General features: G+C 68.3%; 46 protein-coding genes (1 of these 46 running past the window's edge). 29 read left to right on the top strand and 17 right to left on the bottom strand.

Going from position 1 to position 42,203, the window contains the following annotated elements; all coding sequences use genetic code 11:
• A partial coding sequence (locus LZ686_RS08445) for an ATP-dependent helicase C-terminal domain-containing protein (RefSeq protein WP_349547490.1) occupies positions 1 to 965 on the top strand: 965 nt, incomplete at its 5' end.
• Here LZ686_RS08445 and LZ686_RS08440 read toward each other — a convergent pair.
• The 4 genes from LZ686_RS08440 to LZ686_RS08425 form a co-directional block, all read right to left on the bottom strand.
• Positions 962 to 1,288, bottom strand: coding sequence for a DUF2794 domain-containing protein (locus LZ686_RS08440; protein WP_252930032.1), 327 nt, complete (start codon positions 1,286 to 1,288; stop codon positions 962 to 964). The two genes, LZ686_RS08445 and LZ686_RS08440, sit on opposite strands and share 4 nt — an antisense overlap.
• Before the next feature lie 46 nt (positions 1,289 to 1,334).
• Complete coding sequence (locus LZ686_RS08435; RefSeq protein WP_045983098.1) at positions 1,335 to 1,616, bottom strand: I78 family peptidase inhibitor; 282 nt, start codon at positions 1,614 to 1,616, stop codon at positions 1,335 to 1,337.
• A gap of 5 nt (positions 1,617 to 1,621) precedes the next feature.
• On the bottom strand, positions 1,622 to 2,137 hold the full coding sequence (locus LZ686_RS08430; protein WP_349547489.1) for a hypothetical protein: 516 nt from the start codon (positions 2,135 to 2,137) through the stop codon (positions 1,622 to 1,624).
• Between the two features lie 138 nt (positions 2,138 to 2,275).
• The gene (locus LZ686_RS08425) at positions 2,276 to 2,914 is read right to left on the bottom strand and encodes a TetR/AcrR family transcriptional regulator (RefSeq protein WP_052714858.1); all 639 of its coding nucleotides are present in this window, start codon (positions 2,912 to 2,914) and stop codon (positions 2,276 to 2,278) included.
• 230 nt (positions 2,915 to 3,144) lie between these two features.
• On the opposite strand from LZ686_RS08425, the gene LZ686_RS08420 reads away from it, so the two are divergent.
• Positions 3,145 to 4,572, top strand: coding sequence for a Glu/Leu/Phe/Val family dehydrogenase (locus LZ686_RS08420; protein WP_349547488.1), 1,428 nt, complete (start codon positions 3,145 to 3,147; stop codon positions 4,570 to 4,572).
• A gap of 77 nt (positions 4,573 to 4,649) precedes the next feature.
• Here LZ686_RS08420 and LZ686_RS08415 read toward each other — a convergent pair whose 3' ends face one another.
• Entirely contained in the window at positions 4,650 to 5,597 is a 948-nt protein-coding gene (locus LZ686_RS08415) for an L-threonylcarbamoyladenylate synthase (protein WP_349547487.1), read from the bottom strand.
• Between the two features lie 111 nt (positions 5,598 to 5,708).
• On the opposite strand from LZ686_RS08415, the gene LZ686_RS08410 reads away from it, so the two are divergent.
• From LZ686_RS08410 to LZ686_RS08395, 4 genes are read left to right on the top strand one after another with little or no spacing between them, the layout of a single operon-like run.
• Positions 5,709 to 7,406, top strand: coding sequence for an acyl-CoA dehydrogenase family protein (locus LZ686_RS08410; RefSeq protein ID WP_148911248.1), 1,698 nt, complete (start codon positions 5,709 to 5,711; stop codon positions 7,404 to 7,406).
• Positions 7,406 to 8,422, top strand: a complete 1,017-nt coding sequence (locus LZ686_RS08405; RefSeq protein ID WP_502921992.1) for an MBL fold metallo-hydrolase — start codon at positions 7,406 to 7,408, stop codon at positions 8,420 to 8,422. The genes LZ686_RS08410 and LZ686_RS08405 overlap by 1 nt, the downstream gene beginning before the upstream one ends.
• A 53-nt stretch (positions 8,423 to 8,475) precedes the next feature.
• A complete protein-coding gene (locus tag LZ686_RS08400; RefSeq protein ID WP_064503561.1) occupies positions 8,476 to 8,628 on the top strand; it encodes an aa3-type cytochrome c oxidase subunit IV in 153 nt (50 codons plus the stop codon).
• Between the two features lie 16 nt (positions 8,629 to 8,644).
• A complete protein-coding gene (locus tag LZ686_RS08395; RefSeq protein WP_046000772.1) occupies positions 8,645 to 9,268 on the top strand; it encodes a hypothetical protein in 624 nt (207 codons plus the stop codon).
• On the opposite strand, the gene LZ686_RS08390 is transcribed toward LZ686_RS08395, so the two are convergent.
• Together LZ686_RS08390 and LZ686_RS08385 are read right to left on the bottom strand one after the other, a co-directional pair.
• Entirely contained in the window at positions 9,256 to 9,582 is a 327-nt protein-coding gene (locus LZ686_RS08390) for an AzlD domain-containing protein (RefSeq protein ID WP_349547485.1), read from the bottom strand. The two genes, LZ686_RS08395 and LZ686_RS08390, sit on opposite strands and share 13 nt — an antisense overlap.
• Positions 9,563 to 10,360: an AzlC family ABC transporter permease gene (locus tag LZ686_RS08385; RefSeq protein ID WP_084693827.1), complete on the bottom strand. Its 798-nt coding sequence runs from the start codon at positions 10,358 to 10,360 to the stop codon at positions 9,563 to 9,565. Before LZ686_RS08385 ends, LZ686_RS08390 begins: the two co-directional genes overlap by 20 nt.
• 70 nt (positions 10,361 to 10,430) lie before the next feature.
• Here LZ686_RS08385 and LZ686_RS08380 point away from each other — a divergent pair, with 70 nt between their 5' ends.
• Positions 10,431 to 10,907 (top strand): GNAT family N-acetyltransferase, encoded by a 477-nt coding sequence (locus tag LZ686_RS08380; protein WP_052714859.1) that lies wholly within the window; start codon positions 10,431 to 10,433, stop codon positions 10,905 to 10,907.
• Here the strand turns inward: LZ686_RS08380 and LZ686_RS08375 are convergent.
• Together LZ686_RS08375 and greA are read right to left on the bottom strand one after the other, a co-directional pair.
• Positions 10,904 to 11,833 carry a hypothetical protein gene (locus LZ686_RS08375; protein ID WP_349547484.1) on the bottom strand — a complete coding sequence of 310 codons (930 nt, stop codon included), beginning with the start codon at positions 11,831 to 11,833 and terminating at the stop codon, positions 10,904 to 10,906. The two genes, LZ686_RS08380 and LZ686_RS08375, sit on opposite strands and share 4 nt — an antisense overlap.
• Before the next feature lie 4 nt (positions 11,834 to 11,837).
• On the bottom strand, positions 11,838 to 12,308 hold the full coding sequence (greA, locus tag LZ686_RS08370; RefSeq protein ID WP_046000775.1) for a transcription elongation factor GreA: 471 nt from the start codon (positions 12,306 to 12,308) through the stop codon (positions 11,838 to 11,840).
• A 245-nt stretch (positions 12,309 to 12,553) separates the two neighbouring features.
• Here greA and LZ686_RS08365 point away from each other — a divergent pair, with 245 nt between their 5' ends.
• The 3 genes from LZ686_RS08365 to LZ686_RS08355 all read left to right on the top strand — a co-directional run bounded on the left by LZ686_RS08365 (position 12,554) and on the right by LZ686_RS08355 (position 15,318).
• The gene (locus LZ686_RS08365; protein ID WP_349547483.1) at positions 12,554 to 14,209 is read left to right on the top strand and encodes an electron transfer flavoprotein-ubiquinone oxidoreductase; all 1,656 of its coding nucleotides are present in this window, start codon (positions 12,554 to 12,556) and stop codon (positions 14,207 to 14,209) included.
• A gap of 498 nt (positions 14,210 to 14,707) precedes the next feature.
• On the top strand, positions 14,708 to 14,929 hold the full coding sequence (locus LZ686_RS08360; protein WP_127897766.1) for a hypothetical protein: 222 nt from the start codon (positions 14,708 to 14,710) through the stop codon (positions 14,927 to 14,929).
• A 173-nt stretch (positions 14,930 to 15,102) separates the two neighbouring features.
• Positions 15,103 to 15,318: a hypothetical protein gene (locus tag LZ686_RS08355; protein ID WP_347917846.1), complete on the top strand. Its 216-nt coding sequence runs from the start codon at positions 15,103 to 15,105 to the stop codon at positions 15,316 to 15,318.
• A gap of 11 nt (positions 15,319 to 15,329) precedes the next feature.
• Here LZ686_RS08355 and LZ686_RS08350 read toward each other — a convergent pair whose 3' ends face one another.
• From LZ686_RS08350 to LZ686_RS08340, 3 genes are read right to left on the bottom strand one after another with little or no spacing between them, the layout of a single operon-like run.
• Positions 15,330 to 15,704: a response regulator gene (locus tag LZ686_RS08350; RefSeq protein ID WP_046000779.1), complete on the bottom strand. Its 375-nt coding sequence runs from the start codon at positions 15,702 to 15,704 to the stop codon at positions 15,330 to 15,332.
• Between the two features lie 32 nt (positions 15,705 to 15,736).
• The gene (locus LZ686_RS08345) at positions 15,737 to 17,182 is read right to left on the bottom strand and encodes a sensor histidine kinase (protein ID WP_349547482.1); all 1,446 of its coding nucleotides are present in this window, start codon (positions 17,180 to 17,182) and stop codon (positions 15,737 to 15,739) included.
• Positions 17,179 to 18,696, bottom strand: coding sequence for an ATPase domain-containing protein (locus tag LZ686_RS08340; protein WP_295167951.1), 1,518 nt, complete (start codon positions 18,694 to 18,696; stop codon positions 17,179 to 17,181). The genes LZ686_RS08345 and LZ686_RS08340 overlap by 4 nt, the downstream gene beginning before the upstream one ends.
• 323 nt (positions 18,697 to 19,019) lie before the next feature.
• On the opposite strand from LZ686_RS08340, the gene LZ686_RS08335 reads away from it, so the two are divergent.
• From LZ686_RS08335 to LZ686_RS08325, 3 genes are read left to right on the top strand one after another with little or no spacing between them, the layout of a single operon-like run.
• Positions 19,020 to 19,478 carry a (2Fe-2S)-binding protein gene (locus LZ686_RS08335; RefSeq protein WP_045983882.1) on the top strand — a complete coding sequence of 153 codons (459 nt, stop codon included), beginning with the start codon at positions 19,020 to 19,022 and terminating at the stop codon, positions 19,476 to 19,478.
• Positions 19,478 to 21,778 carry a xanthine dehydrogenase family protein molybdopterin-binding subunit gene (locus LZ686_RS08330; RefSeq protein ID WP_349547481.1) on the top strand — a complete coding sequence of 767 codons (2,301 nt, stop codon included), beginning with the start codon at positions 19,478 to 19,480 and terminating at the stop codon, positions 21,776 to 21,778. The genes LZ686_RS08335 and LZ686_RS08330 overlap by 1 nt, the downstream gene beginning before the upstream one ends.
• Positions 21,779 to 21,788: 10 nt before the next feature.
• Positions 21,789 to 22,175, top strand: a complete 387-nt coding sequence (locus LZ686_RS08325; RefSeq protein ID WP_349547480.1) for a hypothetical protein — start codon at positions 21,789 to 21,791, stop codon at positions 22,173 to 22,175.
• A 15-nt stretch (positions 22,176 to 22,190) separates the two neighbouring features.
• Here the strand turns inward: LZ686_RS08325 and LZ686_RS08320 are convergent, their stop codons facing one another.
• Positions 22,191 to 22,520 carry an L-rhamnose mutarotase gene (locus LZ686_RS08320; protein WP_127897772.1) on the bottom strand — a complete coding sequence of 110 codons (330 nt, stop codon included), beginning with the start codon at positions 22,518 to 22,520 and terminating at the stop codon, positions 22,191 to 22,193.
• Positions 22,517 to 23,359 carry an amidohydrolase family protein gene (locus LZ686_RS08315; RefSeq protein ID WP_349547479.1) on the bottom strand — a complete coding sequence of 281 codons (843 nt, stop codon included), beginning with the start codon at positions 23,357 to 23,359 and terminating at the stop codon, positions 22,517 to 22,519. Before LZ686_RS08315 ends, LZ686_RS08320 begins: the two co-directional genes overlap by 4 nt.
• Before the next feature lie 96 nt (positions 23,360 to 23,455).
• Here LZ686_RS08315 and LZ686_RS08310 point away from each other — a divergent pair, with 96 nt between their 5' ends.
• Entirely contained in the window at positions 23,456 to 24,382 is a 927-nt protein-coding gene (locus LZ686_RS08310) for an aldo/keto reductase (RefSeq protein ID WP_349547478.1), read from the top strand.
• On the opposite strand, the gene LZ686_RS08305 is transcribed toward LZ686_RS08310, so the two are convergent.
• Positions 24,379 to 25,281 (bottom strand): GntR family transcriptional regulator, encoded by a 903-nt coding sequence (locus LZ686_RS08305; RefSeq protein WP_349547477.1) that lies wholly within the window; start codon positions 25,279 to 25,281, stop codon positions 24,379 to 24,381. The two genes, LZ686_RS08310 and LZ686_RS08305, sit on opposite strands and share 4 nt — an antisense overlap.
• A 118-nt stretch (positions 25,282 to 25,399) precedes the next feature.
• On the opposite strand from LZ686_RS08305, the gene LZ686_RS08300 reads away from it, so the two are divergent.
• The 7 genes from LZ686_RS08300 to LZ686_RS08270 are packed head-to-tail and all read left to right on the top strand — an operon-like array spanning position 25,400 to position 32,362.
• The gene (locus LZ686_RS08300; RefSeq protein ID WP_273744289.1) at positions 25,400 to 26,425 is read left to right on the top strand and encodes an ABC transporter permease; all 1,026 of its coding nucleotides are present in this window, start codon (positions 25,400 to 25,402) and stop codon (positions 26,423 to 26,425) included.
• Positions 26,426 to 26,458: 33 nt separating this feature from the next.
• Positions 26,459 to 27,397: an ABC transporter substrate-binding protein gene (locus LZ686_RS08295; protein WP_148911868.1), complete on the top strand. Its 939-nt coding sequence runs from the start codon at positions 26,459 to 26,461 to the stop codon at positions 27,395 to 27,397.
• 59 nt (positions 27,398 to 27,456) lie between these two features.
• On the top strand, positions 27,457 to 28,233 hold the full coding sequence (locus tag LZ686_RS08290) for an ATP-binding cassette domain-containing protein (protein WP_502921990.1): 777 nt from the start codon (positions 27,457 to 27,459) through the stop codon (positions 28,231 to 28,233).
• Positions 28,230 to 29,240, top strand: a complete 1,011-nt coding sequence (locus tag LZ686_RS08285) for a zinc-binding alcohol dehydrogenase family protein (protein WP_349547475.1) — start codon at positions 28,230 to 28,232, stop codon at positions 29,238 to 29,240. The genes LZ686_RS08290 and LZ686_RS08285 overlap by 4 nt, the downstream gene beginning before the upstream one ends.
• Positions 29,237 to 30,754, top strand: a complete 1,518-nt coding sequence (locus LZ686_RS08280; protein ID WP_349547474.1) for a UxaA family hydrolase — start codon at positions 29,237 to 29,239, stop codon at positions 30,752 to 30,754. Before LZ686_RS08285 ends, LZ686_RS08280 begins: the two co-directional genes overlap by 4 nt.
• A gap of 30 nt (positions 30,755 to 30,784) precedes the next feature.
• Complete coding sequence (locus LZ686_RS08275) at positions 30,785 to 31,498, top strand: SDR family oxidoreductase (protein ID WP_205963199.1); 714 nt, start codon at positions 30,785 to 30,787, stop codon at positions 31,496 to 31,498.
• Between the two features lie 15 nt (positions 31,499 to 31,513).
• Entirely contained in the window at positions 31,514 to 32,362 is an 849-nt protein-coding gene (locus LZ686_RS08270; protein ID WP_349547473.1) for a fumarylacetoacetate hydrolase family protein, read from the top strand.
• A 65-nt stretch (positions 32,363 to 32,427) separates the two neighbouring features.
• Here the strand turns inward: LZ686_RS08270 and LZ686_RS08265 are convergent, their stop codons facing one another.
• Both LZ686_RS08265 and LZ686_RS08260 read right to left on the bottom strand, forming a co-directional pair.
• The gene (locus LZ686_RS08265) at positions 32,428 to 34,257 is read right to left on the bottom strand and encodes a family 16 glycosylhydrolase (protein WP_349547472.1); all 1,830 of its coding nucleotides are present in this window, start codon (positions 34,255 to 34,257) and stop codon (positions 32,428 to 32,430) included.
• A gap of 629 nt (positions 34,258 to 34,886) precedes the next feature.
• Entirely contained in the window at positions 34,887 to 35,072 is a 186-nt protein-coding gene (locus tag LZ686_RS08260; protein WP_046000793.1) for a hypothetical protein, read from the bottom strand.
• Between the two features lie 480 nt (positions 35,073 to 35,552).
• Between LZ686_RS08260 and LZ686_RS08255 the strand changes: the two genes are divergently transcribed.
• From LZ686_RS08255 to LZ686_RS08220, 8 genes are all read left to right on the top strand, one after another.
• On the top strand, positions 35,553 to 37,361 hold the full coding sequence (locus LZ686_RS08255) for a tetratricopeptide repeat protein (RefSeq protein ID WP_239441263.1): 1,809 nt from the start codon (positions 35,553 to 35,555) through the stop codon (positions 37,359 to 37,361).
• Entirely contained in the window at positions 37,358 to 38,176 is an 819-nt protein-coding gene (locus LZ686_RS08250) for a 4-(cytidine 5'-diphospho)-2-C-methyl-D-erythritol kinase (RefSeq protein WP_349547471.1), read from the top strand. The genes LZ686_RS08255 and LZ686_RS08250 overlap by 4 nt, the downstream gene beginning before the upstream one ends.
• Positions 38,177 to 38,206: 30 nt before the next feature.
• The gene (locus LZ686_RS08245; protein ID WP_045981026.1) at positions 38,207 to 38,941 is read left to right on the top strand and encodes a pyridoxine 5'-phosphate synthase; all 735 of its coding nucleotides are present in this window, start codon (positions 38,207 to 38,209) and stop codon (positions 38,939 to 38,941) included.
• Between the two features lie 37 nt (positions 38,942 to 38,978).
• Positions 38,979 to 39,389, top strand: coding sequence for a holo-ACP synthase (gene acpS, locus LZ686_RS08240; protein ID WP_045981025.1), 411 nt, complete (start codon positions 38,979 to 38,981; stop codon positions 39,387 to 39,389).
• A gap of 73 nt (positions 39,390 to 39,462) precedes the next feature.
• Positions 39,463 to 40,254, top strand: coding sequence for a signal peptidase I (gene lepB / locus LZ686_RS08235; RefSeq protein ID WP_045981024.1), 792 nt, complete (start codon positions 39,463 to 39,465; stop codon positions 40,252 to 40,254).
• Entirely contained in the window at positions 40,251 to 40,940 is a 690-nt protein-coding gene (rnc, locus tag LZ686_RS08230) for a ribonuclease III (RefSeq protein WP_127897782.1), read from the top strand. Before lepB ends, rnc begins: the two co-directional genes overlap by 4 nt.
• Positions 40,937 to 41,896 (top strand): GTPase Era, encoded by a 960-nt coding sequence (gene era / locus LZ686_RS08225; RefSeq protein ID WP_273744298.1) that lies wholly within the window; start codon positions 40,937 to 40,939, stop codon positions 41,894 to 41,896. The genes rnc and era overlap by 4 nt, the downstream gene beginning before the upstream one ends.
• Positions 41,889 to 42,203, top strand: partial view of a DUF1491 family protein gene (locus LZ686_RS08220; RefSeq protein ID WP_349375472.1) — the 5' portion only. Its footprint extends 21 nt past the window's final position; only the first 315 of its 336 coding nucleotides appear in the window; the start codon lies at positions 41,889 to 41,891; its stop codon lies off the right edge, out of view. Before era ends, LZ686_RS08220 begins: the two co-directional genes overlap by 8 nt.

Raw genomic sequence — 42,203 nt, 5'->3', positions numbered from 1 at the left:
ATGTCCCCCCCGCACCCCCCCTGGCGGCCCGGTCGGCGGGCGGCGTGGCCTCGCTGGCCTATCCCGACCGGATCGGGCTGCGGCGCAAGGGTGACGAGGCGCGGTTCGTGCTGTCGGGCGGCAAGGGTGCGGTGCTGGCGTCGGAGGACAGCCTGGCGGTGCAACGGATGATCGTGGCGTTGGATCTGGACGGGGATCAGCGCGAGGCGCGCATCAGGCTGGCCGCGCGACTGGACGAGGCTGATCTGCGCGCGCTGCATGGCGACCGGATCGGCCGGCAGGCCCTGTGCGAATGGTCGCGCCGCGAGGGTCGCGTCGTCGCCCGCCTGCAGGAGCGGCTGGGCGCGCTGGTACTGTCGGACCGGCCCTGGCCCGACGCCTCGGCCGAGGCGATGGCCGCGGCCGCGTTGGAGGGATTGCGCCTGGACGGGCTGCCCTGGACCCCGGCCGCGGCGCGTCTGCGGGCGCGGATCGCGCTGGTGCCGGACCTTGGCTCTGTGGCGGATGCCGACCTGCTGTCGGATGGCGACTGGCTGCTGCCTTGGCTGGGCCGGGTGCGGACTCTGGCCGATCTGCGCGGGCTGGACCTGGTCGAGCCGCTGAAGGCGCGGATCGGATGGGCAGGCCAGCAGCGGCTGGACCAGGAGGCGCCGGGGCAGTTCACCACCCCCCTGGGTCGCCGCGTGCCGATCGATTACGGGGGCGCGGACCCGTCGATCGAGTTGCGCCTGCAGGAGCTGTTCGGCGTCACCCGCCATCCGGCGGTGGGTGGGCGGCCGCTGCGGATCACACTGCTGTCGCCGGGCGGCAAGCCGGTGCAGGTGACGATGGATCTGCCGGGGTTCTGGGCCAGCTCCTATGCCGATGTCAGAAAGGACATGCGCGGCCGCTATCCGCGCCATCCCTGGCCCGAGGACCCGACCGCGGCCGATCCGACGGTGCGGGCCAAGCCGCGCGGCACCTAGTCGATGGGGCGGATCAGCTTGGCGTCCAGCACGCGCAGCACCTGGGCCAGATCGTGGCCGCGTTTCAGGATGCGCCCGTCCATCGCGATCACGGCATAGGCGCCCTGGGCCGCACGCAGCCGAGGACGCTTTTCGATCCGGTAAAGGGGGTGTTCGGCGGCACGACGAAAGACGCTGAACACCGCCGCGTCGCGCAGAAAGGACATGCCGTAATCGCGCCATTCACCCGCGGCCACGAAGCGGCCGTAGGTCGACAGGATCAGGCTCAGTTCCCTGCGGTCGAACACCACGCGGTCGGCATCGGGCGGGATCGCGTTCATCATGTCGGAATGGTGACAGCCCGCCGCGGCCGGCGCAACGCCAAACGGGTCAGAAGCAGCTGACCTTGGTGATGCGTCCGTTCACGCCGTATTCGATGTTCAGCCGGTCGGGGCGGAAATCGGCGGTGACCATGTCCTCGGGGCCGATGACGCGGGTGCCCAGGGGGAAGTTCATCGCCGACAGGGCCGTGCGGGGCTGGCCGATCAGGCCCTGATAGCCGGCTGCGCCGCATTCGTCGACGACCGGGGGCGGGGTCGGCTCGACATAGGCGGGTTCGCAGGCGGCAAGGGCCGTCGCGGCAAGGATCAGGGCAAGCGTGGTCTTGTGCATGGGGGTCATCCGCAATCGATCTTGGTGATGGTGCCGGTCGCATCCAGGCGGAAGACGAGCCGGTCGGGGTCATAGTCCTGGGGTTCGATCCCGCGATACTCGACCACGCGATAGGCGCCGGGCAGGCCGAGCGTCGCGATCGTGCTGCCGGGCTGGCCCACGCTGGAGACGTAGCTGCTGGCCTTGCACAGGTCGGGCTTGCGTTCGGTCACCCCGGTGATGCCGGTCGTCGCAGCGGGCAGGTCCGCCACCACGGGCGCCGCCGGGAAGGGGGCCGCGGCCGGATAGGGCGCCGTCGGATAGGGGGCCGGTGCGGGTGCCGCATAGGGCGCGGGCGCGGCGGCATAGGGCGCGGGCGCGGCGGCATAGGGCGCGGGCGCATAACCGGGCTGGGCCGCATAGGCAGGCCCCGCATAGCCGCCCGCGGGCGGCATGCGGTTCGGCGACGATGCGCAGCCCTGCACGGCCAGCGCCATGCCGGCGGCCATCGCGGCCCGAATCGTCCAGTCCTTGCTGATCATCGCCTGTCACCCCTGCCGGTCCTGTTTCCGGACCTTGTTCCCGCCAGCATAGGCCGCACCCCCGGCCTTGAGAAGCGGGGTGATGGATCACGTTTCGATCATCGCAGGAATGCAACAGCCCTTGGGCGCGTCGCCCCCTCAGGCGGCCTGCAGGCCGTAGGCCGACAGGAACAGTGCCGCTGCGTCGCGGGCGATCCGCGCGACCTGCGCGTCGGGCAGCGTGGTGCCGGTCAGCAGGGCGGGCTGCTGGACCTGCCCGGTGATCAACGCGACCAGCTGGCGGGAGGATTGACCGCTGTCATGGTCGCGGATCTGCCCCGCGGCGATCCAGCCGTCGATGATCTGCGCCAGGGGGGCCGCGACGCGGTTGGCCAAGGCGTCGTCATAGTCGCGCGCATCGTCGGGAAAGCGCGTCGATTCGGCGGTCATCACCCGCAGCAGGCTGAGCCGCGGTTCCGACAGCGCCCATGTTGCCAGGTCCGACAATACCCGCGGCAGCTCGGTCCGGGCTTGGGACGCAGGGTCCGCCGCGAAGGGCTGCTGGCGGAAGGCGCTATCCATCGTGGCGCGCAGCACCTCGCGGAACATCAGGGATTTGTCGGGGAAATAGCTGTAGAGCGTCGCCTTGGACACCCGGGCGGACCGGGCGATGTCGTCGACGCTGGCGGCCGCATAGCCGTCGCGCAGAAAGATGACGGCAGCCCCGTCACGGACCTGATCGAACTTGCGGCCCCGCGTGATGCCGGGGGCCGGTGCATGGGTGGTATCGGTCTTCATTCTTCTTCCTTGGTTTCCATCCAAACACCGCGGATAGAGAGGCGGTTTCCCTATCAGCATAATAAATGGTGTGAAAAGGAAAACCCCGGCAGGGCTGCGCGTCGTGCAAAAGCTGCTGGTTTTTATCGCAAACATGGCGCCGTCGGCGACGATCCGCTGTGGCGGCACCGGGCGGATTGGCCTAGCGTGCGGCCATATCGACCTTGCGCCGTCACCAGGAGGAAGCAGCAATGTCCGTCAACACGACGTCGTTCCGGGATTCAGTGGACCGCATGTTCACCCATGCCGCAGGCCTGATGAGCCTTGCGCCGGGGCTGGAGGAGAAGATCCGGGTCTGCAATTCCACCTATACGGTGCGGTTCGGGGTGCGGCTGCGTGGCCAGATCCACACCTTCACCGGTTACCGGTCGGTTCATTCCGAACACATGGAGCCGGTCAAGGGTGGCATCCGCTATTCACTGGACGTGAACCAGGACGAGGTCGAGGCGCTGGCAGCCCTGATGACCTACAAATGCGCGCTGGTCGAGGTGCCCTTCGGCGGGTCCAAGGGCGGTCTGTGCATCGACCCCCGCGCCTGGAACGAGGATGAGCTGGAGCGGATCACCCGCCGCTTCACCTATGAGCTGTCGCGCCGGAACCTGATCTCTCCGTCCCAGAACGTGCCCGCGCCTGACATGGGCACCGGAGAGCGCGAGATGGCGTGGATGGCCGACGCCTACAAGCGGCTGCACCCCGACGACATCAACGCAAAGGCCTGCGTCACGGGCAAGCCGCGCACCGCCGGCGGCATCGACGGCCGGGTCGAGGCGACAGGCCGCGGCGTGCAATACGCGCTGCGCGAGTTCTTCCGCCATGACGACGTGATGAAGCAGGCAGGCCTGACCGGCGTGCTGGCCGGCAAGCGCGTGATCGTGCAGGGCCTGGGCAATGTGGGCTATCACGCCGCCCAGTTCCTGTCGGTCGAGGACAAGTGCCTGATCACCGGCGTGATCGAGCGCGACGGCGCCATCACCAACCCGCAGGGCATCAACATCGACGCGCTGCGCGGCCACATCCGTGCGACTGGTGGCGTCAAGGGCTTCATCGGCGGCGACTATCACGAAAACGGCTTGGCCATGCTGGAGCAGGAGTGCGACATCCTGATCCCGGCAGCGGTGGAAAGCGTGATCCACGCCGACAACGCCGAACGCATCAACTGCAAGCTGATCATCGAGGCCGCGAACGGCCCCGTGACCGCCGATGCCGACGCGATCCTGCGTCGCAAGGGGATCGTCATCATCCCCGATATGTATGCCAACGCCGGCGGCGTGACCGTGTCCTATTTCGAATGGGTCAAGAACCTGTCGCAGATCAGCCTGGGCCGTCTGGAGCGCCGCCACGAGGAGGCCCGCGCCCGCATGATCGTCGAGGAGCTGGAGCGTCTGTCGGCCGATACCGGCCTGAACTGGACCCTGTCCAAGGGCTTCAAGGAGGCGTTCCTGACCGGCGCGGACGAGCTGGAGCTGGTGCGGTCCGGCCTGGATGACACGATGCGCGAGAGCTTCAAGAAGATGAAGGAGGTCTGGATCAGCAATCCCAAGGTCCAGGACATGCGCACCGCGGCCTATGTGGTGGCGATCCGCCGGATCTCGAACGTCTACAACTCCTTGGGGCTTTGAGGAGGACCGCGCGTCAGGGGGGGCGCTGCCCCCCCGTCCTGCGGACTCCCCCCGGGGTATTTCCGGCAAAGGAGAAATCAGGGGCGGGGGGCGGCGGCGCGGCGCAGGCGGTCGTTGATCGCTTGGCCCAGCCCGTGGTCCGGGATCGGCGCGACCGAGATCGGGCGGCCCAGGGCATCGGCACGGCGCAGCAGGTCGAAGAGGCGCGCGGCGGCCTGGGTCAGGTCGCCCGTCTCCGACAGGCTGAACGGGCCGGGGACGCCGAAGGACAGATGCGTCTCTTCGGGGGCAGGGGCTGCGTTCAGGCGCAGCGCCGATTGCGGCGCGTAATGGCTGGACAGCTGTCCGGGCGCGTTCGGGGCCGAAGGGTCGGCGTGATGGGCGGTCAGGGGTTCACCCAGGGCCGCGGCGATCGCCTCGGCAGGGATGCCGCCGGGACGCAGCAGCATGGGGCGACCGTCCTGCCAGCCGATGATCGTCGATTCCACGCCGACCGGGCAGGCACCGCCATCCAGTACCGCGGCGATGCGCCCGTCGAGGCCCCCGTCCGGGTGCAGCACATGATCTGCGGTGGTCGGGCTGATCCGCCCCGAGGCATTGGCCGACGGTGCGGCCAGCGGCGCGCCGGACGCGCGCAGCAGCGCCTGCGCCACGGGATGGGCAGGAACGCGGATGCCGATCGTGGTCAGCCCCGCCGTGACCAGCCCCGCGATGCCCGCATCGGCGCGCAGCGGCACCACCAGCGTCAGCGCGCCCGGCCAGAAGGCCCGCGCCAGGGTCAGCGCCTGCGGCGGCAGGTCGGCGATGGCCTGCGCCGCGGACAGGTCCGCCACATGCACGATCAGCGGGTTGAAGCTGGGCCGCCCCTTGGCCTGATAGATGCCGGCCACCGCCGCCCCGTCGCGCGCGTCGGCAGCCAGGCCGTAGACCGTCTCGGTCGGGATCGCCACGCAGCGGCCCTGGGCCAGCAGGCGGGCGGCCTGGGCCAGGCCGGCAGGGTCGGGGATCAGTCGCAGGGTCTGCATTCGTGACGCGGGGTTTCGGTTGAGCCTGAAAGGACGGCGGCACAAGATGCCGCCAGCGCCCGTTGATAGACGCGCCGCGGCCCGATGCCAAGGCGCCAGGAGGAGAACCCGATGACCTACAAGGCCCCGACAGCCCAGATCGACTTCATCCTGACCCATGTCGTCCCCTTCGCCGACCTGGCCCGGACCGACCGCTTTGCCGAGGCCACGGCCGAGACCGCGACCGCCATCCTGTCCGAGGCCGGCAAGCTGGCCCAGAACGTTCTGGCGCCGCTGAACCGGGGCAGCGACCAGACCCCCGCGCGGCTGGAGAACGGCGTGGTGCGATCCTCGCCCGGCTTTGCCGACGGGTTCCGGGCGATTGCGGAGGGGGGCTGGGTCGGCGTGTCGGCCGATCCGGAATACGGCGGCATGGGCCTGCCGCAGGCCCTGAACATGGCCGTGGCCGAGATGATGTCGGGCGCCTGCCTGTCCCTGCAGCTGAACCCGCTGCTGACCCAGGGCCAGATCGAGGCGCTGGAGCATCACGCCAGCGACGATCTGAAGGCGCGCTATCTGCCCAAGCTGATCAGCGGCGAATGGTCGGGCACGATGAACCTGACCGAACCGGGCGCGGGCAGCGACGTGGGCGCGCTGACCACCCGGGCGGAACCGGCGGGCGACGGCACCTATCGGATCAGCGGGCAGAAGATCTACATCACCTGGGGCGACAGCGACGTCACGTCGAACGTCTGCCACCTGGTGCTGGCGCGTCTGCCGGGCGCGCCCAAGGGGACGCGCGGCATCAGCCTGTTCATGGTCCCCAAGCTGATCCCCGACGATCAGGGCGACCCGGGCGTCGCCAACAGCCTCAAGGTGGTCAGCCTGGAGCACAAGCTGGGCATCCACGGCAGCCCGACCTGCGTCATGTCCTATGACGGCGCCACCGGCTGGCTGGTCGGCGAGGAGAACAAGGGCATGGCGGCGATGTTCACGATGATGAACGTGGCCCGCCTTGGCGTCGGCATGCAGGGCGTGGGCGTGGCCGAGGCCGCGCTGCAGAAGGCCGTGGCCTATGCGGTGGACCGCAACCAGATGGGGCCGATCATCGGCCATCCCGATGTGCGCCGGATGCTGGCCACCGCGCAGGCCGAGGTCTTTGCCGCCCGCGCCATCGGCCTGGCCTGCGCCACCGCCATCGACATGGCCCGCGCCACGGGGGATGCCGATCAGGCCGCCCGCGCGGCCTTCCTGACGCCGATCGCCAAGGCCTATGGCACCGACGTGGGCATCCGCGTGGCCGACATGGGCGTGCAGGTGCATGGCGGCATGGGCTATGTCGAGGAGACGGGCGCCGCGCAGTATCTGCGCGACGTGCGCATCACCTCGATCTACGAGGGCACGAACGGCATCCAGGCGATGGATCTGGTCGGACGCAAGCTGTCGGACGGCGGAGAGGCCGCGATGCGCCTGCTGGACGAGGTGCTGGACGGGGCCAAGGCCGCGCAGTCCGCGCATCCCGAGCTGGCCCACCAGTTGTGGCAGGCCGCCGAGACGCTGCGCGAGGCGACCCAGGCCCTGCTGGAGCGTGACATGGCCGACCGTTTCGCGGGCGCGGTCGCCTATCTGACCGCCTTTGCGCGGGTGCTGGGCGGGCATTACCACCTGCGCGCGGCGCTGAAGGGCGGACCGGCGCATCTGGCGCTGGCGCGGGTCTTCATGGCGCGCGTCCTGCCGCGGTTCACCGGCGACCTGGCCGAGGCGCAGGCGGGCCAGGGCGACCTGACCGCGCTGAGCGATGCCGCGCTGGCGGGCGACTTCGCGGCGTGATCCGCACGCCGCACGACATCCCGCCCGCCGAGGGGCAGGCCATCACCGTCGCCCCGGGCGTCTTGTGGATGCGCCTGCCGCTGCCGATGAAGCTGGACCACGTCAACGTCTATGCGTTTGACGATCCCGACGGCTGGACGGTGGTCGATACCGGCTTCGACACGGCGCGCACGCGCGAGATCTGGCAGGTGCTGCTGGACGGACCGCTGCAGGGGCGGCCGGTCGTGCGGGTGATCGGCACGCATCACCATCCCGACCATATCGGGCTGGCCGGCTGGTTCATGGAGCGGGGCGCCGACCTGTGGATCAGCCGCACCGCATGGCTGATGGCGCGGATGCTGGTCCTGGACGTGCAGGACCGTGCCAGCCCGCAGGCGCTGGCGTTTTGGCGACGGGCCGGGATGGCGGCCGAGATGCTGGACCGGCGCGCCAGCGACCGGCCCTTCAACTTTGCCGACGTGGTCCACCCGCTGCCTTTAGGCTTCACCCGCCTGGTCGAGGGCGACACGGTGACCTTCGGCGGAAGGCGCTGGCGGGTGGCGATGGGGCATGGCCATGCGCCCTGCCACGCGACGCTGTGGTCGCAGGACTGCGATCTGGTCATCGGCGGTGACCAGCTGCTGCCGTCGATCTCTCCGAACCTGGGGGTCTATCCGACCGAGCCCGAGGCCGACCCGGTGGGCGAGTGGCTGGAAAGCTGCACCCGGCTGGCGGCGCTGGCGCTGGCCGACCAGCTGGTGCTTCCGGGACACAAGCTGCCCTTCACCGGGCTGCCCTTCCGGCTGGAACAGCTGATCCAGAACCACCGCGCCGGGCTGGACCGGCTGGCGCAGGCCCTGGCGGACGGCCCGCGCACCGCGGTCGGGTGTTTCGACATCCTGTTCCGCCGCCGCATCGGCGAGGCCGAGTACGGCCTGGCCATGGTCGAGGCCGTGGCCCATGTGAACCACCTGCACCGCGCCGGGCGCATCCGGCCTGTGGGCGAAACGCAGGGTGCGGTGCTGTGGGGGGCGTGACAGCTGCGCCGCTTTCCGCTATCGCAGGATGAACGCAAACCGATGGGGCAGTGATGGCCGACTACGACAACAAACCCGAAGCGACCCAGGGAACGATGGACCTGACCGACCACAAGAAGACCTTCGCGGGCTTCATCCGCGGATCCACCTGGGTCATCGTCGGATCGCTGGCGGTCCTGGTCTTCATGGCCCTGACGAACGCCTGATCGGACGGGCGGGGACATGAAGCGACGCGTCTTCCTGGCGGCCACGCTGCCGGTCGTGCTGACCGCCTGCGGGGCCGACAACATCTGGGCCAGCGACGAAGCCGTGCGCGACGCGCGCTATGTGTCCGCCACGCCGACCTCGATCACGCTCTTCACGGTGATCGGCATCCCGCGCGGCGAGGGTGGCCATTCGGCGCTGATGTTCAACGGCAGCCAGCGCGTGATCTATGATCCCGCCGGCAGCTGGAGCCATCCGCGCATTCCCGAACGGCGCGACGTGCTTTACGGCATCACCGACAACTTCAAGAACTTCTACATCGATTACCACGCGCGCGAGACCTATTGGGTGGCCGAGGACACGATCCTGGTTCCGCGCGAGGTGGCCGACCTGGCGATCCGCCGGGCCGAGGCCAACGGTTCTGCCAACAAGAGCTTTTGCGCGATCGAATCGGGCAACGTCCTGTCCGGCGTGCCGGGGTTCGAGACGGTGCCGCGGGGGTTCTCTCCGCTGAAGCTGCGCGAATGGTTCCTGCGCCAGCCGGGCGTGGTGTCCAAGCGTCATTATGACGGCGACCCGGCCAACAACCACGACGTCCTGCTGCGCCAGAAGGACGGGACGATCGGCGGTTACAGAAGGTAAAGCAGGCCCGCCAGCGTGACCCCCCCGGCCAGGATGGCCAGCATCACGTTACGGGTCAGCACGCCCACCGCCACGGTCGCGGCGGCGGCGGCCATTCGGGCCGGATCGGCGTTGCCGCCGGTCGCGGCGGGCCAGACGACCAGCGGCGCGACCAGCGCGGGCAGCACCGCCACCGGTGTATAGCGCAGCATCCGCAGCATCCAGTTCGGCAGGTCGCGGTCGCCCAACGCGCCTAGGAACGACCAGCGGATCAGGTAGGTGCCGACGCCCAGCACCGCGATGATGACCCAGATCTCAGTCGCGGACGCCTGCATCGCGCGCCTCCTTGCGTTCGGTGCGGATCTCGACCAGGGCGCCGGTGGCCATGCCCAGGGGCGCGGCGATCAGCAGGCCCAGCCCCGACGGCAGCCCTGCCAGCGCCAGCGCCGCGACGATCGCGACAAAGCAGGCGGCCAGATGCGCAGGCGTGCGCAGCATCGGCGCGATCATCGCCAGGAAGGTGATGGGCATCGCGAAATCCAGCGCGATCCCCTCGGGGATGGCCTGGCCCACGGTGGCGCCCGCCCAGGTGGCGATCATCCACGGCACGCACAGAACCAGCGCGGTGCCGCCGAAATAGGCCAGCCGCTGCGCGATGGTCAGGCGCGGATACTGTTCGTAATGCTGGATCGACAGCGCATAGCTTTGGTCGATCAGCGCATAGGCGACCCAGGCCTTGTGGCCGGGCGTCGCGTCCCGCAGCCACGGCAGCAGGGACGCCGAATACATCGCCATGCGCAGGTTCACCGCCAGCCCGGACAGGATCACGATCAGCGCCGGCGCGTTGTCGGTCAGCAGCTGCACCGCCGTGAACTGCGACGCGCCCGCCAGGACCAGCACCGAAAACCCCATGACCTGCGCCAGGTTCAGCCCGGCCTCGGTCGCGACCACGCCGAACAGCACCGCAAAGGGCACGATCACCACCAGGAAGGGCAGCGACTGGACGATGCCGTGGCGGAACGCGGCGGCCGGCGTCCGGGCCAATACGCGGATTGCCGCCTGATCGGCGGCGGCTTGCCGGGCCGAGGGCCTGGGTTCGGGGGCGGGGGACATGGCGCTTTCGTCTTCCTGCGTTTCGCGGCACCTTGCTTGCACGACACGCAAGGCAAGACAAGGCCAGCCGATGCAGATCCTGCACCCGATCCCCGACAGCCTGCTGCCCGCCGCGGCGGCGCTGTGGCGCGCGCATTTCGGGCGCGGACGCTGGCCTGCGCGGGTCCGCGCCGGGCATGGCGTGGTGGCGGTGGATGCATCCGGGGCGGTCTGCGGGGTGATGGGTCTGCGCGATGGTGCCGGCGGGTTCGCGCAGGGCGGCGCGGGGCTGTCAGGCTGGCTGTTCCGCGCGGCGCCGCCCACGGGCGATCTGGTCATCGACGGGCTTGCCGTCACCGACACCCGGCAGGGCACGGGGCGCGCGTTGATCGAGGCGGGGGCACTGGTCGCGGCCCGCGACGGCCGCCCCGGCCTGCGGGCCGAGGTGCGCGCCCGCAACCGGGGCGCGCTGGCCTTCTACGACAGGGTGGGGTTTTCGGACCGGGGGCGGGGCCGCTATGGCCTGCCCTGGTGGGGGCAGGTCCATCTGCTGCACCTGAGCGTCTAGCCGAAGACGCCCGACACGCGGCCCAGCAGCATGAAGGCGCGCGACGACCGGCTGTCGGCCAGCACGGCGATCTGCAGGTCGTCCAGTTCCGGTACCAGGCGGGCCGTCAGCCCGTCGAAATGGCGCAGGAAGTGATGCGCGGTGTCGCGAAAGATCTCGTCCTCGCGCAGCATGGTGGAGGCGATCTCCAGCGCGGGCTGGTGGTGGATGCCGCCCAGGGCCGCGACGGCGCTGCCGCGTTCACCGGCGGCATAGCGGCGCCAGACGTCGGGTCGGGCCATCTCCGGCGGCAGGTCGTCCATGTAGACATCCTGGCCCGCCATCAGCGTCACGACATCCTGCGCGGCGCGCAGCACCTTGGAATGCGCGGGATCCTTCAGCGCGTGACGCAGGGCGTCGATCGCGTCGACATCGTCGGGACCGTCGGGAAAGTTCAGCGCCCGGATCAGGGTCGTGGCGTCCACCGGGGCGCCCTGGGCCTCGAACCGCAGGGCGGCCTGGCGCTGATCGGCGGTCTGGCGGGGCTTGGGCAGCGGGGCGGCGGGGCGCGGCGCGGCGGCCGGCTGCGGTTCGGCGGGGGCTGCGGCGGGGGCGGCTGCGGCGCGGGGGGCGGGCGGCGGCAGGTCGTCCACCGGGGCTGCCTCGCCGCGCAGATGCGTCAGGCGGTCGCGCAGATCCTCGGCCTCGGCGCGCAGGATGGCCAGCTGGCGGGCCAGCGACACGCCCAGCCAGATCAGCGCCAGCGGCAGGACCGTCCCCATGATCGAGACGAGGCGCGCCACGCCCGATGGGCCGCCATCGGTACCCGCGGGCCCAAGCAGCCAGAACAGCGCGACCAGGAACAGCCAGACGCCGGTCAGGGTAAAGCCGACCGTGGTCAGGCGGTCGCGGTTGGCCAGGCTGGCGATGCGTGCAATCAGGGACATGGCGTCATCCGTACCGGATCTCGACGATTTCATAGCTGCGCTGGCCGCCGGGGGTGGTCACCTCGACGCTGTCGCCCTCGTCCTTGCCGATCAGCGCGCGCGCCAGCGGAGAGCGGATGTTCAGCAGCCCGCGCTCGATGTCGGCCTCGGCCTCGCCCACGATCTGATAGTTGCGCTCTTCCTCGGTGTCCTCGTCGATCAGCTTGACGCGGGCGCCGAACTTGATGCTGCCCGACAGTTTCGCGGGGTCGATGACCTCGGCGCGCGACAGCAGGCTCTCCAGCTCCTTGATGCGCCCCTCGACGAAGCCCTGCTTTTCGCGGGCGGCGTGGTATTCGGCGTTCTCCGACAGGTCGCCATGTTCGCGCGCCTCGGCGATGGCGCGGATGATGGCGGGACGTTCCTTGGATTTCAGCTGCCCCAGTTCGCGTTCCAGCGCTGCCGCGCCGGTGGGGGTCATCGGTATCTTTTCCATCGCTGCCCTGGTCCTTGTTGGGATGCGTTTGTCCTGCGGGTGCCAAACCAACGCCCCTGCCATTGCGGAATGGCAGGGGCGCGGAAGCTGATCGGGGACATGGTCACCAAAATGACGCTCAATGCAAGCCTGCATGGCCCGAATCACGCAATCGCACGCGGCCAACCGCCGCGTCACGATTGCCCCCGCCCGCCGGGGTCGCTATCTGTTTGGCAGCCAGATTGCCACGGAGGGGGCCCCAGCACATGACAGACCAGACCGAGATCGTTCGCGAATCGATGGAATACGACGTCGTGATCGTGGGCGCGGGGCCGGCGGGCCTGTCGGCCGCGATCCGGCTGAAGCAGATCGACGCCGAACTGTCCGTCGTGGTCCTGGAAAAGGGCTCGGAGGTGGGCGCCCACATCCTGTCGGGTGCCGTTCTGGACCCCTGCGGGCTGGACCGGCTGATCCCCGACTGGCGCGACAAGGGCGCCCCGGTCACCACCGAGGTGACCGACGACAACTTCTATGTCCTGGGCGAGGCGGGGCAGGTCCGCGTGCCGAACTGGCCGATGCCGCCGCTGATGTCGAACCACGGCAACTACATCGTCAGCATGGGCAATGTCTGCCGCTGGCTGGCCGAACAGGCCGAGGCCCTTGGGGTCGAGATCTTCCCCGGCATGGCCGCCAGCCAGGTGGTCTGGGACGGGGATCGCGTGAAGGGTGTCGTCGCCGGAGAGTTCGGTCGCGAACCCGACGGCAGCATCGGCGACGGATACGAGCCGGGGATGGAGCTGCACGGCAAGTACGTCTTCATCGCCGAAGGCGTGCGCGGCAGCCTGGCCAAGCAGATCGACGCGCGGCTGAACCTGTCGGCCTATGGCGATCCGCAGAAGTTCGGCCTGGGCATGAAGGAGATCTGGGAGGTCTCCCCTGACAAGTTCCACAAGGGTCGCGTCGTGCACACGATGGGCTGGCCCCTGGGCAAGAATGCCGGCGGCGGCAGCTTCATTTATCACCTCGAGAACAACCAGGTTCTGGTCGGCTTCGTGGTCCACCTGAACTATGCCAATCCGTACCTGTATCCCTACATGGAGTTCCAGCGCTTCAAGCACCATCCGATGGTCGCGGACCTCTTGGAGGGGGCCAAGCGCATCAGCTATGGCGCCCGTGCCATCACCGAGGGCGGCTGGCAGTCGCTGCCGCAGCTGTCCTTCGACGGCGGCGTGCTGCTGGGCTGTTCGGCGGGCATGGTCAACGTGCCGCGCATCAAGGGTAACCACAACGCGATGATCTCGGGGATCGAGGCCGCCGATGCCGCCGCCGCCGCGATCAAGGCGGGGCGCGAGGGCGACCGGCTGACCGATTACGACGGCGCGGTGCGCGGCGGTGCCATCGGTGCCGACCTGAAGCGCGTGCGCAACGTCAAGCCGATCTGGTCGCGCCTTGGCCTGTCGGCCAGCCTGATGCTGGGTGCGGTGGACATGTGGACCGCCAACCTGACCGGCTGGAACCCCCTGGGCACCTGGAGCCACGGCAAGTCGGACGCCGCCGCCACTGGCAAGGCGCGCGATCACAAGCCGATCGACTATCCGCGCCCGGACGGCAAGCTGTCCTTCGACCGGCTGACCAACGTGGCGTTTTCCTTTACAAACCACGAGGAAAGCCAGCCCTGCCACCTGAAGCTGCGCGATCCTTCCGTGCCCATCGCCGTGAACCTGCCCGAATATGCCGAACCCGCGCAGCGCTACTGCCCGGCGGGGGTCTATGAGGTCGTGGAGGATGCGTCGGGCCCGCGCTTCGTCATCAACTTCCAGAACTGCGTCCACTGCAAGACCTGCGACATCAAGGATCCCAGCCAGAACATCGTCTGGACCACCCCGCAGGGCGGAGACGGGCCGAACTATCCCAACATGTGACCGTGGTCCGATAAGGCAGGTCGGGGCGGGTTCCTTGCCCCAACCTGCAGATGGCTTGCAGCCTTGCGCCCCGTGGCGGGGCGGCACGGCCCGTCTAGCCGCTGCGGCAGGTTCCGGCCCTTGGATCAGGGGCGCCCCTCAGCTCGCGGTCCCAGGCGATCTTTCGGGCACGGGACCGGGTCTGCGCATCCTCGCAGGTCTGACCATCTTTTGCAGGATGGCGCAGATCTGGGGGTCGATGATCGTCATGACATGCTCCTCTTGGTCAGGAATGCACGCAGAGCGTGTATTGAACCATACGGTTCTGTCATTTGGCCAGACCAAACTCACCCGGTCGGCGGATTGTCGTAGGCGCGGGCGCCGCGACCGCTGTCCCGGCAGATGGCTGTACAAATAGCCAAGTGCGCAAAATGGACAAACGGGGGTACACACATCGTGTAGTTGTTCGAGGTATCGAGTATGCAAGGTGTTCCGACGGAAACGACGTTTCGGCTGTCCATGTCCGACAAGGACTGGGAGATCATCGACACGGCGCTGACGGCTTATTCCCACAATGCGGTCTATCGCGACCTGCGCGACAAGCTGGACATGCAGGTCGCCATGGTCCGCGCGCTGGACGGTGCGACGCGCAGCGCCAAGGTCGCTGGCCACCGCGACGCACGCGACGACAGGGCGCGGACCCCGGCCGGGCCGCGTCAGGATCGCCGCTCGACCGCATAGGCCGGTGGGGTCGCGATCACTCGAGGCGGGGCCGTCTGCGATGCAGGGCAGGCGGCGTCGGTGCCTGGACGGTGTCCGACCTGGGTACGCTATGCCTTCGAAATCACTTGATGGAAGGTGGCATTCGGTATCCAACTCTGCGGATCAAAGCATCGCGCAGGAGGTGGCAAGTTATGCCCCGTATGACGCTGACGGGAATGCCGGGGCACCACCCGGTCGTTCTCAGTTTCGAGGCCGACACCCGGTTCACCATCGAGAACGGACCCGAGGGGGCGACCATCCTTGGCCTGCATCGGCAGGGGTCCCAGCAGATCGTCCATGTCCGCGAGACGCGCGATCAGATCATCGCGGCCCGCGAGGCAGCGCTGTCGAACACGCCGTCCCGGTAGCGCGCAGGGCGTCAAGCCGGATCGCCGGTCATCTGGTGCAGGGCGTCGATGATCTGGTCCGTGGGATAGGGCTTTGGGAAGAACCGCGCACCGGGCGGCAGGTCGGCGTCCCTGACGCCCAGGATCCCCGACGCGACGATGATGCGGATGTCGGGCCAGGTGGCGCTGACATGGGCGGCCAGCTTCAGGCCGTTCATCGATCCGGGCATCTCGACATCGGTGAACAGGATGGCGATGTCGGAGGTGCCGTTCAGCGTGGCCAGCGCGGCGTCGGCCGACTTGGCCTCGTAGGTCCGAAAGCCCGCGTCGTGCATCATGTCGACGGCTTCCATCCGGATCAGGATTTCGTCCTCGACGACAAGGACGGCGTTGCGGGGCTGGGACATGATGGTTCTTCCGGGGATGGGGTGGCGGACGCTCAGTCCTGCTGCGTCAGGCCGGTCAGCGGTGATGTCAGTTCGAAACGCAAACCGCCGGGGTCATAGTCCAGTTCCGCGACCCCGTCGAAGTATCCCGCAAGGGCCTGTTCGATCATCCGGCTGCCAAAGCCCTGGCGTCGGGGCGGGGTGACGGTCGGCCCGCCATGTTCCTGCCAGGACAGGCGAAATCCGACAGGCTCCGCGTCGTCGTCGCGGTCCCACCGGACCTGGACATGGCCCGTCTCGGCGGACAGGGCGCCGTATTTCATCGCGTTGGTGGCCAGTTCGTGCAGCGCCATGGTCAGGGCCAGCGCCTGCTTGGACCCCAAGGCCAAGTCCGGCCCCGCGACCCGGAAGCGGTCCGCGCTCATGCGGTGGGGGCCCAAGGCCGCCTCGACCACCTCGGTGATGGCGGTTTCTGTCCAGGTCGCCTTGACCAGGCGGTCATGGGCCTGCGCCATGATGCCGATGCGCGACTGGATGGACATGCGGGCCTGATCCAGCGTCTCGGCCTGGCGCAGGGTCTGCGAGACGATGGAATGCACCATCGCCATCGAGTTCTTGACCCGGTGGTTCATCTCTCCCAGCATCAGCTGAAGCTGTTCCTCGACCACCTTGATGCGGTTGATGTCCGTGCAGCTACCGTACCAGCGGGTGATCCGGCCCGCCGCATCGCGGACCGGCTTGGCGCGACCCAAGACCCACCGGTATTCGCCGGACCGGTGCCGCAGGCGATACTCGATCTCGTAGGGCTGGCCGGTCTCCAGGCTTTGACGCCAGCGCGCCCATGTGCGGTCCTGATCGTCGGGATGGAACATCCCGGCCCAAGCCTCGCCGTCGGTCGAGCCTTCCGGCACGCCGGTGAATTCGTACCAACGGTGGTTGTAATAGTCGTGAAAGCCGTCCGGGCGGGTCGACCAGATCATCTGGTCGACGGAATCGGCGATGGCGTGGAACTTGGCCTCGCTGTCGTGCAGCTGCGCCTCGCGGGTCTGCAGCTCGTGCATGCGGTCGCGCGCCTCGTACTGCCGCGCGCGGGCCTTGAGGGCAGAGCGGACGGCGCGCACCAGTTCCTCCGCGTGCAGCGGCCGCGACAGCACCACCCCGTTCTGCAGCGCGTCGATGCGGGCCTTGGCCCGGTCCGATCGATGCCGCGACGTCCCGTTCGCCAGAACGATGAAGGGAACGTCCGACCAGGACGGCTGATCGGCCAGGGCCTGCTGCAGCAGCCCCTCATCCGCGGCGACCAGGGCCTCCTCGGTGACCAGGGCCACGCCGATGGTCGCCCCGACCAGCCCCGCCAGCGCGGGCAGGTCCCGTGCCTGGACCGACGCGATGCCGACCTTGTCAAGCAGCGCCGCGGCCACGGCGGCGTCGCGGCCCCGCGGCGCAAGGATCGCCACCGCCAGAGCAAGGTCGTCGCGCGCGGCCGACGGGTCGGTCACCGTGCCCGGTCCCTCTGCGGATCGGTCGCCATCAGGTCGTTTTCGGTGCCCACCAGCACCGGGGTCCCGGACAGGATGCCCGAAAAGCCCCGGATCGGTGCGCCGATGACGATGCCGCCCCCGTCGATCCGCAATTCGCGGATGGTGCGTTCGTGGTCCGACGTGCGCGTCTTGATCACCGCGATCGATTTCCGCACCTCTCCGTCGGCCTCGAAAAAACGCAGCATCATCATCGTGTCGGCCAGATAGCTGATGTCCAGGTCCGACCGCAGGTCGCCGGTCACCCCGTGCTGACCCAGGATCATCAGCGATACCACGCCCTGCTGGGCTAGATAGCTGAGCAGTTCGTGCATTTGCAGCACCAGGAAGTTGTCGCTTGGCATCGCGTGCAGATAGGCGTTCAGGCTGTCGATCACGACCAGCCCGACATCGTCCTGCTCGACCGCGCTGCGGACGGCGCTGGCGAACTCTCCGGGGGACAGTTCGGCCGGGTCGATCTGGCGGATCGTCAGCAGGCCGGCGTCGATGAACGGCTGCAGATCCATGTTCAGCGCCCTGGATCGGGTCATCAGCGTGGCCAGCCGTTCGTCGAACAGGAAATACGCCGCCTTCTGGCCACGCTGCAGGGCCGAGATCATGCAGCGCACGGCGGTCGTCGTCTTGCCCACCCCGGCAGGCCCCGCCAGCAGCGTGTTGGTTCCGGGAAACAGGCCGTCGCCCAGCAGCGCATCCAGACCGGCAAGCCCCGTGGTCACCGGTTCGGCCGAAAAGCGGCGGTGGTGATCGGCTGCGATCAGGCGCGGATAAACGCGGATGCCGCCGCGTTCGATGGTAAAGTCGTGATAGCCGCCGTGATATTTCAGGCCACGCATCTTGACGACCCTCAGCCTGCGGCGCTCCGAGCCGAAATCGTTGGCCAGTTGCTCCAGCGAGATGACGCCATGCGCGATCGAGTGCAGCTGCAGGTCGCCGGGTTCGGCCGTGCGGTCGTCCAGCATCAGCACGGTGCAGTTCCGGCGCGCGAAGAAATGCTTCAACGCCAGGATCTGGCGGCGATAGCGCAGCGGGTTCTGCGCCAGCAGGCGCAGTTCCGACAGGCTGTCCAGCACCACGCGCACCGGGTCGGTCCGGTCCACCAGATCGAAGATGCCACGCACCGTCTCTCCCAGCTCCACCTCGCTGGGATGCAGAAGCGACTGTTCATGGTCGATGCCGAACTCGTCCTCGGCGATCATCTCGAAGACGTCGATGCCGTCCAGCGTCAGGTCATGCGACCGCGCGACGGCCCGAAGCTCGGTCTCGGTCTCGGACAGGGTGATGTAGAGGCCGCGGTCACCCGCCTGGCGTCCCTCCATCAGGAACTTCAGCGCCAGCGTGGTCTTGCCCGATCCGGGCGTGCCCTCGACAAGATACAGCCGCGATGGCGTCAGCCCGCCCAGCAGCACGGCATCCAGGCCGGGGGTTCCGGTGCGAAAGCGCGCGTCGATGTCCGCGCCTGCTGTTTCCTGGCTCATCTGCTGTCCCATGCCCTGGATGGTATCGGCCCGTGCGCGCCCCGGACACAAGGCGGATTCCTGTCCCGACCGGGTGCCGGTCGTCAAGCGCCAAAGGCGCAGTCTGATCGTCACGCCTAATCCGTCGCCGCGGACAGCTCCACCTGATAAAGGATGGTCCTGGCACGGGACCGGTGCCTGGACCGGGCTCAATGCCTTTCCGGACCATGCCGGCAACTGACGCGCGATTTTTCGGGAACCCGGTTTACCGAAGGGCGTTGCCCTTGACGGTCACATGCGCGCACGACGCCGACCGGCCCTGATCCGAAAGCGAGGAAGCCATCATGATCACCCTGACCGTGAACGGGACGGAACACAGTTTCGATGGCGATCCCGAAATGCCGCTGCTGTGGTACCTGCGCGACGAGTTGGGACTGACCGGCACCAAGTTCGGCTGCGGCATCGCCCAATGCGGCGCCTGCACGATCCATCTGGACGGCTATCCGACCTTTGCCTGCATCACCCCCATCTCGATCGCGGACGGGTCGGACGTCCGCACGATCGAAGGTCTGGCCGAGAACGGCGACCACCCCGTGCAGGTCGCCTGGCGTGACCTGAACGTGTCGCAATGCGGTTATTGCCAGGCGGGGCAGATCATGCAGGCCGCAGCGCTGGTGGATTCTACCCCCGACCTGACCGACGAGGACATCGACACGGTGATGAGCGCGAACCTGTGCCGCTGCGGCACCTATCCGCGCATCCGCGCCGCCATCAAGCAGGCCGCCGAAGCGAGGACAGAATGATGTCGAACCGTGTCTCCGAATCCCTCCGCATCGCCAATGTCAGCCGCCGGTCCCTGCTGCTGGGCATGGGGGCCGGCAGCCTGGTTCTTGCCATCGGACTGCCCCGCCCGGGCCGCGCACAGGACGCGCCGGTTCAGTTCGGCGCCGACGCGATGCCCAACGGCTGGCGTGACGATCCGAACGTCTTCGTGTCGATCGCCGAGGACGGTATCGTCACCGTGACCGTCCACCGTTCCGAGATGGGGCAGGGTGTGCGCACCTCCATCGCGATGGTCGTGGCGGACGAGCTGGAGGCCGACTGGGACATGGTCCGCGTGACCCAGGCCCCCGGCAACGAGCCGCGCTATGGCAACCAGGACACCGACGGTTCGCGCAGCCTGCGGCATTTCTTCGGCCCGATGCGCCGTGCCGGGGCCTCGGCGCGGACCATGCTGGAGCAGGCGGCGGCAGAAGCGTGGGACGTGCCCCTGTCCGAAGTGCGCGCCGAGGGGCATGTCGTACGTCATGCCGGATCGGACCGCACGATGGGCTTTGGCGAACTGGCCGCCAAAGCCGCCGCCCTGCCGGTTCCCGACCGCGAGGGCCTGCGCCTGAAGGACCCCGCGACGTTCCGTTACGTCGGCAAGGCCGATATCGGGCTGGTCGACAATGACGACATCACCCGCGGCACCACGACCTATGGGATCGACGTGCGCCGCGAAGGGATGCTGTACGCCGTCATCGCCCGCCCGCCGGTCTTTGGCGGCAGCGTGGCCAGCCTGGACGACAGCGCCGCCCTGCAGGTGCCCGGGGTCGAGCGCATCGTGCGGCTGGACCCGCCCGCCATCCCCGCGGAATTTCAGCCGCTTGGCGGTGTCGCGGTCATTGCCCGCAACACCTGGGCCGCCATCAAGGGGCGCGAAGCGCTGGTCATCGAATGGGAGGACGGGCCGCATGCCGCCTATTCCTCGGATGACTTCAGGGCAGAGCTTGAGGCGGCGGTGCAGACCGGCGACGGCAAGCTGATCCTGAACCGGGGCGACGTCGACGCGGCCCTGGCCGAGGCAGAGACCCGCGTGGTCGCCGAATACTATATCCCCCACCTAGCGCAGGCCCCGATGGAGCCGCCCGCCGCCGTGGCCGATGTGCGCGACGGGTCCTGCGAAGTCTGGGCCTGCGTGCAGGCGCCGCAGGTCACCCGTCTGCGCCTGGCACAGCGGATGGAACTGCCCGAAGAGGACGTGACCGTCAATGTCACCCTGCTGGGCGGTGGTTTCGGGCGCAAGTCCAAGCCCGACTTCGTGCTGGAGGCCGCGATCCTCAGCCGCGAGATGGGCGCCCCGGTCAAGCTGACCTGGACGCGCGAGGACGACCTGCACCACAGCTATTACCACACCGTCTCGGTCGAGCGGCTGGAGGCGGGGCTGGACGCACAGGGCAAGGCCGTGGCCTGGCTGCACCGCACCGCCGCCCCCACTATCGGGTCGATCTTTGCCCCCGACCCCAAGGAGAAGCTGCCGTTCGAGCTGGGCATGGGGCTGACCAACATGCCCCTGGACATCCCCAACGTCCGGGCCGAGAACCCGCAGGCGCCGGCCCATGTGCGCATCGGCTGGTACCGGTCGGTCTCCAACATCCCGCATGCCTTCGCGATCCAGTCCTTCATCGCAGAACTGGCGGCGGCGGCGGGGCGCGATCCGCTGGAATACCTGCTGGAGACGATCGGCCCCGCCCGCCTCATCGACCCGAGCGAGATCGGCGATGTCTGGAACTATGGCGAGGACCCGGCGCGCTATCCCATCGACACCGGACGGCTGCGGGCGGTCACCGAAACCGTGGCCGAGGCGATCGGATGGGGTCGCCAGATGCCCGCCGGCAGCGGCCTGGGCATCGCCGCGCATTACAGCTTTGTCAGCCATGTCGCCGTGGCGGCCGAGGTCGAGGTCGTGGACGGCGCGGTGCGCATTCCGCGCGTCGAGATCGCCATCGACTGCGGCGCGCATGTCAATCCCGACCGCATCCGCTCTCAGATGGAGGGGGCCGTCATCATGGGCGCGGGGCAGGCCCTGACGGCCGAGATCACCTTCCAGGACGGGCGTGCGCAGCAGGACAACTTTGACACCTACCTGATCCCCCGCATGGAGACCGCGCCACGGGAGATCAACGTGCATCTCGTGTCCTCGGGCGGCTATGACCAGCCTTTGGGGGGCGTCGGGGAACCGGGCCTGCCACCCGTCGCCCCGGCCATCGTCAACGCGATCTTTGCCGCGACGGGCACCCGCATCCGCCGCCTGCCGGTGGCCGATCAACTTCGCAGCTGAGGACATGTCCATGACCCTGAAACAGATGCTTCTGGCCGGCGGCCTTGCTGTCCTGGCCGGTCCGGCGCTGGCGGATTGCGCCGACCGGATCACCTTCCTCGAAGAGGCGCTGGACGATGCGTCGCGGCTGGCCATCTCGGCCTCGACGGGCGGGCAGGGGGTCGCGGGCGCCCGCGAGGCCCAGGCCGTGACCGAGGAGACGGCAGAGGAACCCGTCCCCTATCAGGACGACGCCGCCGCGGCGGTCGAGGAGGCCGATGAGGCCGGGGACGGTGGCGAGGAGCTGATCGAGGCGCGTGCCCGCCTGGGCGATGCCCGCACCCTTGCCCAGGATGGGGACGAGGAGGCCTGCACCCGGCAGATCAAGGAGATCCTTGTCGGCCTGATCGACGGGTGATCCGGCAGGCGCGGCCTAGTCCGAATGGAACACCTCGGTCAGGCCCGCCCACCATTCACCAGGGGCCCGCGTGTCCAGCGGGCGCTGCATCGGGCCGCACAGCGCCCACCAGTCGCGCGTCACCGGATCGGCGGCAATGGCCGCATCGTCGGCCGCGAAATCGGTGCCGCGATATTCCCAATAGCTGAACAGCAGGTTCTCTGGCCGGCGCAGGAAGATCGAATAGTTGGTGATATGCGACCGCGACAGCCGGTCCAGCACCGCGGGCCAGACATCGGCATGCAGGCGGGTGTATTCGTCGATCCGGTCCGGATCGATCCCGATGACATGGGCCATGCGTTTCATGGGCGTTGTTCCTTCGCGTTAAGGTCATAGAAGCGGATGGCCGTCTGCCCAAAGACCTGCGCGCGATCGGCATCTGACAGGGCCGCGCACAGGGTCTGCGCGACCTGCAGCCAATCGCCATAGGTGCCCGCAAGCTCCAGCACCGGCCAGTCGCTGCCCCACATCAGCCGTTCGGGGCGGAAGGCCTGCAGGACATGGTCGAAGACCGGGCGCAGGGTGTCTGCGGACCAGCCGGGCCCGAATTCGTTGGCCAGCCCCGACAGCTTGCAGACCACCTGCGGGTGGGCGGCCAGGGCGTCGATGCCCCGGCGCCAGTCCGGTCCGGGGTCCGTGCCGTCAAAGACGGGCTTGGCGCAGTGATCAATCACGATGGGCAGGGACGGCACCCGCCCGGCCAATTCCTCGATGACGGGCAGGTGGCGGGGCGTGATCAGCGCATCCAGCCGCAGCCCGGCCCCCGCGACCTGCCGCAGGGCGTCGATCACGCCGTCCTGCAGGATCCACCGGGTGTCGTCGATATCCTGCAGCATCGGGCGGACGCCGCGCAGCGCAGGGTGGGCGATGCGCGACAGCTGGGCGGCCACGTCGCCGGTCAGGTCGATCCACCCGACGACGCCGCGGATCAGCGGCGACCGGTCGGCCAGCCCCAGCAGGAACAGCGTCTCGTCCAGCGTGGGGGCGGCCTGGACCAGCACCGTGCCGGTGACCCCGGACGCCCGCGCCAAGGGTTCCAGGTCCGCGGGCAGGATGTCCCGCCGGATGGGCGCGACCTGATCGGTCATCCAGTCGTAATCGCCCCGGGCGATCCGCCAGAAATGCTGATGGGCGTCGATGATCACGGGAATGTCCTTGCCGGGTTGTGTCTCTAATCATAATAAACCGTATGGAGGCGGTCGTGGCGTGTCAACGCCCGACCCGGGAGGACAGGAGGCGGCATGAAGACCATCAGGATCGGCCGGACGGGGGTGGAGATCACCCCCATCGCGTTCGGCTGTGCCAGCATCGGCAACCTGTATCGCGAGGTCGCGGAGGAGGACGCGCAGCAGGTTCTGCAGGCGGCATGGGATGCGGGAATCCGCTATTTCGACACGGCGCCCCATTACGGGCGCGGCCTGTCCGAACAGCGGTTGGGTCGGTTCCTGAAGGGCAGGACGGGGGTCGTTCTGTCGACCAAGGTCGGGCGCGTCCTGACCCCAGCCGCCGCGCCGATCCCCGAGGCCGACAGCTATGTCCGCCCCGCGCAAAACGACGTGCATTACGATTATTCCGGTGACGGGATCGAGGAGAGCCTGGAGCAGAGCCTGGACCGGCTTGGCGTCGCGCGGGTCGACATCCTCTATGTCCACGATCTGGGCACCTATACCCATGGCACCGACAACGACCGGCATCTGCAGGCGTTCCTGGGGTCCGGGTATGACCGGCTGGTCCGGCTGAAGGAGGCCGGCCGCATCGGCGCATTCGGTCTTGGCGTCAACGAAACCGAGATCTGCCTGCGGGTGATGGATCACGGGCCCCTGGACGTGATCCTGCTGGCGGGGCGGCTGACCCTGCTGGACCGTTCGGCCGAGGACGCTTTGGTGCCGCGCTGTCGCGTGGCCGGGACCAGTCTGGTGCTGGGCGGGATCTTCAACTCCGGCATCCTGGCGACCGGGCCCATGGCCGGCGCGACCTATGATTACGGCCCCGCCCCGCAGCAGGTGCTGGACCGCGTGGCTGCCCTGCAGGATCAGGCCGCCGCGCAGGGGATGCCGCTTGCGACCGCGGCGTTGCATTTCGCGCGCGACCATCCCGCGGCGGCGGCGGTGCTGCTGGGCACGGCCAATCCGGCGACCTTGCGCCGCAACCTGGAGGCCCTGCGCTAGCCCAGGTCGTGATGGCGCAGGGATGACAGCAGCGTCGATTTCGACGTGCGCAGGTGCTGGCGCGCGGCATCCAGCGCGCGGCCGGCGTCGCGGGCCTCCAGCGCGTCGATGATCGCCAGGTGTTCCTGGATCGCGGCGCCGTTGCGCTGCTTTTCCTGCGTCTTGTCCCACATGTAGTGATAGTGGAAGATCAGCGAGATGACCTTCTGGAACTCGGCCACGAAGCGGTTGCGGACGACGGCGTTGATGGCCTCGTGGAACGCCTCGTCCAGCTTGGAGAACTCGTGGAAATGCGTGTCGATCTGGTCGGCCAGGGCCAGATGCTGGACGCGCAGCGTGGCCAGCCGCGGCCAGACGGGGTGATCGACCGGCGCCTCGACCAGCTTGGCGATCGCGTCCAGTTCCAGGACCAGCCGAAAGTCCGACAGCTCGACCGCGAATTCCTTGGTGAAGCCGCGCAGCATCCAGCCGCCCTTGGGCCTGCGCGCGACCAGACCGAACCGGCTGAGCCCGGCCAGGAACTCGTTCAACTGATGCTGGGTGACGCCGAAGGTCCGCGCCAGCTCGGCCACCGACAGCGGCGTTTCGGCGGGCACGTCGAACCGCAGGATCCAGTCCAGGAACCGCTGCTCCAGCGCCTGCAGGCCGTCAGCGGCGCGGATCACGGCGATCCGGTCGTCCTGGTCCGGCATGCGCAGCACCCGCTTGGCCCGCCCGTCCAGCGCGATCACCCCCAGCTCCGCCAGCCGCGCCAGGCAGCGGCGGACGACGGTGCGGCTGACCCCGGCGATCTCGCTCAGCGCGGCCTCGGCGCGCAGGTCGGCCCCCGGGGTCAGGGTCGCGCAGTGGTCCAGAAGGCGGTTGTACGCCTCGCGATAGCGGGTGTCGCTGCGGGCCATGGTCGGGGTTTCCTTGGGTCAAGCGGTTCTTGTCCTAAATTATTAAAAACAATTGACAGGTGCAAGGTGCCTGCACATGCTTTGCCGACATCAGGACGAAATCGGTCGGGGAGGAACGATGACGGACGCAAGCAAGCCCTGGGCCGACGGCAAGGCGCGTCGGCTGACCATCGCCCGCGACCAGCTGCACCGCGCATCGGCCCTGCTGACGCTGGTCCTGCTGATCATCGGCTTTGCGATGGCCAGCCCGGCGTTCCTGTCGGTCAACAACGGGCTGACGGTGCTGTTGCAGACATCGGTCATCGGGCTGCTGGGGATCGGGCTGACCATGGTCATCATCACCGGCGGGATCGACCTTTCGGTCGGCTCGGTGCTGGCGCTGTCGGGCGTGGTATCGGCGATGGCGGTCAAGGCCGGCCTGCCGGTGGTGCCCGCGATGTGCGCAGGCGTCCTGGCCGGCGCCGCCTGCGGGGCGTTCAACGGCCTTGTCATCACCCGGCTGCGGATCCCGCCCTTCGTGGCGACGCTTGGCATGATGCTGATCGCGCGCGGCGTGGCGCTGCAGCTGACCGGGGCCACGCCGATTTCGCAGCTGGGCGCGGGCTTCGGGCGGCTTGGCAACGGCGCGCTGTTCCGCGTGGTCGAGATGCAGCCGAACGGCTTTCCGCGCGTGATCTTTCCGGGCATCCCCTATCCGGCCATCCTGCTGCTGGTCGTGGCTGTGGTCGCGACCTATCTGCTGCGCCGCCGCCAGATCGGACGCCACATCTATGCCACCGGGTCGAACGAGGAGGCCGCGCGCCTGTCCGGCGTGAATGTCGACTGGACCAAGATGTACGCATACACGATGTCAGGCGCGCTGGCGGGGCTGGCGGGCAACGTGCTGATGTCGCGCCTGGTCACCGCCCAGCCAAGCGAGGGGGTGATGTACGAACTGGATGCCATCGCGGCGGCGGTGATCGGCGGCGCGTCCCTGTCGGGGGGCGTGGGCACCGTCGCGGGCACGATGATCGGTGCGTTCATCATCGGCATCCTGCGAAACGGTCTGAACATGTCGGGCGTGTCCGCCTTCATCCAGCAGATCGTCATCGGCTTCGTGGTCATCGGCGCGGTCTGGATCGATCAGGTCCGCAACCGCCGCTAGGCCCGCATCATCATCATCGGAGGAGGAACCAAGATGACACTGCTGAAGACATGCCTGGCCGTATCCGCCCTTGCCCTGACCGCCGCCGGCGCCCAGGCCGGAGAGATCGCGGTCATCGTCAAGACGACCAACTCGAACTTCTGGCAGAACGTGAACCTGGGCGCCCAGGCCGCGATCGAGGGCCAGTCCGAGCATACGCTGAGCTTTGACGGTCCGGCCGCGGAAAGCGCGGTGGCCGATCAGGTCAGCCTGGTCGAGAACGCCATCAACCGCGGCGTGGCCGGGCTGGTCCTGGCCCCGTCCGACCCCGAGGCGCTGATCCCCGTGGTGCAGCGCGCCTATGAATCCGGCATCCCGGTCGTGATCATCGACAGCGCCCTGGGCGAGGGCGCAGAAGGCGCGTTCCAGGCCTTCCTGTCGACCGACAACTGCGCGGCCGGAGAGCAGGTGGCCAAGCGCATGATCGACGAGGCCGGCACGACCGGCAAGGTGGGGATCATGTCCTATGTCGCGGGCGTCGGGTCCGAGATCGGGCGCGTCGGCTGCTTCACCACCTACCTGCAGGAGAATTCCGACCTGGAGATCGTGGGTCCGCTCTATTCGCAAAGCCAGATGGCCAACGCGCTGAACCAGACCACCGACATGCTGGCGTCGAACCCGGACCTGGTCGGCATCTTCGGTGCGAACGAACCCACGGCCGTCGGCATGGGGCGCGCGATCGAGCAGGCGGGCAAGGCGGGCCAGCTGACCGCCCTGGGCTTTGACGGCAACGAGGACCTGCAGCAGTTCGTGCGCGACGGCGTGCTGACGGCGACGGCGGTGCAGGGATCGTTCGCCATGGGCGAGATGGGCGTGCAGACCGTGATGGACATCCTGGCCGGAGAGACGGTCGAGCCGTTCATCAACACTGGCGTGGTGATGGTCGACAAGGCCAACATCGAGTCCGACGAGGCCAGGAACGTCCTCTACTGATGCTGCCGGGGACCGCCCGCGCGGTCCCCGATCACCGACACGTTGCAAGGGGCATGCCCATGTCAGACCAGCCGCTGGTCCAGATGATCGACATCGAAAAGCGTTTCGGCGGCGTCCGGGCCGTCGATCATGTCTCGGTCAGCCTCTATCCGGGCGAGGTGGTGGGCCTTCTGGGGCATAACGGCGCGGGCAAGTCCTGCCTGATGCGCATCCTGTCGGGCGCCATGACCCCCAGCAGCGGAGAGATCCGCGTGAACGGCACGGCGGTCCGCTTTGCCGAACCCAACGACGCCCGCGCCAAGGGGATCGAGACGATCTATCAGACGCTGGCCCTGGCCGATCATCTGGACGCGCCCAGCAACCTGTTCCTGGGGCGGGAGCTGAAGACCCGCTTCGGCAACCTGGACGACGCGGCCATGCTGCGCGCAGCGCGCGAGGTGCTGGCCCGGCTGAACCCCAACTTCCGCAACCTGCGCGACCCCGTGTCCAGCCTGTCGGGCGGCCAGCGCCAGGTGATCGCGATCGCGCGTGCGATCTATTTCGACACCCGCGTGCTGATCATGGACGAACCCACCGCAGCCCTGGGCCCGTCCGAGACGGCGATGGTGGCCGACTTGATCCGCAAGCTGCAGGCCGACGGGATCGGGATATTCCTGGTCAGCCACGACATCCATGACGTGTTCGACCTGTGCGACCGGGTCGTGGTGATGAACAAGGGCCGCGTCGTGGGCGCCCATGCCATCGGCGATGTCAGCAAGGACGACGTCCTCAGCCTGATCGTCAAGGGAGAGCTGCCGTCCGACTGGTCCGCCCGCAGGCCGGAGCCGGTGCAATGAAGGACGCATCCGCCACCACGATGGCATGCGGCGTCTGCGTCGAGCCCGGCCGGTTCCGCATCGAGACGCGGCCCCTGCCGACCCATGCCCCCGAGGGCTGGGTGCTTGTCGACATCGCCGCCATCGGCATCTGCGGCACGGATTACCACATCTTCGAGGGCAAGCATCCCTATCTGGATTATCCCCGCGTGATCGGGCACGAGCTGTCCGGGCATGTGGCCAGCGGACCGGATGCCGGGCGCCTGGTCGTGGTGAACCCATACCTGTCCTGCGGGGCCTGCCGTGCCTGCCTGCGCGGCAAGCCCAACTGCTGCGCCGCGATCGCGGTGCTGGGCGTGCATCGCGACGGCGGCATGTGCGCGCGGATCGCGGTTCCGGCGGGCAACCTGTACCCCGCCGACGGGCTGAGCGTGCATCAGGCTGCGATGGTCGAGTTCCTGGCCATCGGCGCCCATGCCGTCGCGCGTTCGGGCGTGGGGCAGGGCGATCTGGCGCTGGTGACGGGGGCGGGGCCGATCGGGCTTGGCACCGCGCTGTTCGCGCGGCTGGCCGGGGCCCAGGTGCATCTGATGGATCTCAGCGACCGGCGGCTGGCGCTAGCGCAGCGCCTGTGCGGGTTCGACCTGCTGCATCGTCCGGGCGACGACATCCTGACCGGCGAGTTGGCGCAGGGCTTCGACGTCGTCTTCGACGCGACCGGCAGCGCGCCGGCCATCGAGGCGGGTTTTCCCCTTGTGGCCCATGGCGGCAGCACGGTGCTGGTCAGTGTGGTCAAGGGCGACATCCGCTTTTCGGATGCCGAGTTCCACAAGCGCGAGGCCCGCATCATCGGCAGCCGCAACGCGCAGGCCCCCGATTTCGACCGGGTCATCGCGGCCATTCGTGACGGGCTGATCCCCACCGATGCGCTGCTGTCCGAGGTCGTGCCGCTGGCCGATCTGCCCGACCGTTTTGCCGCGCTGGTCGATGACCGCGACGACATCGTCAAGATCCTGGTGACCCCGTGACGCAAGCCCCGCCAACCGCCATCCGCCTGCATGACCGCGACAACATCATGGTCGCCCTGATCGCCCTGGCCCCCGGCGCGCCGCTTGATGCCGGATGCGCCGCGACAGAGGCGATCCCCGCGGGCCACAAGGTCGCCATCCGCCCCATCGCGCCCGGCGAACCGGTCCTAAAATACGGTCAGGTCATCGGCATCGCCACCCGGCCCATCGCGGCGGGGGCGCATGTCCATGTCCAGAACCTGGGCATGGGGGCGCACAAGCAGGATCACGGCTTTGGCAGCGCGGCGGGTGCGCTGCCCGCCCCCGATGCGCCGGCGTCCTTCCGGGGGTTTCACCGGCCATCGGGGCGGGTGGGCACGCGCAATTATGTGGGCATCCTGACCTCGGTCAATTGCGCGGGATCGGTCGCCCGCTTCATTGCCGACGAGGCAGAGCGTCAGGGCTGGCTGGCCGATTACCCCAACGTGGACGGCATCGTGCCCATCGTGCACGGCACCGGCTGCGGCATGTCCGGCAAGGGCGAAGGGTATGAGACGCTGTTCCGCACCATCGCGGGCTATGGCCACAACCCCAATTTCGGTGCCATCCTGATGGTGGGCCTGGGCTGCGAGGTCATGCAGATCCCCGACCTGATCGACCGGCGCGCGCTGAAGGACAGCGCCCGGTTCCGCTATATGACCATCCAGCAGACGGGCGGCACGCGGGCCACCGTCGACAAGGGCGTGGCGATCCTGCGCGAACTGGCCGCCGAGGCCGACCGTGCCACGCGCCGGACCGCCCCGGCATCCGCGCTGGTGATGGGCATGCAATGCGGGGGGTCGGACGGCTATTCCGGGATTACCGCCAACCCGGCCCTGGGCATCGCCTCTGATCTGCTGGTGGCGCAGGGGGGCACCTCGATCCTGTCGGAAACCTCCGAGATCTATGGCGCCGAACATCTGCTGACCCGACGCGCCGATCCCGAGACCGGCCGCAAGCTGATCGACCTGATCGACTGGTGGGAGGATTACACCGCCCGCAATTTCGGAGAGATGGACAACAATCCCTCGCCCGGCAACAAGCGCGGCGGCCTGACCACGATCCTGGAAAAGAGCCTGGGCGCCGTGGCCAAGGGGGGCAGCGCGCCGCTGTCGGCGGTCTATCGCTATGGCGAACCCATCGACCGGCCGGGCTTCGTCTTCATGGACAGCCCCGGCTATGACCCCTGTTCGGTGACGGGGCAGGTCGCGTCGGGGGCCAACCTGATCGCTTTCACCACCGGGCGGGGCAGCGTGTCGGGCTATCGCCCGGTGCCCTGCATCAAGATCGCGTCGAACCCCGACCTGTGGCGCCGGATGGAGCCGGACATGGATGTCGATTGCGGTGCGATCCTCTCCGGGGCGACCCTGCAGGGGAAGGGGCACGAGATCTTCGACCTGATGCTGGCCGTCGCCTCCGGTGCCCCGACGAAAAGCGAGGCACAGGGGTTCGGCGCGGTCGAGTTCGTGCCCTGGCAGATCGGCGCGGTGATGTAAGTGAAAGGACAGCGAATGACACCAACCCCCATGACCGGACAGCGCGTCGTGATCACTGCGGCGGCCCAGGGGATCGGCCGCGCCAGCGCGCTGGCCTTTGCCGCGGCGGGCGCCGAGGTGATCGCCACCGACATCAACATGGACGGGCTCTCGACGCTGGACGGGTGCCGCACCGCGCGCCTGGACGTGCTGGACGGCGCCGCCGTGGCGGCGTTCTTTGCCGATCTGGAACCGGTGGACGTGCTGTTCAACTGCGCCGGGGTCGTGCATGCAGGCGGCATCCTGGAGGCATCCGAGGCCGACCTGGAATTCGCGTTCGACCTGAACGTGCGATCGATGATGCGCACGATCCGAGCGGTCCTGCCGGGGATGGTCGACCGGGGGCGGGGGGCGATCATCAACATGTCCTCGGTCGCATCGTCCATCAAGGGGGTGCCCAACCGCTTTGCCTATTCCACCACCAAGGCCGCCGTCCTGGGTCTGACCAAGTCGGTCGCCGCCGACCATGTGGGCCACGGCATCCGGTGCAACGCGATCTGCCCCGGCACGGTGCAGTCGCCGTCCCTGGACGACCGCCTTGCCGCGACGGGCGATGCCGTGGCGGCCCGCGCGGCCTTCGTCGCGCGCCAGCCCATGGGGCGCATCGCCGATGCGGCGGAAATCGCCGATCTGGCCGTGTATCTGGCGGGCGCGACCTATACCACGGGCCAAGCCGTCTGCATCGACGGCGGCTGGACACTCTGACCCAAGGAAGACGACATGAAACTTGTTCGCTTTGGTGCCGCGGGCGCCGAGAAACCCGGCCTGATCGACGCGGACGGCCAGATCCGTGACCTGTCGGCGCATGTGTCGGACCTGTCCGGACAGGCGCTGCATCCCGATGCACTGGCCGGCCTGGCGCGCCTTGATCCGGCGACGCTGCCGCTGGTCCAGGGCGATCCACGTCTGGGCCCGCCCGTCGCGGGTACCGGCAAGTTCATCTGCATCGGCCTGAACTATGCCGACCATGCCGCCGAATCCGGCATGCAGGTCCCGCCCGAGCCTGTGATCTTCATGAAGGCCACCAGCGCGATCTGCGGCCCGAACGATCCGATCATCATCCCGCGCGGCAGCGAAAAGACCGACTGGGAGGTCGAGCTTGCCGTCATCATCGGCAAGCCTGCCAAATATGTCGATGAAGCCGACGCCATGTCCCATGTCGCAGGCTTTGCCGTGACAAACGACGTATCCGAACGGGCGTTCCAGACCGAACGCGCGGGCCAGTGGACCAAGGGCAAGTCCTGCGACAATTTCGGCCAGATCGGCCCCTGGCTGGTCACCCCGGACGAGATCGCCGATCCCCAGGATCTGGCGATGTGGCTGAGCGTGAACGGTCAGACGATGCAGGACGGGTCGACGGCGACGATGGTCTATCGGGTGCCGTTCCTGATCCACTACCTCAGCCGGTTCATGACGCTGCATCCGGGCGACGTGATTTCCACCGGAACGCCTCCGGGCGTCGGGATGGGGATGCGGCCGCAACGCTTCCTGCGCGCGGGCGACGTCGTCGAGCTGGGCATCAAGGGGCTGGGCCAGCAGCGCCAAGAGGTCATTGCCGACCCGGCCTGATGGGCGCATGCCGTCGCCCGTAACGCCTGGCCCCGCGTGGGCCGGGCGTCACGGGCCAATCCCGGTCAGACGAAGATCAGGTCGTTGCCCAGCCCGTCGATCGTCATGTTGCGCACCGTCAGCACGTCACCGTCCCCAAGATCGAAGACGACGTTCGCGCCGATCTGTGCGGCATGGTCCCGCGCCTGCGCCAAGCTGGCGATCCCGAAGTCGACCATGCGGATCGTGTCGATGTCGTCCTGAAAATCCATGACCGCATCGCGCCCGGCACCGTGACCGAAGACGAAGACATCGGCCCCCGCGCCGCCCCACAGCTGATCGCGTCCCGCACCGCCGTTCAGGCTGTCGTTTCCGGCCCCACCGTCCAGGCGATCATCGCCCCGCCTTCCGTGAAGGATGTCCGCACCGAACCCGCCGCAAATCACGTTCGCCCGGGCGTCGCCCAGCAGGATGTCGCGGCCCATCCCGCCGTGAATGTTCTCGACATTGCGGATCACGTCGGCCCCGTGCCCCGTGGCCTGCGCGCCCGTCATGGCCAGATCGATCCGCGCGGCCCGCGCCTGACCCATGAACGAGACCCAGTCCGTTCCCGCGCCACCATCGATCGTGTCGTTGCCCGCCCCGCCCCAAAGCATGTCGTCGCCGACCCCGCCATGCAGGACGTCGTTTCCGTTCCCGCCGAAAAGGCTGTCGGCCCCGCCGCCCCCGGCGATCATGTCCGCGCCACCCGCGCCGCGCAGGATGGTATCGGCCCCATTTCCGGTCATGCGGTTGGCCAGATCGTTGCCGACACCGGTCACCCGCCCCGTGCCGGTCATCACCAGATGCTCGACATGGGCGGACAGCGCGTGGGACACGCCGGCATGCACCACGTCCCGACCGCCATTCGCCGTTTCGACCACCCGGTCACCCGCGTTGTCGACGTGATAGACGTCGTCGCCGGCCATGCCGTACATCCTGTCGGCGCCCGCCATGCCGTCGATGACATCATTGCCCGACAGCCCAAACATCGTGTCACTTGCCGCGGTCCCGCGCAGGCGATCGCCGCCCGCGCTGCCAATGATGCTGCCCGGAGGGGCATCGGCGGGGAACAGCGGAAAGCCGGGGACCGGATCGGGGGTCGGACCCGGCCCGCCGACCACGGGGCCGGGGGGAACGCTACTGCCGTATTCGCCGGGCCTGATCTCTGCCCCGGCAATGCGGGCGACCAGGGGTTCTCCGGGATCTCTCCATCGTCCGGCCCAGCTTTCCTGCCCCGGCGCCACCGCCCACAGATCGACATAGCTGGACATGGGGCCGATGTTCCAGATGCCGCCGGGCATGTCGGCAGCGCTGAATTGCGCCACGATACGCCCATCGACATAGAAGACGGCGGAACGGTCGGTCACGGTGACTTCGTAGGTGTGAAAGCCTTCCGCCGCGTCAAAGCCCAGGTCGATCACCGCGCGCCGCTGGCCGGCGTCATTCAGCGTGATGTGGTTTCCGGCAGCGTCCTCCATGTGGATGGCCAACTGGACCTGCGTGGTGTCGCCACCCACGAATTCGAAATCGAATTCGACCCAAGGCTGATGCTGCCAGTCCGCCTTGTAGGTGAACAGTCCGAATACCGCGCCCGGCTGCATGTCGGGGGCCTGCACGGTCCATCCCCATGTTCCGGTGGTGGCGATCTGGGCGCCCTGAATCTCGCCGCCCTGATAGGGACGGGGCGATCCGGATGGGGACCGGCCCAAGACTAGTTCGATGGCACCATCCGCGCCGACGCGGACATTGTCGTCCGACCACTGCATGATGCTTGATTGCCCGGCCGCCCAGTCCGAGATCAGCCAGCTGTCATTGTCGTGCTGTTCGCCGATCTCGTACAGATCGAGGGCAGGGGCGGTCGGGGTCGTGGTCATGCTCACCTCAGATGGTCGCAGGGACGGCGGCGGCCGAGACGGGCAGGCAGCACGCGGTCCGATCAGGAAGCCGGAAGGTTCAGTATGACCCCGACACCCTAATGCAACTTTAACGCGATCTTACGCTGCGCGGTTTGTGCTTTGCCCCATGTGGGACGAACGCAAGCTAAGGAACGACGTCGGATCTGCCAAAACAACGCGATATTCTGTCGGCGAGCTGTATCAATGGCCCTGTTAAAAGAGATCGGAAGATCCAGCAGGAGACACACTGCGTTGCGTGCTGCCCCTGTGGGAATACGGTTCGCCAATCTAATCTACGCGATAATTGAGGCGTAGAGTGGGAAGTGTACCGTCGTATAAGGCGTAAAATTTTGATACGCTTGCTATTTTATCGAGATTCTAAAAAGGTTTCAGAAAGCAGTCGCGCACGACGACTATGGCAATTTCAAGACTTTTATTAACAACTTAAGCGTGAATTATTAATTCATATTCAACCTTATATTATATTGACGTATTGCACCATATGCACAAGTCTAAGACGTGCGTATCGATTGTCAGAGATAAGGTCCGTCCCGTCGCCGGTCGTTCCCTTGTGTCACAGGTTACCAGTCAGGCAACGTGCCCGTCCGTCATGACCTCTGGTCTGTGCGGACGGGCGTCCGCGATGCCGACGCCCAAGCAAATGCCAGCACCGAGAATCCTCCGCAGAGTGCATAGGCCGTCAGGCATTCCCAATATGCGAACCCGTTGAACAGGAACAGCATCATGACGCCGATGGCCACGGCTAGGGCAAAGGCAAGATTGGCTGCGATCATCCGACCCCTCCATTCGATAGCCGACCCCCTGCAAGGACAGGTGGCCACAGCATTTCATTCAGAAACCAGGATGCAAGCAGAGGACCGTTTCGATCTTGGTTAATTGATCGTACCATGGACATTGGCAAAACGCCTAGGCAGAGGTGACATCCGGGACAAAAGCGGCGAAATCATGCCGTTACATGGTTCGATTTTCACGGATTGCTGCCGATGCCTCAGTTTTCGGCAAGCGTGACGGTACGTCGGCTAACAATTGCAAACTGATCCGGGCGGGTATCCCTTGTCGCCGTGCGCTACAAACAGCGCATCCTGTCGTCTTCAACGGCAACCGGCGATATGCCTCAAGCGACCCTATCAAAATCCAAAATACGCGTGATTACTCGAACATGTGATGAAACCTTGGGGTAGGGGCGTTGCCTGCCTTGGCCCCGGCCGCTAGGCTTGAGGGCAACGCAAATGTGATTTCCGGAAGTGCCGCCCTTGACCCAGACCCGCCCCCTTGCTGCCCTGCTGCGTCTTGCCGTGCTGGCTGCGCTGACGACGGGAACCGCCCTGCCGGCTCTGGCGCAGGACGGCCCGCCCGAACCGAAGCCGACGCAGCAGCCTGCGCAGATCAGCGGCCTGGCCGGCCCCTATCTTGCCGCCCGCATGGCGACCGTCGAGAACGACTTTCGCGCGGCGGCGCGCTATTTCGTCATGGCGTCGGCGCAGGATCCGCAGGACGTCTATCTGCAGGACAGCGCGCTAGTCGCGCTGGCATCGGCGGGCGATGTCGATCAGGCGGTGGCCATGGCCGAACGGTTGTTCGACGAGGATCGTCCGACGGAACTGGCCGGCCTTCTGCGCCGCGCGCAGTTGGTCCGGGCCGAGGACTGGCAGGGCGTGGTCGACCTGATCGATGCGACCCATGCGCCGGACGTCCCGCTGGACCAGGACCTGATGGACGGCACCATCCGTGCCTGGGCGCTGCTGGGTGCGGGACGCGCCACCGACGCCATCGCGGCGTTCGAGGCGATGGCCGCGAATGCGGACCTGGCCCCCATCGTAAACTATCACCTTGCGCTGGCCCGGGCGCTGGCCGGGGACTATGAGGCCGCCGACCGCCTGATCGTGCAGTCCGAGGCCAGCGGCCACCTGATGGGCCTGACCGCCCGCGTCCAGATCCTGTCGCAACTGGATCGCGGCGACGAGGCGCTGGCGCTGCTGTCCCAGATCGACGGGCTGGAGGCCGAGCCGCAGTTGCTGGCCCTGCGCCAGCGCCTGGAACAGGGGCAGCCGGTGCCCTTCGACGTGGTGGGCGGCCCGGCGGACGGAATCGCGCATCTGCTGCTGTCCTTTGCCTCGGCCCTGTCCAGCAGCCCGGACCCGGAACCGCTGGCGCTGATCCATGCGCGCCTGGCGTCCTGGATCGCGCCCCAGAACCCCGAGGCCCGGCTGACCACCGCGCAGCTGCTGCAGGACCGCCAGCAGTTCGACCTGGCCGAGGCCGAGTTCGATGCCGTCCGGCGCATGGGCGAGATGCGCCCCCAGGCCGAGCTGTCGCGCATCGACGCCCTGTCGCGCGCCCAACGCCCCGCCGAGGCGGAGCGCGCGGCCCTGGCGCTGACCGCGGCCTATCCGGGCTTGGCGCAGTCCTGGATCGCGCTTGGCGACGTGACCCGCCAGCAGGAGAAATACGCCGAGGCGATCCCAAGCTATGACCGGGCGCTGGACCTTCTGGCCGACGCCCCGCCCGAGGCGCGCTGGTTCCCGCTTTACGCGCGCGGCATCTCGCTGGAGCGTGTGGGCCAGTTCGACCGCGCCGAGGCCGACCTGCTGGCCGCGCTGGAGATCCGCCCCGATCAGGCCAGCCTGCTAAACTATTTGGGTTATTCCTGGATCGACCGGAACCAGAACCTGGACCGGGCGCTGGACATGATTAAGCGCGCGGTCGAGCTGTCGCCCGGCGACGGCTATATTCTGGACAGCCTGGCATGGGCCTATTTCCGGCTTGGCCGCTATCAGGAGGCCGTGGCCCCGATGGAGCAGTCCATCGCCACGATGGCCGCCGATCCGCTGGTCAACGACCACCTGGGCGACATCTACTGGATGGTCGGCCGCCACCGCGAGGCGCAGATCCAGTGGCAGCGCGCCCTGTCGCTGGAGCCCGGCGAAAGCGGAGAGGTCGATGCCGACCGCATCCGCGCCAAGCTGGATCGCGGCCTGAACGCGGTGATGGACGAGGAGGACGGCCCCGTCGCCAGCCACCCCACCCAGGCCCCGCAGACCGAGGCCGACGCGGCCGAATGATCATCGAGGCGGCCCCCGCCAAGCTGAACCTGGCGCTGCACGTGACAGGTCGGCGGCCCGACGGCTATCACCTGCTGGATTCGCTGGTCTGCTTTGCGGCGGTCGGCGACAGCATCGCCCTGACCCCCGGCCCGCTGTCCCTGAGCATCGACGGCCCCTTCGCGGCGGGTCTGTCAACCGACGACAATCTGTGTCTGCGCGCCGCGCGTCTGGTCGGGGGACAGGCCGCGATCCGGCTGAACAAGGCGCTGCCCGTCGCCTCGGGCATCGGGGGAGGGTCCGCCGATGCGGCGGCGGTGCTGCGCGGGCTGGCGCGGATGGGCCATCCGCTGCCCGATGGGACCGAACGGCTTGGCGCCGACGTGCCGGTCTGCCTGGCCTCGACGCCCGCGCGCATGCAGGGCGTCGGAGAGGTGCTGACCCCGCTGCCCGCCCTGCCGCCGCTGCACCTGGTGCTGGTCAATCCCGGCATCGCGGTGCCCACCCCGGCGATCTTCGCGGGCCTGCGGTCGCGCGACAATCCGCCCCTGCCGCCCATTCCCGCCTTTGCCGATGTCGATGCGCTGCTGGGCTGGCTGGGCAGCACCCGGAACGACCTGCAGCCCCCCGCGATTGCCGCGGCGCCGGTCATCGCCGACGTGCTGCGGGCGCTGGATGGGCAGGGCGCGGGGCTGGCGCGGATGTCGGGATCGGGGGCCACCTGCTTCGGCATCTTTGCCGACCCCGGCGCCGCGGAGCGCGCGGCTGCGGCCCTTGCGCGCAACGGCTGGTGGGCGGTGGCGACCGAACTGGCATCCGCCCCGGCGCGCGGCTAGACTGCGCCCGACCCGATCCCGGAGGAACCCATGCTGCGCCTTGGCGTCAACATCGACCACGTCGCCACCATCCGCAACGCGCGGGGCACGCCCTGGCCCGACCCGCTGCGGGCCGCGCTGATCGCCCAGGCCGCGGGCGCGGACGGCATCACCGCCCATCTGCGCGAGGATCGCCGCCATATCAGCGACGCCGACATCGACGCGCTGATGGCCAACCTGACCCAGCCCCTGAACTTCGAGATGGCCGCCACGATGGAGATGCAGGCCATCGCCCTGCGCCATCGTCCGCATGCCGTCTGCATCGTTCCCGAGAAGCGCGAGGAGCGTACGACCGAAGGCGGTCTGGATGTCGCGGGCAACGACAACGCGCTGGCCGGATACATCGCGCCGCTGCGCGAGGCCGGTTGTCGGGTGTCATTGTTCATCGGTCACGAACCCGCCCAGATCCGCGCCGCCGCCCGGATCGGCGCGGCGGTGGTCGAACTGCACACCGGCGCCTATTGCGACCTGGACACCGAGGGCCGCCACGCCGAGCGTGACGCCGAACTGGCCGCCCTGCGCGAGGGTGCCGCGCTGGCCCATGACCTGGGGCTGGAGGTCCATGCGGGCCACGGGCTGACATTCGATACGGTCGGTCCCATCGCGGCCATTCCCCAGGTGGCCGAGCTGAACATCGGGCATTTCCTGATCTCGGAATCGGTGTTCCTAGGGCTGGAGGGCGCGATCCGCGAGATGCGCGCGCGCATGGACGCGGCGCGGGCGTGATCCCTTTCCTGTCCAGAGCCCCATCGGGACGTACGGCATGATCCTTGGCATCGGCACGGACCTGGCGAACATCGACCGCATCCAGGGGACGCTGGACCGCTTTGGCGACAGGTTCCGCAACCGGGTCTTCACGCCGACCGAACTGGCCAAGGCTGCCCGCCGCGCCGACGAGGCCGGCACCCTGGCCAAGCGGTGGGCCGCCAAGGAGGCCTGCTCCAAGGCACTTGGCACGGGTCTTGCCATGGGCATCAGCTGGCGCGACATGGCGGTGACGAACCTGCGGTCGGGCCAGCCGGTCATGGCGCTGACGGGCTGGGCCGCGGACCGGCTGGCGGCGATGACGCCCGCCGATCATCACGCGGTCGTGCATGTCACGCTGACCGACGACCACCCCTGGGCGCAGGCCTTCGTGGTGATCGAGGCGCGTCCCGGCCCTGCGCCTGCTTGACTTTGACCCTGTGCCCGGCCCATGAACACGCGACGCAGGGCCCCCGGCCCGAGGGATAAGAGGACCACGCGGAATGGCAACGGCAGCGCCCGAGAAAAAGGACGGCATCTGGGAGACGATCAAGACGATCTTCTGGGCGCTGGTGATCGCGGGCATCTTCCGCACGCTGTTCTTCCAGCCCTTCTGGATCCCGTCGGGCAGCATGAAGGACACGCTGCTGATCGGTGATTTCCTGTTCGTGAACAAGATGGCCTATGGTTATTCCGCGCACAGCTGCCCGTTCTCGATGTGCCCGATCAGCGGCCGCATCCTGGAACGCGAACCGGCGCGCGGCGACGTTGCCGTGTTCCGCCACCCGACCCGCAACGTCGATTTCATCAAGCGCGTGATCGGCCTGCCAGGCGACACCGTGCAGATGCGCGGCGGCCGCCTGTGGCTGAACGGAGAGCCGGTCCAGGTCACCCCCGCCGGCGAGTTCATCGAGGTCAAGGAACAGCAGGGGCCGCAGGGCCTGATCCCGCGCTGCGTGAACGACCCGGTGCCCGAGGGCGGCGACTGCATCAGCGAACGCATGACCGAGACGCTTCCGGGCGGCAACACCCATGACATCTTGAACATCGTCGATGGCTGGGTGGCCGACGACACGCCGACCTTCACCGTCCCCGAAGGACAGTACTTCTTCATGGGCGACAACCGCGACAACTCCGAAGACAGCCGTTTCCCGGCCGAGATCGGCGGCCTGGGCTTCGTGCCCGCCGAATACCTGATCGGCCGCGCCGACCGCATCATGTTCTCGTCGGCGGGGCGGTCGCTGCTGTATTTCTGGACGTGGCGGTCCGACCGCTTCTTCAAGGCGGTGAATTGACGCCCTCGGCCGACATCCGGGCCTTCATGGCCCGTCTGGGGCATGAGTTCGCGCGGCCCGAACTGCTGATCCGCGCGCTGACGCATGGCTCGATCGCCAGCGTCACGCGGCCCGACAACCAGCGGCTGGAGTTCCTGGGCGACCGCGTCCTGGGTCTGGTCATGGCCGAGGCGCTGTTCACCGCAGACACCGCCGCCAGCGAGGGCCAGCTTGCCCCGCGCTACAACGCGCTGGTGCGCGGAGAGACCTGCGCCGCGGTGGCCCGCGAGCTGTCCCTGGGCGACGTGCTGAAGCTGGGTCGGTCCGAGATGCTGTCGGGCGGGCGTCGCAAGGATGCCCTTCTGGCCGATGCGATGGAGGCCGTGCTGGCCGCCGTCTATCTGGATGCGGGCTTCGATGCGGCCCGTCAGGTCGTGTTGCGCCATTGGGCGCCGCGCCTGGCGCGGGTCGATGCCGACAGCCGCGACGCCAAGACCGCTCTGCAGGAATGGGCCCAGGCCCAGGGCATGCCGCCCCCCGTCTATGAACAGACCGAACGCAGCGGCCCCGACCATGCGCCGGTCTTCCTGATCACCGTGCGGCTGGAAGACGGCCGCGACGCGCAGGCCCGCGGCACGGGCACCAAGCGCAGCATCGAACAGGCCGCCGCGCAATCGCTGCTGGACCGGCTGGAAGGACTGACATGACCGACGACGACATCGCCCCCGATCAGCCGCCCGCGGCGCAACCCGACGGGCCCACCCGCGCGGGCTTCGTCGCCCTGATCGGAGAGCCCAATGCGGGCAAGTCCACGCTGCTGAACCAGATGGTCGGCGCCAAGGTCAGCATCGTGACCCACAAGGTCCAGACGACCCGCGCACGCATTCGCGGCATCGCCATGCACGGCCCCGCGCAGATCGTCTTTGTCGACACGCCGGGCATCTTCCGCCCGCGCCGCCGGCTGGACCGCAGCATGGTCGCCGCGGCCTGGGGCGGGGCGTCGGACGCCGACATCGTGCTGGTCCTGGTCGAGGCGCATCGCGGCCTGACCGACGGCACGCAGGCGATCCTGGATCAGCTGGTCGACCTGGGCAAGGGGACGCCCGTCGCGCTGATCATCAACAAGATCGACCGCGTCAAGGCCGAGACCCTGCTGGCCCTGTCCCAGCAGCTGAACGAGGCCTATCCCTTTGCCGAGACGTTCATGATCTCGGCCATGCGCGGCCATGGCTGTCAGCAGCTGCGCGGTTGGCTGGCCCGCAGCCTGCCCGAAAGCCCGTGGCTGTACCCCGAGGATCAGATCGCCGACCTGCCCATGCGCATGATCGCCGCCGAGATCACCCGCGAGAAGCTGACCCTGCGTCTGCACGAGGAGATCCCCTATCAGCTGACGGTAGAGACCGAGGCCTGGGAGGAGAAGGACGACGGCAGCGCCCGCGTCGAACAGGTCGTCTATGTCGCCCGCCAGGGCCACAAGGGCATCGTCCTGGGCCGCGGCGGAGAGACGATCAAGGCCGTGGGCCAGGCCGCCCGCGTCGAGCTGGAGGAGTTCATGGGCCGCCGCGTCCATCTGTTCCTGCAGGTCCGCGTCCGCGAGAACTGGGAGAACGAGGCCGAACGCTATGACGAGATCGGCCTGAACTTCCGCGACGGCGATGGCTGAGGCCCGCCTGGCCGCGTCCCTGTGGGTCGCGGCCTATCTGGCTCGCCTGGCGCAGGCCGCCATCCCCGCCTATGTGCTGGCGCGCGGCGACGACACGGCGGGGGCGATCGCGGTGAAATGCGCCCATCTGGACGGCACCGCCGCGCTGTGGATGCGCGAATGGGACATGGATAGCGACACCCGTCCCTGGGTCGCGACCGACAGGGGCACCGAGCGTGACATCGACGCTGCCATCGCCCGCCAGCGGTCCCGCGACCGCGACCTGTGGGTGATCGAGATCGAATCGCGCGACGGCACCACGCTGCTG

The sequence above is a fragment of the Paracoccus sp. NFXS7 genome, from assembly GCF_040148865.1.
GTDB lineage: Bacteria > Pseudomonadota > Alphaproteobacteria > Rhodobacterales > Rhodobacteraceae > Paracoccus > Paracoccus marcusii.
Note: the sequence above shows the minus strand (reverse complement) of the source record. Positions and strands in the feature narration are given on the sequence as shown.

Excerpts from the sequence above, each read along its gene's own strand:
- LZ686_RS08440 (WP_252930032.1), bottom strand. The coding sequence starts at position 1,288 with ATGATGAACGCGATCCCGCCCGATGCCGACCGCGTGGTGTTCGACCGC.
- LZ686_RS08435 (WP_045983098.1), bottom strand. The coding sequence starts at position 1,616 with ATGCACAAGACCACGCTTGCCCTGATCCTTGCCGCGACGGCCCTTGCC.
- LZ686_RS08430 (WP_349547489.1), bottom strand. The coding sequence starts at position 2,137 with ATGATCAGCAAGGACTGGACGATTCGGGCCGCGATGGCCGCCGGCATG.
- LZ686_RS08425 (WP_052714858.1), bottom strand. The coding sequence starts at position 2,914 with ATGAAGACCGATACCACCCATGCACCGGCCCCCGGCATCACGCGGGGC.
- LZ686_RS08420 (WP_349547488.1), top strand. The coding sequence starts at position 3,145 with ATGTCCGTCAACACGACGTCGTTCCGGGATTCAGTGGACCGCATGTTC.
- LZ686_RS08415 (WP_349547487.1), bottom strand. The coding sequence starts at position 5,597 with ATGCAGACCCTGCGACTGATCCCCGACCCTGCCGGCCTGGCCCAGGCC.
- LZ686_RS08410 (WP_148911248.1), top strand. The coding sequence starts at position 5,709 with ATGACCTACAAGGCCCCGACAGCCCAGATCGACTTCATCCTGACCCAT.
- LZ686_RS08400 (WP_064503561.1), top strand. The coding sequence starts at position 8,476 with ATGGCCGACTACGACAACAAACCCGAAGCGACCCAGGGAACGATGGAC.
- LZ686_RS08395 (WP_046000772.1), top strand. The coding sequence starts at position 8,645 with ATGAAGCGACGCGTCTTCCTGGCGGCCACGCTGCCGGTCGTGCTGACC.
- LZ686_RS08390 (WP_349547485.1), bottom strand. The coding sequence starts at position 9,582 with ATGCAGGCGTCCGCGACTGAGATCTGGGTCATCATCGCGGTGCTGGGC.
- LZ686_RS08385 (WP_084693827.1), bottom strand. The coding sequence starts at position 10,360 with ATGTCCCCCGCCCCCGAACCCAGGCCCTCGGCCCGGCAAGCCGCCGCC.
- LZ686_RS08380 (WP_052714859.1), top strand. The coding sequence starts at position 10,431 with ATGCAGATCCTGCACCCGATCCCCGACAGCCTGCTGCCCGCCGCGGCG.
- LZ686_RS08375 (WP_349547484.1), bottom strand. The coding sequence starts at position 11,833 with ATGTCCCTGATTGCACGCATCGCCAGCCTGGCCAACCGCGACCGCCTG.
- greA (WP_046000775.1), bottom strand. The coding sequence starts at position 12,308 with ATGGAAAAGATACCGATGACCCCCACCGGCGCGGCAGCGCTGGAACGC.
- LZ686_RS08365 (WP_349547483.1), top strand. The coding sequence starts at position 12,554 with ATGACAGACCAGACCGAGATCGTTCGCGAATCGATGGAATACGACGTC.
- LZ686_RS08360 (WP_127897766.1), top strand. The coding sequence starts at position 14,708 with ATGTCCGACAAGGACTGGGAGATCATCGACACGGCGCTGACGGCTTAT.
- LZ686_RS08355 (WP_347917846.1), top strand. The coding sequence starts at position 15,103 with ATGCCCCGTATGACGCTGACGGGAATGCCGGGGCACCACCCGGTCGTT.
- LZ686_RS08350 (WP_046000779.1), bottom strand. The coding sequence starts at position 15,704 with ATGTCCCAGCCCCGCAACGCCGTCCTTGTCGTCGAGGACGAAATCCTG.
- LZ686_RS08340 (WP_295167951.1), bottom strand. The coding sequence starts at position 18,696 with ATGAGCCAGGAAACAGCAGGCGCGGACATCGACGCGCGCTTTCGCACC.
- LZ686_RS08335 (WP_045983882.1), top strand. The coding sequence starts at position 19,020 with ATGATCACCCTGACCGTGAACGGGACGGAACACAGTTTCGATGGCGAT.
- LZ686_RS08330 (WP_349547481.1), top strand. The coding sequence starts at position 19,478 with ATGTCGAACCGTGTCTCCGAATCCCTCCGCATCGCCAATGTCAGCCGC.
- LZ686_RS08325 (WP_349547480.1), top strand. The coding sequence starts at position 21,789 with ATGACCCTGAAACAGATGCTTCTGGCCGGCGGCCTTGCTGTCCTGGCC.
- LZ686_RS08320 (WP_127897772.1), bottom strand. The coding sequence starts at position 22,520 with ATGAAACGCATGGCCCATGTCATCGGGATCGATCCGGACCGGATCGAC.
- LZ686_RS08310 (WP_349547478.1), top strand. The coding sequence starts at position 23,456 with ATGAAGACCATCAGGATCGGCCGGACGGGGGTGGAGATCACCCCCATC.
- LZ686_RS08305 (WP_349547477.1), bottom strand. The coding sequence starts at position 25,281 with ATGGCCCGCAGCGACACCCGCTATCGCGAGGCGTACAACCGCCTTCTG.
- LZ686_RS08300 (WP_273744289.1), top strand. The coding sequence starts at position 25,400 with ATGACGGACGCAAGCAAGCCCTGGGCCGACGGCAAGGCGCGTCGGCTG.
- LZ686_RS08295 (WP_148911868.1), top strand. The coding sequence starts at position 26,459 with ATGACACTGCTGAAGACATGCCTGGCCGTATCCGCCCTTGCCCTGACC.
- LZ686_RS08290 (WP_502921990.1), top strand. The coding sequence starts at position 27,457 with ATGTCAGACCAGCCGCTGGTCCAGATGATCGACATCGAAAAGCGTTTC.
- LZ686_RS08285 (WP_349547475.1), top strand. The coding sequence starts at position 28,230 with ATGAAGGACGCATCCGCCACCACGATGGCATGCGGCGTCTGCGTCGAG.
- LZ686_RS08275 (WP_205963199.1), top strand. The coding sequence starts at position 30,785 with ATGACCGGACAGCGCGTCGTGATCACTGCGGCGGCCCAGGGGATCGGC.
- LZ686_RS08270 (WP_349547473.1), top strand. The coding sequence starts at position 31,514 with ATGAAACTTGTTCGCTTTGGTGCCGCGGGCGCCGAGAAACCCGGCCTG.
- LZ686_RS08265 (WP_349547472.1), bottom strand. The coding sequence starts at position 34,257 with ATGACCACGACCCCGACCGCCCCTGCCCTCGATCTGTACGAGATCGGC.
- LZ686_RS08260 (WP_046000793.1), bottom strand. The coding sequence starts at position 35,072 with ATGATCGCAGCCAATCTTGCCTTTGCCCTAGCCGTGGCCATCGGCGTC.
- LZ686_RS08250 (WP_349547471.1), top strand. The coding sequence starts at position 37,358 with ATGATCATCGAGGCGGCCCCCGCCAAGCTGAACCTGGCGCTGCACGTG.
- LZ686_RS08245 (WP_045981026.1), top strand. The coding sequence starts at position 38,207 with ATGCTGCGCCTTGGCGTCAACATCGACCACGTCGCCACCATCCGCAAC.
- acpS (WP_045981025.1), top strand. The coding sequence starts at position 38,979 with ATGATCCTTGGCATCGGCACGGACCTGGCGAACATCGACCGCATCCAG.
- lepB (WP_045981024.1), top strand. The coding sequence starts at position 39,463 with ATGGCAACGGCAGCGCCCGAGAAAAAGGACGGCATCTGGGAGACGATC.
- era (WP_273744298.1), top strand. The coding sequence starts at position 40,937 with ATGACCGACGACGACATCGCCCCCGATCAGCCGCCCGCGGCGCAACCC.